Below are 57,671 nucleotides of genomic sequence, written 5' to 3'. Positions count from 1 at the left end.
GTGCTTCGGCGGGTTCGACGGCTTCTGGCAGTTCACCGACGCGCCGCTGCGCACCGACAGCTGCCTGCTGACCGCCGACCAGTGGATGCCCCTGCTCGCGGAATGCGGCTTCACCGACGTCACGTACGCCACCCAGGACCTCGACGTCGACCACGCCGACGACACGGTCATCCTCGCCACCCGCACAGCCCCCGATACGACACCTGCCACCCCGGAAGCCGCCGTACCGGACGAGCGGAACGCTCCGCGGTGGCTCGTCGTCGCGGAGAGCCCCGAGGCCGAGCTCACCGGACGGCTCGTCGACTCGCTGCGTCGGTCCGGCAGCCCCGAGGTGGCACTCGTTTCCGCGTACGACGTCTCCCGCGCGCAGTGGCCGTCGCCGCAGGGGGAGCGGCCGTCCGGCGTCATCGTGCTCCTCGACGACACGGTCGCCGAGACCACGGCGGCGACTCGGCAGCCATCGGGCCGCTCCTCGCCCGACAAGGACCTCATCGACCCCATGCTCCGGCGGGCCACCGTGCTGCGGGACCTGGTCACCGCCCGGCGCCGCGCCTCCTCGACCGGCGTCCAGCCGCTCGTCGTCGTCACCCGTCCCAGCGGTGCTCTGCCCGCTCCCGAACGCCCCCTCGTGCCCGCGGACGCGGCCGTGTGGGGCATGGCGCGCAGTCTGGCGAACGAAGAGCCCTCTCTGCGGATCCGGCGCGTTTCCCTGGACCGAGGCGACGACGCCGCCCTGGACGCCGCCCGGCTCGCCCACGTGATCAACACGGACACGGCGGAAGACGAACTCGCCCTGACCCGCGGCGGCTGCTTCGCGCCCCGCACGACGCCCCGCCTGCCCGCCGCTCCGCCCCCGGCCGGAACGCCCTTCCGCCTCCACACCGACCGCGGCGGCTCGACGCCGTCGCTGTCGTGGATCCAGGACGGGGAGCGCGCCCCCGGCCCCGGCCCCGGGCAGATCGCCATCGCCGTACGGGCCGCCGGGCTCAACTACCACGACGTCATGGCCGTCACCGGCCTGATCACCGAGGACGCCGACTCGGCCGACTTCGAGCACGACCGGGTGGGCCTGGAGTGCGCGGGCACCGTCACCGGAGTCGGAAGCGGAGTGACGGGCTTCGCCCCCGGCGACCATGTGTTCGCCTTCACCACCTCCTCGATCTCCTCCCAGGTGACCACTCCGGCCCATCTCGCGGGCCACATCCCCGACGGCATGAGCTTCGCCGAAGCCGCGACGCTCCCCATCGCCTTCGCCACCGTCCACTACAGCCTCACCGACCGCGCGGACCTCCAGGCAGGCGAGACGGTCCTGGTCCACGGCGGCGCGGGCGGCATCGGCCTGGCCGTCCTCCAGCACGCGCAGCACGTCGGTGCCCAGGTCATCGCCACGGCGGGCACCCCCGCCAAGCGCCGACTGCTCCGCCATCTCGGGGTGAGGCACGTCCTCGACTCGCGCGGCCTGGACTTCGCCGAAGAGGTGAGACGGCTCACCGACGGCGAAGGAGTCGACGTGGTCGTCAACTCCCTGACCGGCGAAGCCGCTGCCCGCAGCCTGGACCTCCTGCGCCCCGGCGGCCGGTTCGTCGAGCTCGGCAAACGCGGCCTCCAGGCAGGCAGCCGCCTGCTGCTCAAGGCGCTCGCCGCCAACTGCAGCTATCTGGCCGTCGACATCCTCAAGGTCGTCTCAGGCCCGCCGGGCCGCGCGCGGCGGATCACCGAAGCCGTCGCTGACCTCGTCCGCCGGGGCGCCTACCGGCCTCTCCCGCACACCCTTCATCCCGCGGCTCAGCTACAGGAGGCGTTCACCCTCTTCCAGCACTCCCGCCACATCGGCAAGGTCGTCCTGTCCCTCGAAGAGCGCCCGCCGGTCCGCTCCACGCCCGCCCCGCTCCGCCTGGACCCCCACGGCACCTACCTGATCACCGGCGGCCTGAACGGCTTCGGCGCCGCCACCGCCCGCCACCTCGCCACCCTGGGAGCCCGGCACCTCACCCTCGTCGGCCGCCGCGGCGACAGCACCAGCGAATCCGCGGCCCTCCTCGCCGACCTTCGCGCCCAGGGCGTCGACGTCAGTGTCCACGCGGCCGACGTCACCGACCCCGTGGCCCTCCGCGCTGTCATCGACTCCGCCCCCGTACCACTGCGCGGTGTCGTGCACGCCGCGATGGAACTGAGCGACACCCTCCTTCGCGACGCCACCGACGAGGCCTTCCGCGCCGCGCTGCCCGCCAAGGCCACGGGCGCGCATCTCCTGGACACCCTCACCCGCCGCCACGACCTGGACCTCTTCGTCCTCTACAGCTCGGCAAGCTCCGTACTCGGCTGGCCGGGACAGACCAACTACAACGCGGCCAACGTCTACACCGAAGCCCTGGCCCGGTCACGGCGCGCGGACGGCTTGCCCGCCCTCGCCGTCGGCTGGGGCGCCATCGCCGAGGTCGGTTACGCCGCCCGCACCTATACGGACGAACACCTCGGTCGGCAGATCACCGCTCCGCTGGCTCCGGACACGGCCCTGGAGACCCTCTCGCTCCTCACCCACTCCGCCGTCGACGTCGCCACCGTCGCCGCCCACGTCGACTGGCACCGGGTGCGCACCTCCACCGTGGCCGGTGACGTCCCCCGCCACACCCACGTGCTCGCGACCGTCCCCGAAGCCGCCGACAGCTCCCACACCCTGCGCGAGCAGATCACCGCGCTCGACCCCACGCGGGCGGAAGCCCTGGTGCGCGACACCCTCACCGAACTCCTCGCCCGGCTCCTGCGCACCCCCGCCGACCGCATCGACCAGTCCATCGCCCTCAAGAACCTCGGCATCGACTCCCTGCTCGCCACCGAACTCACCACCACCATCCGCCGCAACCTCGACTGCGAACTAGCCACCCTGGCCGTCATCAACGCCCCCGGCACGGACCACTTGGCACGCATCCTGCTCCCGCAGCTCATGGCCCCGAACGGCGCGCGGAGGGATCCGGATTCCTAAGCGGCGCGGCGGCGAGGCCCTGGTCGCGGGGTTCGCCAGCGAGGCGGCGGGCCATGAGGTCAATCATCGCGAGGTGGATCACGGCTTCTGACCGGTGCGGGCGGGTTTCGTCATCACGGGCGATTCGGCGGTGGTGCATGAACCACCCGATGCTCCGCTCGATCGTCCAGCGTCTCGGGGTGACGGTGAACCCCGCGACGCCCGGTGGGCGTTGGACGGGGTGGACGTCGATGCCCGGGCGGGCGCAGTGCTCGATGGCAGTGGTGCGGTAACGCCATATTGGGCGGCGGCGATGCGGGATAGCAGGGCACGCCAGCCGCGGTGTCCGGGACACTGGCGACGGTGACCAGCACGGTCAGCAGCAGGCCCAAGGTGTCACAGCCGAGGTGGCACTTGCGGCCGATGACCCGCTTGCTTGCGTCGGTGCCCGTGGCCAGCCACGGGCACGTTGGCGGAGGTCTTGATGGCCTGGGAATCCAGCACGCAGGCGGACGCTTCGCCGTCGCGTCCTTCGGCCGTGCGGGGGAACGCCGGGTCGGACCGGCACCGTCAGACGGTCCGGGTCCGGCGAGCAAGGCCGGACGGTGCAACGAGAGTGAACCAGTGGGTGACGCCCCGTAAGAGTCGAGTCGGCTCCAACCTGATGGATCCGGGCCGGTACGCGGTGCGTAATCCCGCCCCTTGTGCGGGACCAACTCCGAAGCCGGGTAACGATCATCATGGTGCCGGGTAGGCTGCCCGGATGCCGATCGCGATCAGGCCCGCAGCCGAGTCCGACCTGCCAGCTCTGCTGGCGCTGTACGCCGAACTGCACGTCGACGACCCGGTGCTCCCCCGGTCCGCCGCGCTGCGCACCTGGCAGGCCATCCAGGAGCAGGTCGGCCGGACGATCCTGCTGGCCGAGTCCGACGGCATGCCCGTCGCCACGGCCGACTGCGCGACGCTGCCGAACCTGACCCGTGGGGCCAGGCCGTTCATGCTGGTCGAAAACGTAGTCGTGACAGCGGCGCTACGCAGGTCGGGTATCGGTACCGCGCTGCTGGACGCCGTGTTCGCCCTGGCACGGGACGCGGGCTGCTACAAGATCCAGCTCCTGTCCCGCGCCAGCCGCCACGGAGCACACGCCTTCTACGAGGCGCGCGGATTTCGCACAGTGGCGCAGGGATACCGGCTCTACCTCGACTGAGCTGGTCCTTGCCCGCGACCGCGACCGCAGAGAGCCGAGGCACCGGCGGCTCAGCCGGAGAGGTCCTTCCAATAGCGGGCGGAAAGCGTGCAGCGGTCGTCGTAACCGTGGTGCTTATAGAAGGCATTGGCATCGAGCCGTGAGCGCAGCGTCGTCACTTCGACGGCGGAGCAGTGCCATTGCCGCGCCAGCTCCTCGGCGGCGCTGATCAGCTGGCTGCCCGCTCCCGTGCGGCGGGCCGCCTCGTCGACAACGAGGCTCTCGATGCGGGCCCAGCGCCCGGTTTTCTCGAGGTACGGGATGGCGTGCAGGGAAAGGCAGCCAGCGGCGCGTCCACTGTGCTCAGCCACCAGGACAGCACTGAACGGATCGTCGAACCACAGGGTGAAGCGCTTTTCGACCTCCTGTGCTGTACTGGCGTACCCGAGTTGGCACAGCAGCCCGGCGATCTGGTCGGCATCCTCGAGAGTGGCTCGGCGTATGGTGACTGTCACACCGTCAACCTACCGCAGCTTCAGATCGCGGCCTCTGCGACCGTCCGGCAGTCCCCGCCGCCCCCTTCACCGAGAGCCCGGACTGCCGCCAGGCGTCACGACATCGAAGTCGCTGTCCCATCCCGTGCTGGGGGTATCCGCCGGAAGGAGCGCGTCGGCTATCCGCCAGAGTGCGGCTTTCCGGGAGCCCTTGAGCAGCACGACGTCGCCGGCGCGCAGCTCGTCACGCAAGAGCGCCATCGCGGCTTCGACGTCCGGCACCAGTTCGGTGCGGGTGTCCTTGCTTGCGCTTCTCACTGCGGCTTCATGGATCTGCCGGGCGTCCTCGCCGATCACCACGATCCGGTCGGCGGACTGCGCGGCGAGCCGTCCCCAGCTGTCGTGCCTGGCGTCTCCCGAGAAGCCGGGTCCGTGTGCCGTCCCGAGCAGCGCCCACTTCCGCGTGTCGCCGGTGTTGGCTATCGCGGCCAAGGTACGCAAGGCCGCCCGCACCGAGCCCGAACTCACGTTGCGCGCGTCATCGATCACGGTGACCCCCTCCGGCGTCCGATGGACCGCCATTCGGTGTGGGGGCGCCGAGCGGTCGTTCTCCAGACCCGCGATGACCTCGTCGATCGTGGCACCGAACTCCAGCGCGACTGCCGCGGCCGCCAGCGCGTTGTCGATCTGGTGCTCACCGTGCGTCGGCAGGGCGACGCGCGCGGAACCACGGATGCCGGGCAGGTCGAGCCGCATGGTGAACCGCGGTCGCGCTTGACTGTCGAGCTCGATGCCGGTGGCGCGCAGGTGCGCGCCGGCGTGCCGTCCGGTCAGCACAACTCGGGCCGAGGTCCGGTTCGCCATGGCGGCGACGCGCGGGTCGTCGGCGTTGAGCACGGCGACCCCGCCAGCGGATGCGTGCGGGAGTGCCTCCACGAGTTCGCCCTTGGCGGCGGCTATGGCGTCCTGGGAACCGAAACTGCCGATATGCGCGTCACCGACGTTCAACACGACGCCGACACGGGGCGGCGCCGTCGCACAGAGCGTCGCCAGGTGACCGATGCCCCTGGTGCCCAGTTCGAGGACGAGGTGCCGGGTGTCCTCCTCGATCCGCAGGACCGTCCACGGTTGTCCCAGCTCGTTGTTGAACGACCGCGGTGACGTGACGGTCGGACCGAGCCGAGCCAGCAGGTGCCCGATCAGGTTCTTGGTCGAGGTCTTCCCGACCGACCCGGTCACCCCGACAACAGCGCAGCCGGGCACTTGACGCAGCACATGGCTTGCGAGCTTCGCCAGCGCGGCCAGCACCGCCGCACCGACTCCGTCGCTGTCGCCTGCCAGCGCGAGCACATCGGAGGGCACGTAGCTGCCGAGGGACGGCACGACGACGGCCGGCGCTGTCACCTCGCAGGCCGTGAGCACCGCGACGGCTCCCCGCGCGACCGCCTGCTCGGCGAACTGGAGGCCGTCGGAGCGTTGTCCCGGCAGTGCTACGAACAGCGATCCCGGCCCCACCTTTCTGCTGTCGAACTCGACGGTGCCGTGGACCTGCCGCGAGCCGTCGGCCCTGTGGAGGCGACCACCCACGACGGCCGCGACGGCGTTGAGATCGAGCGAGATCATGGTTCCTCCACGGAGTCGATGTGCCGTGCCTGCGAAGCGTCGGCCAGCCACAGGGTGGTGTCCTCGGGCCGTGGCGGCTGGCCGGCGTCGAGGTAGGACGGATGGTCGAACAGGTGCTGACCGCTCAGATCCTTCTGCCGGCTCAGGAAGAGCCGAAGCCTTTCCCGGTCGTCCGACCACCCCAGACCATCGAAGAACTCCATGCCGGTGAACCTCGTCTTGTACCGGGCGCCCTCGTAGTAGCACGTGCCCAAATACACGTGGGAAAGGCCGCGGCGCTTCAACTCGCCGATCACACAGCTCATCAGGTGCGAGCCGATACCTGTCTTCCGGTACCGCGTGTCGTAGAAGGCCAGGGCGTAGTAGGCGATGGGCGGTTCGACGTACAGGGTGGCCAGCGCCGCGGGCGCGTTGTCGGAGGTATGCGTCAGCGTCAGCAGATGTGTCGTCAGGGGCGAGTCCAGCCGGGCCATCAGGTCCGTGGTGCGAAACGGACGCCCGCGCCGCGCGGTCCACCACGATCTTTCGTTCATGTAGCGCACACACATGTCCGCCCAGTCGGTCGGCCGATCGAGCTGCGCACGCGGGAGAAATGCGCGGCGGAGCGTTTCGCACTGTCTCCTGACGTAGCGTTCACGTCTGCTTTCTGTGTACCTGCCGAGGTCGACGCGCACACTGCGGGCCAGGTAGAACCTGGTCAGCTCGCGGTTGCTCGGCAACATGCCGAGGCCGAAAGCGGTGGCGGCCGTCTCGCCGTCCTCCGGAAAGCCCAGCACCTGGTACGGCGCGAGATGGGCCTCATAATCAGGGGTGCATTCCGAGAAGGCCAGTCTCATGGAACGTATCCATCGACGTCGAGATCGCTCTCGATGAGGTCGAAAAGGTGCGCCGGATTGGCACTTACGCGGTCAGCGTTCGGGTGGTACTGGAAATGCAGGTGGGCTGCCCTTGCCAGAATCGACCTGCCGTCGGCGACAGCGCCGCCCGTGTGGCCGAGGTAACCGATGACCGTTCCCGCGGTGACGGCAACTGGCCCTTCGCTGTTGCCGATGAATTCTGCCGGGAACGCGTCCTTCGGGTCTGCGGGATCGGTACCCAGGTGCAGGTAGTGGTAGAGGGCACCGCTCGCCCCGGTCAACCGCACGCGATGGCCCCCGCTCCGGCCCTCCTCGGCCAGGATGAACTCCGCGGTTCCCCTTTCCACGGCCAGCAACGGGGTGCCGATCGGGGCCTTGAGATCGATGCCCTTGTGCACGTGGCTTTCGCTCCTCCGGTAGTGCCAGCCGCCTCGGCCCGGCTCACCGGCATCCGCCCCACGAAGTTCCGGCCGCTCCCGGAAGTCTGCCCAGCTCATTCCCGCCACCGGGAACACCAAGTCCGGCACGTATTCCACACCCCTTCTTCGGGTCTTCTTCGGGTCTTCTTCAGTTGTCTCGGCTGCGGAGACCCTTGGCCCGGTTTGCCGGGGCCGCCACCGCCGTAAGCACACAACAGAGCAAAAGGACGGCTGCCGCTACGCCCCAGCCGACGATGCCCAGGGCGGCGACGACGCTGGCCAGAACCGATCCGGCGATGTTGCCGACGGTCCGGCCCAGGGCGAAGATCGACTGGTAGCGGCCGTGCATCGCCGGGTCCGCCAGCTCGTAGCTGTAGGTCCACGACGCCGCCGCGGTCCACATCTCGCCCAGTGTGAACAACACGATGCCGGTCACCAGCATCGCGACCGCGACACCGGTCGCGGTCGTACCGGCGAAGGCGATGAAAGTGAACGCGCCGACGAAGGCAGCCCCGCCGAACAGCGTCACCTTCGATGCGCCGGCCAGATCGGCAGCGCCACGGGAGAAGCGCACCTGGAGCAGGACCACCACGGCGGTGTTCAAGAACAAGAGAAACCCGGTGAGGCCCGCCGGCGCGTGCGTGTGCGCGACGGTCCACAGCGGGACCGCCACGGTGAGTATCCTGGCGCGCGCGGTGAGGAGGCCGCACAGAACGGCCATCACCACGTAGCGCACGTCGGCGATCGCTGTTCGGGACGACTTCCGCTCGGGAGCCCTTACCGGATAAGGGCCTTTGACGGTGCACGGGATGGTTGCCGCGATGGCGAGCGCCGTGCACAGGAAGATGGCCGTGTAGGCCGTGCGGGTGTCGGCCTGCAGTAACGGCACGACGGCCAAGGTACCGATCGCGTACCCAACGTTCGAAAGAGAGCGGCTGTAAGCCTGGAACCGGACTCGGTCGCCTGATCCCAGGACGCGCCCGACCAGCGCACGCTGCCCGACCGACATGCCGAGCAGCGCAGAGTTCGAGATGCTCTCGAAAAGGATGAAAGTGAAAAGCGAGCTGATCCAGACGAAACACGTCGTTGCCGTGGCCGCCAGGGCAGTCGAAACGACGATTACCTTGCGCGGTCCGAAATGGTCCACTGCTGGGCCGATCGCGAACAACGCGGCGAAGCTGATCACCCCGACCGCGGCCATGCCGATGCCCACATCGGCCGCCGGAAGCTGCACGGAACGAACGAGGAATATGGCTGCGGTGGCCAGGATCGCTCCGGTGCCGATGGAGGTGAAAAGCTGCCCCAGAAGCAGAAAGTTGGACTTTCCAAACGAGGTCAACGGCACAGCTTTCTCATACAGCCTCGTCCCACGCATGAGATGAAGTTCGCCCCCCATCGGCGCACAATCCACAGCTAATTGTCGGCATCGCCGGACAAGGCTGGAAATCGCCAACAACCCAGTCAGCCAAGGAACGTGATAAAGCCCCCGCCAGTCAAGAGAAGTTCACCTCGTCTCGTTCGACGAGGGCGGCCGCCACGGGGACGTCTTGGGCGGAGTCGACTTCGGCCCATTCATCGGAGGTCGCGTCCAGCACGTCCAGCCCATGCGCGATCGCCAGCTTCCGCATGGCGAACTCGTACCAGTCACCGACCCGGCCTGCCGCGAGCATCTCGTCGATGGCTGACGAAAACCGGGCCGCGTTGTCTCCGCTCCACCGGCTTACGCCGAAGAACTCTCCCTGGAGCGGCGAGGGTTCGAGGTCCTTTCCGAAGTCGACGGCCCTGCCGTCCTGGATCCGGACCTTCATGTCTATGTCCGCGTAGGCCTTGCTCGTGTCGACCGCCAGGACATCTCGCGGGGAGTCGACCATCCGCTGCAGAAGGCCGCGGCCGACCAGCACGTCCCCGTCGATCAGGCAGAACGGCTCGTCCCAGAACGGTCTGGTCAGCGCGAGGGACACGATGCTGTTGGTAGTGGCGAAGTCCGGGTTATCCACGAACCGTATCGGGGGCGCCTCTGGGCAGGCACGCAGTGACGTCCGGAGCATCTCGGACCGGTAGCCGCAGACGACCACCACCTCCGAGACCTTCACCTTGGCCAGCCGCCGCATGGTGTGCCAGATCAACGGTGTACCGGTGACCGGCACCAGAGCCTTAGGTGCCTCATCGGTGTACGGCCGCAACCGCGAACCGACCCCGGCCGCCGGAATGATCACTCTCAACGCACGTTCCATTTCAACCTGCCAGCCTCTCCAGCGCGCGGTCGAGTTGCCCCGGACCACCCGCGAACGACATGCGGACATACCGTTCGCCCGCCCGGCCGAACGCCGAGCCGGGCACTACCGCCACACCACACTCGTGAAGCAGGTACTCGGCCACGGCGGAGCCGATCGAACCCTTCACGTGAATGCCGCGTAGCCGAGCGAACTCACCTACGTCGACGAAGGCGTAGAACCCACCCTGGGGAAACGCCGTCTTACCCAAGCCGGGGATCTGGGCGACATCGGCCAGGAACAGCTCGCCGCAGCGCCGTAGCTCCGCGGCGCGGACGGACAGCTCGCCGTCCGCTTCCGGATCTCGCAACGCCGCCGCGGCCGCCAACTGGCCCGCATGACTCACCGCGAGCATGAAGAACGTGTGTGCCTTGGCCGCCTCGGCGATGACCGCCGGACTACCGGCCATCCACCCGATCCGCCATCCTGACATGCCGAATCGCTTGGAGAGGCTGTTGACCGCGATGCCGTGGCCGTGGTGCTCCAGTGCGGCGACCGAGCGGTGCTCGATGCCGTAGGCGAACCGGTCGAGCACCTCGTCATGGACAACGTACAACCCGTGTTCGGCCGCGAAGGTGCAGAGATCCGCCAGCTCGCCCCCGCCGGTCACGCGCCCGGTCGGGTTACCGGGCGAGTTCACCAAGATGACCCGTGAGCGTGCTGTGAGGTGTTTTCGCAGGTCCGGCACGCGCAAGGCGAAACCGTCGGCCGCGCTGGTCGGGATGCGGACGACACGCCGACCGAGCAGCTCGATCATCGGTGGGTAGATCATGTAGGCCGGATCAGCGAGGAGCACCTCGTCACCGGGCTCGGTCACCGTGAGGACCGCGATCCACAGCGCGCCCGCCGCCCCGTTGGTGACCAGCAGCTGCGTGTCCGGATCGAGATCGATTCCCTGTTCCGACCGATATATCTGGGCGATCGCCGCACGCAGCTCGATCGCGCCCCTGGAGTGCGCGTACTGGTCCTCGGGCCGAGCGCTTTCCCCGGGACTATTCGACAACACGGCCAATCGCTCGCCGAAGGACCGCGGCGGGCCGAACGAGGGAAGGCCGACGGTCAGGTCGATCGTTCCCGGATGACGCTGAACGTACTCCGAGATCCGCTTCGACGAATGTGGCGCAAGTGCACTCAACGCACCGTTCACGAATGGTCTCCCCTTGCCATCAAATGCACCCGGTAACCGCGGACCAGCAGATTCAGGCTCATCGCGCCGGCCTCAACCCAGAGCACCGCCAACGCGGGAGCCGGGCCCCAGCCCGTCCACAGGACAAGAGCGATCGTCAGCACCAGCAGCCGGGCGTCGCTGCCCGCGCTGATCAAGATGAAGGGCTTCTCCGCATGCTTCTTCGGATATCGCCTGCCGAACGCGGAGTGGAACTTTTCGGAACTCACCGCGAGCAACAGCGCACCGGCCAGGATCAGGAGGCCGGCCCAGAGTGCCTCCGAGCCGACCGACCAGGACAGCCTGACGGCAAGAGCGATGGTCAAGGCCGATTCGACGATCCGGTCGGTCATCGTGTCGTAGAAGTCGCCGATCGCCGACTGCTCTCCCCGGATCCGGGCGACCTCTCCGTCGCAGCAGGACAGCACGCCGAAGATCTGCACCAGCAACCCACCGGCCAGCAACTGGCCGGTCAGAATGCAGGCGGCGGCCGCAAGACCCGCGAGGAGGTCGAACGTGGTGACCGTGTTCGGCCCGAACCGGCGCGCGAGCGCTGGTGAAACGAGGCCGGACAGGCGCCGTTGCACGACTTGGCAGTACACACCGTCCACGGCAGCCTTCGAAACGTCGGCTTCACTGCCCATTCCGCGCTCCCCCCTCGCCGAGCAGGGCGCCGAGCGCGGCCAGCACATGCGTGACATCACTGTCGCCGACGTATCCCATGTGACCGATCCGAAGCGCGGTGTCCTTCCAATGCGCTCGCCCGGACGCGACGTGCACCCGGTGTTCCGTCGCCATCCGCTCCCGGACGTCGCTCGCCCGCACCTCGCCCCGCACGAAGAAGGACGTCACGGACGGAGAGGCGTGCGACTGATCGGCCGCGAGCGGCAGCCCCAGGCCGGCGAGCCCGCTGCGACAGCGCGCGGCAAGCCGTTGGTGCCGGGCGAGAACCAGGTCCCAGCCTTCGTCCGAGATCATCCGCAACGACGCCTGGAGCGCGTGGAAGACCGGGATGGCGGGTGTATAGGTGGTCGTGTTCTCTTCGACGGCCCGCGCCATCGCGCTGAAGTCGAAGTAGTACCGCCGAGCCGGGTTCGCCGCAGCCGCGTCCAGGGCTCGCGTGCTCACGCCGATCAGCGCCAGTCCAGGCGGCGCCATCAGGGCCTTCTGGCTCACACCGACCGCAACATCGATCCCCCAGTCCCGCATGAGCACCGGTGTCGCCCCGAGGCTGCTGACGACGTCGACGATCAGCAGTGCGTCACTGCACTCTCGTACCACGCGGCTCAACTCGGGCATCGGGTTCAGCACACCGGTGGACGTCTCGTTGTGCGTGATCAGGACCGCCTCCACGTCACGGAGCCGCCGGAGCACGATCTCCAGATCCCGGGGGTCGACCGCCCGGCCCCACGGCACCTCGACCAACTCGACGGCAAGGCCGGCCATCCGGGCGATCTCGGCCATGCGCCGTCCGAAGTACCCGATCGACACGACGACGACTCGCTGCCCTGGACTCACCGTGTTGACGACGGCCGCCTCCAGTCCGCCGGTACCCGAGCAGGTGAAGGGCAGGATGGTCGCCGGACCCCCGAAGACAGGGGCGAGACCGCCGAGGACTTCCGCGGCGAGGTTCCGGAACCTCGCCGATCTGTGGCTGATCATGTCAGTGGACAGGGCCGTCCGGACCCTCGGCGGCAATGGTGTCGGTCCGGAAATCCGGAGGTTCACGGTGTGCACCCGCAGTCTCCCCTCGATCGCTCACAACCGGGACCGCAGCAACCCGAGAACCGGGTCCTTGCGGAGCGCGATCGGATGGTTTTGCGCGCGGTCGCTGCTCAGCGCGTCATCGAACATCGGCTCCAGGTCCGAGGCGCCCACCCCGACCTCGCCGAGCCGGGTCGGGCAGCCGGCCAGAGACAGCAACCGCGCGAGGGCGGCTCCGGAGTCGGCAACTGTTCGAGCACCGAGAAGCGTGAGCATGTGGTCGATCTCCCCCTTGGCCATACGGGTGCCTGGCAGCTCGCGGTCGAGTTCACCGAGCGTCAAAGGCAGCAGCCAGACCAGATGCAATGCGCACGCGAGTCCGTGCGGCACCCCGAACTGAGCGGTTGTGGGGTACGCGAAGGCGTGTGCCGCTGTCGTGCGGGTCAGATCGATCGCGCGACCGGCCATGACCGCGGCGTTGCTGAGCAGCTCCCGTTGTCGGGCCGTGGTGTCACGAAAGCCCGTTCGCAGGATGGGAACCAAGTGCGACAGCGCCCCTCGCGCGAGCGCCCGCGACGACGAGTCGGCGCGTGGCGACCACCACGACTCGATGGCGTGCGCTGTGGCATCGAGCGCGCAGTGCGCGGTCAGCTTCGGCGGACACGTCCGCGTGAGCACGGGGTCGATGAGCGCCACATCCGCCCGCACGGCCGGATGGTCAAGTGAGTGCTTTCGCTTGCGGAGGTAGACCGTGGCGAACGTCGTGACCTCGCTGCCCGGGCCGGCCGTCGTGGGGATCACCACGAGCCGCGGTGGTCTCGTCGCCCGCACCGGATCCACGCCGCGGAGGACTCGCTCGGCTTCCGCACTGACCGGCGGCAGCAACCGGACCGCCTTCGCCGTGTCCAAGGTGGAACCGCCACCGATGCCGAGCACGACATCCGGCCGGTATCGTGCCACGGCACCCGCACCTCGGACGACGTCCGCGGCTTGGGGGTTCGACACGATGTCGTGGAAGTAGTCGTGGTCGTGCCCCACCAGCCACCTTTCTGCGCCGGTCCGCAGCACCGCGTTCCGCGTCGCGACCACGAGAACTCGCTGGGCTCGCATGCTTCGAAGCACCTCCGGTAGCTTCGCGGCGATTCCGGCGCCCTCCATCACCTCAACCCGGCGCCGCTCGTCCCCATCGGTCACTGAAGCTCTCCCCCGCGCGCGACGGCCAGCTCTTGCTCGAACCTGGCCCGGATCCCGGGGAGCGGCAGTTGCGCACTGGCCCGCGGCGGCACATCGCTCTCCGCCGCCTGAATGCGCACGGCGGCCAGGCACGGACCCGGTTCCGTCAGGGCCTTGGCCAGCACGGTTTGCAGCTCGGAGCCGTCGGCGCACGACCAGGCGTCGCGATAGCCGGTGGCGCGGGCCAGCGCCGGCCAGTCGACCGTGGCGGAGGTGGTCGGCTGGCTTCCGGTGGAACCGTAGGTCCCGTTGTCCAGCACCACGTGCAGCAAGTTCGCCGGAGCGAGATGGCCCACGGTCGACATGGTGCCCAGATGCATCAGGGCCGCTCCGTCGCCGTCGAGGACGACGACGCGACGATCGGGCCGACGCAGTGCCGTCCCGAGTCCCAGGGCCAGCGCGTGTCCCATCGAACCCTGCATGTAGAAGTTGCCCGGCCGATCGGTGGCGGCGAACAGCTCGCGCGAGGTGTAGCCGGTCGTGCCGTAGATCGCGGCGTCCGGAACCTGCGCCGACACCATCCGGACCGCCTCAGCACGGGTCAGCATCCTGTCCGGACCGGCGGGGAGCGGGAACGGTTCGGCCGCTCCGACCGTCCCCTTCGGCACCAGCAGGAAGAACGGCTTGCCAGCCGCCTCGGCCTGCCGCGCGCACGCCAACGCTTCCTCCAGCGAGGCCAGCGACGGCTCGAGAAGCATGCTCGGCACTCCGTGGATACCAACCGTGGACTCGGTCGTGCGTCCCATGACGTTGTGCTGCGGTTCGTCGGTCCCCACCGGCCAGCCGCGGAGGCTCACCACGACGAGCACCGGGATCTCGTAGGGAAGCACCAGGGAGGCCAGCGGGTTCACCAGGTTTCCGAGACCCGAGTTCTGGATCAGGACGGCTGCACGGGTGCCGGCCATCCGTGCGCCGGCGACGACAGCCAGGGCGGCACCCTCGTTGGCCGCCGGGACGTAACGGCCTTCGTGGCGGGACAGGACAGAGACCAGGCCCGCCAGACGGGAACAGGGAACACCGGAGAAGAACCGGTAGTCCCGTGCCAGCAACGCTGCGGCGAACTCCTCCGCGCCGATCACTGCTTCTCCAGGTGCAGCCACTTGTCGAGGTGGGTCAGCTCGAACACCTCGGAGACCGGAGAGATCAAGTCCTCGACCGCGGTGGACGTGCCGGACGACTCGATGCTGGTCAGCACCTGGTGCATCGACCTGACCGCGGCTCGCAGGGCGTGGTTGGCATAGATGACCAGGGACACTCCGGAGTTCTCCGCGTCAGTGAAGTGCCAGTCGTGATAGGTGGTGGGCACCACGACCACCGGCGCTCTTTCCTGCCAGGCGTCGAGGAATTCGATCACCTCGCGAGGTGAGTTCTTCTTCGAGTGCACCAAGATCATGTCGGCACCGGCATCGACGTAGGCGTGGGCACGGCGCAGCGCCTCCCTCACGTCGTGTCCGGCGATCAGTGCCTCCGTGCGTGCGACGAGCACGAAGTCGGGGTCGCGTTGCGCGTTCTTGCCCGCTTCGATCTTCCGGGCGAACTCGTCGACGTCGAGCAGCTCCTGCCCCTGGTCGACGAAGCTGTTGGTCTTGGGGAAGATCTTGTCCTCGATGCAGACCCCCGCGACGCCGGCCGCTTCATAGCGCTGGACCAGGTACGCGACGTTGGCGGCGCCACCGAAACCGGTATCGCAGTCGGCGAGAACCGGTACTGAGCAGCCCGCCGCCATCCGGCCGGCCGCCTCCAGGAAGTCGGCCATCGACAGCAGGCTCATGTCGGGCAGGCCATTGACCGCGGAGATGGTGAAGCTGGAGGCCCACACCCCGTCGAAGCCGCTGATTTCTACCAAGCTCGCACTCAGCGGATCATGAGCTCCCGCCAACCTGGCGATCTGTCGGCTGGCGATCAGTTTGCGAAGCTTCGTAGTGCTGTTCATCAATCCCCCGCTTCGGTGTTTTTGACAGGCGTGCCGAGCGGTGCCACACCACACTGCTCCGCGACGCGAACCAGATCCGTCACGACAGCGGGCCTCAGCGGAATGCCGGCCGCCAGCCTGTGCTGTTCGATTTCGTGCTCGCGCTCGCCGGCGATCAGGATGCGGTCGTGCCCGCGCGCCTTGGGTGACGCCCGCAGTTCGTCGAACATCCGGTTGGCCTCGGCCTGGAAGTTCGCCACCGCGGTCAGTGCGGCCACTTGGCCGCAGAGGAAGAAGTGACCGAGGCCGGCTCCTTCGGCTCCGTACACGTGGCGTCCCCAGCGAGCACCCGCAAGCGGTCCGCAGAACAGCTCCACCACGGTCGCGAGGCCGTATCCCTTGTGCCCGCCGTGCGACTCCCCCGAGCCCCCCAGCGGAAGCAGGGCATAGCCCTCGCGGGCTTTCAGGCCGTCCACGACCCTCGGGATGTCCGTGGTCGACTCGCCGTTCGGGTCGACCGCCCACCCGGATCGCATGTCCCGCCCTTCTCGATGCAAGCGTTCCAGCTTCCCTCGCGGGACGACGCTGGTCGCGGCGTCGAATACGAAGGGCTGGTCGGCGTCGGTCGGGAAGGCGATCGCGAGCGGGTTCGTCCCGAACATGGGCGTGGCGCCGTTGGTCGGCGCCACCTGCGGTGACGCGTTGGTGCCGACGATGGCGAACAGGCCCTGCCGGGCGGCGCGCAGGGCGTAGTAGCCGGCGATGCCGAAGTGGTTCGACCGGCGTACGGTCGCCATGCCGATGCCCGTATCGACGCCTTTCGCGATGGCCATGTCCACCGCCGCGCACGAGGCCGGCTGGCCTAGGCCGTTGCCGGCGTCGAGGGCCACGGTCGCCGCCGTCTCGGCCAGGACGGTGGTCTTGGCATCGGGGAGGATCTTGCCGTCCCGCACTCCGTCGACGTACCTGCGCAGTCTGGCCACGCCGTGACTGTCGACACCGCGCAGGTCCGCTTCCGTCAGGACGTCGGCGACCAGCGCCGCGTCCCGCTTGGACACGCCCACAGCGAGCAGGCACCGGCACGTGAAGTCGTGCAGTGATCGATGGTCAACTCGCATGAGGCGTCGCTCCATGGTCGAGGGCCGACAGCGCCGCACGCTCGAACGCGTGTCGGCGCTCGGCAGTCTCCGCGTTGCCCGGTGTCGGCGGTTCGAGCCCCAGCTCCACACAGTGGACTCCCGAGGGAAGGTCGCCGACAGGCACCGCCAGCTCGCCGGTGATGATCACGACACGCTTGCCCTGCTTCCTGGCCATGGTGGCGACCAGTCCCGGGATCTTGCCGTCCCACGACCCGCGGTCGAAGCGTCCCTCGGCCGTCAGCACCAGATCCGCGCGCTCGATCTGACCGGCGAGCCCAGCGAGCGAGGCGAAGAACTCGCCTCCGTGGCTGACCGGCGCGGCAAACGCGGCGCGCAGACCTGCGGCCAAGCCGCCGCCGGCACCGAGTAACGGCTCGGCCAGCAACGTGTCGTCCTGCCGGCCGAACGCGGCCAGAAGCGCGTCCAGCATTCCGTACAGCACCACCGCGTCCGGCGGGGTGATCCCCTTCTGGGCACCGAACCGCTCGATGTTGTGCAGAAGCGGAGTGAACACGTCACTCAGTACTTCGACGCGCACGTCGCGGAGCAGCTCGACGGCGGGACCAGTGTCGACGCGTCGCACGTGTACCAGGTCACGCGGCGTAGGCGTGAGCAACCGGTCGGCGGAGTCGAGAAAGCGAACCCCCAGGGCGGCGAGAGCGCCTGCACCGAAGTCGACCGAGGCGGTTCCGCCCGCCGTGACGACCACCCGGGTCGCTCCGCGCCCGACCGCGTGCGCGATCAGTTGCCCGGTGCCTGTGGTGTTCGCCACGAGCGGTTGCCGGGGACGGGCGGCGACCAACTGCAGTCCGCTCGCACGAGCTGTCTCGACGAACGCGGTTCCGTCGTCCGTCAGGAGGTAGTCCGCCGACACCGGTGCGCCGAGGGGATCCTCGGCCGTCGTCTGGACGCGAGTGCCGCCCACAAGTTCGGCAGCGATGTCCAGTGCGCCGTCGCCGCCGTCCGACAGCGGGATCGTCACCACGCTGTCCACCGATCCGGTCCGCACCAGTCCGCTCGCCAGTGCTTCACCCACCCACCGTGCACCCGGCCCTCCACGGAACGCATTGGGTGCGATCAGAACTCGCATTCGATCACTGCCCGGCGGTGTGGTGGGCTGCCGACGTTCGCCGAATCCACGTCCGGTAGAGCAACCGCGATCGGCCGGGGTCGTGGTGGTCGTCGAACTCAGTCCTGCCGTGCAGAATCCGCAGGTTGTCGAAGACCGCGAACTCACCGGCGTCCATGCGGCCCTCGATCGCGCTGGCCGGGTCCTCGAGCACCGAGTCGAACGCGTCCAGCGCACCGCGTTGGGCGGGCGTCAGCGGGTCGGCACCGGGCTGACCGTGGCCGATCTCGATGTACTGCCGCAGATAGGTCACGGCATGCCTGTCGTCAGCGGTCGTGAACAACACGGGTTTGCGTACTGTGGCCGACTCCCCCGGCGCCTGGTCACCCCGTCGGTCGAAGTGGAAGCCCCCTTCCAGCACCGCAAGCACGTCGGGCCGGTCGGCCAGGAGAGCTCGGAGGCGGTCCACCGGAACGAGCCTCAACGTGCCGCCGGCCTTCGCCGGCCGCACGCACAGGAGGGTGAAGTAGTCCGGCAGCGGGAATGACCGCTCCGCGCCGTCGGTGTGCAGGTGACCTCCGTGCCGCGAGTCCGCATAGCGAGCCGATCTGCCCTCGCCGACCGCAGTTCCACGATTGCGCACGGGTCTGATCCGTGTGCCCGCTTTATCCTGTTCCATTACGGTGCCCAGCGTCTCCGAAGCCCACAGCAGGAGCTGCTCGCAAGTTTCCTGCTCGGTCACCTCGAGGCCCGTCATGACCAGAAATCCCGCGCCCGCGTCAACGTTATCCCGCACGAGCATCCGCAATCTTTCACGCTCGTACTGGGCCGCGCTGCCGTCGAATTTCCCCTGACGGACAGCGGCGAGGAAGCTTTCCGACCACCTGTGTCGTTGCCGATCAAAACCCATGCGCATTCACCTTCGCAGGTTATGGCGTACACGACCGTGGAACCGCAGGGGGCCCAAAGGAACGGCTCGCTCCGTCACGTTCCACAGTTGTTCCGGTGTTGTTGCCGTGAAGGTTGGGTTCCCCAGCGTATTCCGGGTACCAGGCCGTCCACAAAGACGAACTTGACACTGCACCTGCGGCCCGGTGGACGTCGCAGTGGCTGGACGCCTGAGCCATGGCGCCCTCGACGCCAACGCGTCGCGTTCCTGCCACGCATCGGTGGTCTGGTCTGCGCGGATGCGCCGTTAGGCCGCGCACTGTTCGCGAGGTTGGGCCGCGCACTGTTCGCGAGGGGCCATGGCGCGCGCGTTGCGCTCGCAGCGGGTACAGCGGGCCCGGTCCGGGCACGGGGTGCACTCGGAGAGGCGCAAGGTGACCTGGATGATCGGGAGTCCGTCGCGACGGTGGGTCTCGCGCCAGTAGCGGCTCTCTTTGCCGTTGGTGCAGGTGACGTGACGGTTGTCCCATTCGAGGTCCGTCAAAACGGCACCACCGAAGGCGGGGGCAGTTATCGTTACGGATGGAGGGGCTCGGCTGATAGGGATCTTTGAATAGGGTTCTGTCCGCACTTCCGTGGACGATCTATCTCCGATCCTCGCTCAGGCGACTCGATAGGATCGCGGCATGGTGGAGGATCTCGCGACCGCGTTGCCAGAGGATGAGTACCGACGCGTATGGGACCGCTTCTGCGAGGACTTCACATTCCGTCCGAGTACGAGTTCGTTCAAGCGGAGCCACTGCTGGACGGCCTGATCGTGGGAGTTCTCGTCGCGAGGGCGGGTCACTGCTCCTCCTCCCGTGCCTTGAGGTAGTCGGCCGCAGAACGACGGGCCTTTTGATCGTGACGATCAAGGTGATCGTGATGACGACTGAGGCTGTACCCATTGGTGCCCTTCTCCTACATCGCTCCGTGGGACGGGTCGAGGCCGTGGCCTTCCTGGGGGGGGAGATCGCCGCGCTCGGGGTGCTGTCCTGCGGCGCGGCTGTGACCCGGCGGACGCTCTCACGTCGCTCAGGAGTACAGGAAGGAGCCGTCCCGGGGGCGGGCCGCAGACGTCGCCAGGCCGTCGCCGTGCCTGTCACTACCGCAGACGTCTCCCTGCCTGATACGACTTTCTCGAACCGGCCCGTCCCCATGGCGGCTTGAGCTGCTGGTCGGCGGCGCCGAGGCCAGGGGGGTATAGGCGGCGGAGACGCCGATCTGGCAGGTCTCGGCCCGCCCCGGCTGTGGCGGCGTACTGCCGCTGTACTCCAGCGCCCTGCGGCGAAGTCCGCCATCATGGGGTGGCGGGCCCCACACTGAGAAACAGGTAGGACCATGATGCGCGTTGAGGTCGACGTTCTCAGCTGTGTTTCCTCGGGCCAGTGCGTGATGCTCGTCCCCGAGGTCTTCGATCAGCGGGACGAGGACGGCACGGTCGAACTCCTCGATGACACTCCGCCCTCCGAACTCCACGACGCCGTACGCAAGTCGGCCATGATGTGCCCTGGGGCAGCGATCCGGGTCGAGGAGCCGTCGTAACCGCCGCACCCGATCGCGTCGTGGTCGTCGGTGCCCTGGCTCGTCACCGACGAGTGTGATGGTGCCGACGTGGCGGACCGCCGCCACCTCGGCTCATCTCGGGCTGCCGCAAGCGATGTGACTGGTCCAGGCTCCCCTCAGGGCGCGGCCCGACGAAGCCGCGGCCGCGCGGATCAGCGGCCGCGCGGATCAGCGGCCGCGTCGCCTCATGTAGAGGTCGAAGGCCCGGTAGACCATCGGCCGCAGCGGCAGGTCCCACTCGCCGACGTACCGCGTCGCCTGGCCGCCGGTGCCGACCTTGAACTGGACGAGGCCGACGTGCGGGTCGTCGGCGTCGAGGGTGGGGGTGATGCCACGCAGGTCGTAGACGTCGCAGCCGGCCGCGAGCGAGTCGCGGATCATCGCCCACTGGCAGGCGTTTGAGGCACGCACCTCGCGCTTCGCGGTGGAGGAGGCGCCATAGGAGTACACCGCGTGGGCGCCGACGCGGACCATGACCGTGGCGGCGGCCAAGTCGCCCTGGTGACGGGCCAGGTAGAGCTTGATCCGCTCGGGGTCCTCGGCACTCAGCGCCGCGAACATGGTCTCGAAGTAGCGCAGCGGCCGGGGTGTGAAGTGGTCGCGCTCGGCGGTGTGGACGTAGAGGTCGTGGAACGCCTTGAGGTCCTCCGGGCCCCCGTTGCTGACCGTGACCTCGACTCCCTCCTTGGCCGACTTCTTGATGTTGCGGCGCCACTGCTGGTTCATGCCCTTGAGCAATTCGTCCTCGGTCCTGCCTACCAGCGGGACCTCGTACTTGAACTGTGGGTGCCCGACCCCGAACCCGTCCTCCGGGTTCTGCGGCAGCCAGCCGGCGCTCCGGAGCCTGGTGGCCACGCGGGCACCGACCGGGTCGGTCCAGTGGCCGGTGATGTCGGTGAGCCGTTTGGTGCCCGGGTCGGCGATGCCCTCCTTGACCTGGGCGGCGCTCCAGGTGTGGGTGCGCACCGGCGGGCCGATCCGGATCGCGAACGCGCCATGGGCCTTGAGGTGGGCCGCCAGCGGATCGAGCCAAGCACTGATGTCGCCGCTCCAGTCGATGACCGGGCCCTCGGGCAGATACGCCAGCGTGAAGCGGTCGAGCCTCGGCACGGGGCGGTGCAGAACGAGTCCAGCACCCACCAGGCGCCGCCCCTCGAACCAGCCGAGGGACTCGCTGCGCCACTCGGTCTTGACGCCGCCCCATGCCGGGGTCTGCAGAAAGCTGACCGACCGCTGGGCCCGTACGAACGCCATGTGCTCGGCGGCGGTGATCGGCATGACGACGGGTTTCACGGCTGTAGGTCGCATTGCTTCGCTGGGGGGGTTGTAGGACATGTCATCAGTCAATGTAGTGGGGTGTTGCCGGGGTGTATGCGGTTTTCGATACGCCGACGATATGTCACCGCCCGGCGGCCCAGGGGCTGGTTCCGGCGGCCATCGGCCGGTGGCTCCACGGCGGGGAGGCAGGGTTTGGTTGATCCGCGCCACCTCGTCGTCGGCCGAAGCCGCCCCCGGCCACGTGCCTCCGGTGGGTACGCGCACATCAGTGCGTGTCGGTTGTCGTCAGGGGGCGTGGTGCCGGTGCCGGAGGGGGCACTTCGCTGCCGAGGTTCAGCTCCAGGTGTTTCGGGAGCGCCCGGCGGTACAGTGGCAGGACCGCAGCGCTCGTGATGACGGCGACCATGACGAGAACAGAGAACACCGGCTTGGTGATCAGGCCCTGGGCCAAGCCGATGTTGATGAAGACGATGATCATCATGCCGCGGGCGTTCATCAGCCCTCCCACGGCAAAGGCCTCGCGCCAGCTGAAGCGGAGTGTCTTCATGGCCAGGGTGCTGCCGAAGTACTTGCCCGCGAATCCCGCCAGGAGCGCGGCGACGCCGAACAGCAGGGTGTCGGCCGAGAGGCTCCGCAGGTCGGTGGTGAGGCCGGACAGGGCGAAGAAGATGGGCAGCAGTAGCGTGGAGACGGTGTCCATCATCCGGCTGTGCAGCGCTTGGCGGAACCGCGGGTCACGGGGCATGGCCAGGCCGGCGATGAAGCCGCCGAAGACCGAGTAGATCCCGATCAGGTCGGTGAGGTATCCGCACACGATCGGGATGATGACGACGACGTACATCGCGCCGGGACTCAGCGTGCCCTGTCGGCCGACGTGCCGCGCCAGCGGCCGCAGCAGCCGGGGCACTCCTAGCAGCATCACGACGGTGAACAGGATGCTGTAGCCGATCATGGGCAGTGCGCCGACGGCCCCGGAGCCGGTGTGCACAGCCGTCAGCGTGGCCAGGAAACACCAGGCCGCCGCGTCGTCGATCGAGGCGGCGACCAGGGAAAGGCGTCCCAGGCGGGAGTTCTGCAGACCCCGCTCGTACAGCATGCGGGCCAGCATGGGGAGCGCTGTGAGGGACAGCGCACCGCCGACGAAGAGGGCGAACTCCCACCGGTTGACGTCATCGCGCGAGACGTCGTCCCACATCAGCAGGCCGACGAGACCGCCGAGGACGAGGGAGGGCAGGAACCCCGAGGCGGCGAGGACGGCCGGGTGGTGCTTGCGCTCGGACTCCTGTCGGCTGTGGTCGAGGCCGGCGCCGACGAGGAACATGTAGAGCGTCAGGCCGATGGTGCTCAGGACGTACAGCACCGACCGTGCCTGCGCGGGGAAGACGTCCGCCTGAAGTTCGGGCGCCAGCCAGCCGAACAGGGTCGGGCCCAGCAGGATGCCGGCGATGATTTCGCCGAGCACCCGTGGCTGTCCGAGCATGACCGCGAGCCTGCCGATCACGGCCGCCGCGAGCAAGATGACCGCCAGTGCGGGAAGCACGTCGAGCGCCAGTTCGAGGTTGCTGTCGCGCACGGCCAAGGACGTATGGTCCTGCATGGGAATGGGGTCCCTTTGAGTCGGGTGCCAAAGGCTGTTGTCAGTGAGCCCGCTCGCCCGGCCCGGTCGGCACCGCGAGCCGCACGTGCGGGTCGGCCTCGGCGTTGCTCCAGAACTCGCCGAGGCCGACGTGCGCGGGCCGGTCGAGGGCGTTCAGCCCCTCGGGCCGGTCAAGGGTGACATGACCCTTCTTGGCGTACTGGATGCGGTTCAGGTCCGCCGCGCGGCGAACCGGCCCACCTTGTCGATGACATCGGCGCCGTACAGCCGCAGCGCCTGCTGGAGCGCGAACTCCGCCATGTAGCGGCGGAACTCCTCGGGCGGCTCGTCGGACAGGTTCAGCATCCGGCGGTTGGCGAGCACCGCTTCCCCGCCCAGCCGTTCCAAGGCCCGCTCGATGGCAGCGTCCAGGTCGGCGGGTTCGGCGACCTCGTCGACGATCAGGCGGGCGTCCGGCTCGCTCGCCCACAGCCGTCGGCCGCCGAGGATCACCTGCCGGGCGGCGCGCGGGCCGAGCGACCGGGTGAGGCGGAAGTTCGCGACACCCGGGATGATGCCCTCCTTGGCCGCGGGCAGGCTGAGGAAGGCGTCGGACGCGGCAAGGACATGGTCGAAGACGAGCAGCAGCTGGGTGCCGCCGCCGATCGCGAACGCGTCGACGGCGGCCGCCCACGGCTTGTCCGCGTACGGCGGCCGCCAGTCGCCGTCGTCCAGGCGGAGCCCGCGAACGATCTTGTTGATGTAGCCGAGTTCGCGGCGGAGCAGGAACCCGACGAGCGGGATGTCGCCCGACGACAGGTACTTGAGATTGATTCCGGCGCTGAATACGCGCCTGCCTCGGTAGCGCGGATGGCTCATCTCGCCGCCGCGCACGAATCCGACCTTGACGTCCTCGTCCAGGAGCGCCAGGTCGACCGCGGTCTCCATGTCCTCGACCTGCTGTTCGTCCTCGGCGTTGAGGCGGTCGTCGCGGCACATCGTCAGGTGGGCCACGCCGTCGCGCCGCTCAAGGCGGACGGCCTCGGTCTCCAGGAGGCCGGTCCGCTGGAACTCCGGGAGCAGTGCGAGCGCCCGCGGGGTCGGTCGGAGCATGGAGTCGACCACGTGCGGGCCCGTGACGGGCGAGCCGAGCACCGCCCGCAGGAAGATGCCCTGGTCGATCTCTCGGCCTTCCTTGTCCGCCTGGACCCGCGACCGCTCGTCCGCGAGCTGTGCCGCCGTCGGGACCAGGCCGGGGAAGACCTCGGCGGCCTCCGTGACCAGGGCTTCGATCCGCACGTCGCGGCCGTCGGTGAGCCGGGCGTACACCTCCTCCACGTGCTCGGCCAGGAACCGCCCGCGCAGTCGGCGCACCTCGTCCTGGGCGGCGGCGGCCTCGGCCCGCTGGCCGGGGGTCCGTCGCGTGGGCTCGGGCAGGGCGGCGAGCAGGTCGTCGACCCGCTCGGCCGCCTTGTGCAGCGCCTCCCCGGCGGCGGCGAGACCGCTCGGAAGGGTGTGCGCGATGGTCATGCGGAGGGTCCCGTTCGACGCAGGGTGCGGTCGCAGGCAGCAAGGTGCCTGCCGAGCGCGTCCTCGAAGGTGGTCGAGCCGGCTTCGAAAATCAGCTGCCTGCGAATGGCCATCTCCGTGCCGTCCACGGCAGCGGCCGCCTCGGCCAGGGCGGCCAGCGTCGTCGCCGGGTCCTCGCTCACCTCGTCGACCAGGTTGAGCGCGAGCGCGCGGTCCGCCTCGATCGGGGCCCCGAGCAGCACGGCCCGCCGGATGCCCGCCGAACCTGCCTGATGGGTGAGCCGGTGCACGGTCATCCCCGGCCAGGTGGCACCGCCTGCCCAGGCGGGCAACAACCGGGTGCCAGGAGCGGCGATCCGGACGTCGGCGGCGAGGAGGACATCCAGCGCCGTTCCGGCGCAGTCGCCCGAGGCCACCGCGACCGTGAGCCGGCCGAGGCGTTCGAACCGGCGCACCGCCCGTTCCCATTTGGAGACCACTCCGACGGTCAGCTCCGTCGCCCAACCGGCCGGAGGGACACCCGTGACGTGGACGGTGACCGGGCCGGATTCCCGCTGGTCGTCGGCGCGGTCGCAGAGATCGACCATCTCCTCGATGGACTCGGCCGACAGGGGCCGAGTGCCGTCCAGGCGCAGCATCATGTCGCCATCCGTTTCCCCGCGCGTCACCACTGGATCAGCGCCGTCTCGATCGAGGATCCGGGCCCCATGGTCATCAGCACGCCGTAGTCGCCGGGCCGGGCGACGTCCTCTTCGGCGAGTCGCTCGTAGGAGAAGAGGAAGGAGCCGCTGGAGAGGTTGCCGTAGTCGCGGAGCACGCCGGTGGTGTGCCGCGCGTCGTGCCGGCTCAGGCCGAGGTTGACCACGACGGCGTCGATCACCTTCTTGCCGCCGGAGTGCACCAGCCACTGGCTGATGTCGCTGCGGCGCAGCCCCGTTCCGGACAGCAGGCGGTCGACGACGATCTCAGCGTGCGCACCGACCACGTAGGGGATCTGCGGGTCGAGGAAGAAGCTGAACCGGTCCTGTTGCCGGTCCCATTCGTAGCGCATCGCGTCGATCGCGTCGGTGATGATGTAGCTCGCGAACTTCAGCACGCGGGGGCCGGGCACCCTGCCGTCACCGGAGGTGACGGCGAGGGCGGCGGCTCCTTCGCCGAACAGGCTGTTGACCACCGCGGTCCGCATCGTGCCGTCCAGGGCATACGCGGCGGAGCATGCCTCGGTGCACAGGACGACACCGAGTTCGCCCGGGTGCGCCGCGGACCAGCCCGCGACCACGTTGAGCGCGTTCAGACCCGCGTTGCATCCCATGCCCACGATGTCCGAACGGCTGCAATGCGGGTCTATCCCGAGTTCACGGATGATCAGCGCGCTCAGGCCGGGAGTCAGGAAGCCGGTCGAGGTGACGCAGCACAGGTGACGCAGGTCCTCAAGACTCGATCCCGCCGACTTCAGGCAGGCCTCGAGCGCACGGCACCCCATGTCGACAGCGATCTTCTTGTGTTTGTCCAGCAGATCACCCTGGGGTTCCGGTACGCGCACTCCGCCAGGGCCCTGAGGCGGAAGCGTGAGAAAGCGCCGGTCGATCGCGCTGTTGAGGAAGACCGAGCGGATCTTGGGGTCCTCGATGTCGAGGATGTCGAGCAGCTCGGATTGCGAGTACGACGTGTCGGACACCGCGGTCCCGACCCCGGCGAACCTGGTGATCTCGGTGAGTCCGGTGAGAACGGAAAGATCCGCTGCCGGAGCGATACTGGTAGTCATCGATACATCCAGCCCCATGTCCTGAGCTTGCTACGGCGCAGTGGCCTTATCTGTGACGCGGTCATCGATCTCACCTTTCGCAGGTATGAATGGACACCATGAGCGCGGCTTGGCCGCCTCGTGATAGCGGGGGCAGGCATTCCCGCGGTATCAAATGCCGGACGCTGGCACCTCCCGCGGAGCATCAGCCGTACCGGGGCCTCCTCGTCCTCAGCTGACCGGCCGCGTGTACCGACTCGCAGCCCGCCAGGCCCATCGCGTCCCGGAGTTCGGCGGCGAGGAGTTCGAGCACCTGGCGGACGCCGTCCTGACCGGCCGTGGCAAGGCCCCACATGACGGGGCGTCCGACCAGCACGGCCGACGCGCCGAGGGCGATGGCCTTGAGGATGTCTCCGCCACTGCGGATTCCGCCGTCCATCAGCACCTGGCAGCCGCCGCCGATCGCGGCGGCGATCTCGCCCAGTACCTCGGTTCCGGGCACGGCACCGTCCAGCTGACGGCCCCCGTGGTTGGAGACCACGATGCCGCTGACACCCGCCTCGACGGCACGGCGGGCGTCCTCGACAGCGAGGATCCCCTTCAGCACCACCGGCAGGTTCGTGCGCGCGCACACCGCCGCCACGGAGTCCCAGTTGGCCGGGGCGAACTCGCGCGCGGTGTGGTCGGCCACGGCCGAGACCCCTCGGGTTCGGCGGTGCGCGGCCGCGGAGGATGCGAAGTTGGCAGCCGTCACCCACTCCGGCAGCGCGAAGCCGTTGCGCATGTCACGCAACCGCCGCCCCATCCACGGCACATCGACGGTGAACACGATCGCCTCGCAACCGGAGTCCTCCGCCCTGCGCACCAACTCCAGGGACCGCTTCTGGTCCCGCAGCCAGTACAGCTGGAACCACGGTCGGCCACCGACGGCAGCGATCTCCTCCAGCGGAACGCTGCTCATGGTGCAGATGACGTACGGCACGCCGGCGTCCCGGGCCGCGCGCGCCGCCGCGAGTTCGCCACCGGGATGGAACAGCCGCTGGTACGCGATCGGCGCGACGCCCATCGGCAGTGCGGCACGCTTGCCGAGGACATCGGCCCCGGTGCCGCTTTCGGTCAGGTCACGCAGCACCCGGGGCACCACGAAGGTTTGCTCGAGTGCGGTGCGGTTGGCCGCCAGAGAGGCCTCGGTGCCGCTCCCCCCGGCGAGGAAGTCCCAGATCTGGCCGGGGAGGGCGTCCCGGGCGGCACGTTCGAAATCGGCGAGGCGCACGTAGGTCATCGGCGGATGGCACCAGGCTCGCTCTGGCCGGTCCGTCCCAGTTCCACGGCTTCGTACAGGGCCTTGATGTTGGCGCTGCCGAACGTCTCCGCTCCCTGCCTCTCGATGACCTCGAAGAAGAGCGTCCGCCGTGGATGAGTGGAGGCGGTGAAGATCTGGAACATCTGGCCGCCGTGGTCCTCGTCGGCGAGCACGTTCGTCGCCCGTAGATCGTCCAGTTTGTGTGTCTCCAGCGCGATCCGCTCGCCGAGCATGTCGTAGTAGGCCGCGGGTGTCTTCAGGAACTCCACCCCGCGCCGGGACAGCGCCTGGACCGAGCGGACCGCGTCGTCGCTGGTGAATGCGATGTGCTGAACACCAGCCCCGTGGTGGTCCTTGAGGAAGTCGTCGATCTGGCCCGGGTCGGCGCTCTCATCGGGCTCGATCATCGTGAGGGTGACCGCTCCTGACGCACTCTGCACGACGATGGAGTTCATCGCCTGGTCACCGACCACGATGTGCTCCTCGAAAATCTGCCGGAACCCCAGTGCCCGCTCGTAGAACTCCACCATGGGGCCGAGGTCGCCCCCGCTCAGGCAGACCGCGAAGTGATCGATCCCGAGCAGGCCCACGCCTTGCCCGCGATGGCCGTTCGCGTGCGGCGAGGCGGTGGTCTCGTCCCTCTGGACCAGGGTGTGCACCAGGTCGCCGAAGCCGACGACGGCGGCCGTGACGGTCGGTCCGTCCAGCTCCGCCTCGTCGAGCCGCGCGGGCTCTCGGACAGCGACCGCCCCGGCCTGTACGGCAGCCTCGAAAGCGGCGGCCGCGTCCGGAGTACGCAGCGCGATATCGGCCACACCATCGCCGTGCGCCTGGAGGTAGATCGTCGCCGGATGACGATCCGACGTCGGCTCGGTGAGGACCAGCTTTATCGACCCCTGGCACAGCGTGACGCTCCGATGATCCGCGGAACGGCTCGTGCCGGTGACGGCGAAAGCGTACTTGTCCACCCAACCGAAAGCGGCCTCCTCGAGATTACCGACATACATTTCCACATAGTCGATCTCGAAATTCTGCACAGCGCTCAAGACTTCCTCCATGAAATGGAACGGATAGCTGCCCATGCACAGCATGACTGCGAGCCACATTCGCATCAACGGTGTCAATTTGACGCCTGTCGGGCACAGACGTCATGGATACCGGTTGGCCAAGTCCCGGTTATGCCCCGGAATACCCACCCCACCCATCCCGGCGAACCGGCTCCCGGGTCAACGCCCCGTGAACCGCACCGGCAGCTCCCGGTACCCCTGCACGGCGATCGCGCGCAACCAGGTGGGCTCCCGCACCAGTTCCACCCGTGACACCCGCTCGGCCAGCACGCGCAACACGACCGACAGCTCGATCCGGGCGAGTGCGGAACCGAGGCAGTGGTGCACCCCGTGGCCGAACGTGATGTGCCGATTGGGCTTGCGCCCGGCGCGGAACGCGTCGGGGTCGTCGAACACGGCGGGGTCCCTGTTCGCGGCGGGCAGCCACGCGACCACCGGCGTGCCGGGCAGCAGGCGTTGGCCGTTGATCGTGACCTCGCCGGTCGTCACCCGGAGCACGTGCATCGCCGGTGAGGTCCAGCGCAGCACCTCCTCCACGACGGTGTCGACGTCCGCGTTCCCGTCGCGCAGGTCACTCAGCAGTCCGGGCACCGTGGCGAGCGCGTGCACCGCCCCGGTGATGGCGTGCCGGGTGGTCTCGTTGCCCCCGATCAGTACGTTGTCGCAGTTGAGCAGTACGTCGTCGCTGGTGAGGCTGTCGTCGGCCACCAGCGTGCTGACGAGGTCGGCGCCGGGGTGCTCGCGGCGCCCGGTGATCAACTCGTGGAAGTAGACGAGGATCTCGGTGTGTGCCTGACGCGGCGTCATCCCGTCGAACCATTCGTCCGCACCACCGAACGCGTGATTGGTCAGCTCGATGAGCAGGTCCTGGTCCTCGGCCGGTACGCCGAGGATGTCGCACACGACCGCGGCCGGAATGCGTGAGCCGATCGCCGGGGCCACGTCGCACACCCCGCCGTCGAGCGCCTGGTCGAGGACGCTGTCCACTTCGGTCCGCACGCGCTCCGCAAGGGCCTGCGCGGCCGCTCTGGAGAGCAGCGGTCCGACAAGGCGTCGCAGCCTGCGGTGCTGCTGCTGTTCGGAGACCACCATCATCCGGCCGCCCGAGGTGTCCGGATGGTCGCGGTCGAAGCCGATCATCATTCCGTACTCGGAGGTGAAGGGCGCGGTGGGCGCGAGGACCGCGGCACATGCCCGGTGCGAGAACACGGACCAGAACCCGCCCGGCGAACTGCCCGGTTCGCTCCACACCATCGCGTCTTCCGCCGCGAGCGCGCGCCAGCGGGTGTGCCGGTCGAGCGTCGTGTACAGATCGGGGTTGCCGAGATCGGCCTCATCGACGGTTTTCGTCATCTGCATGGACGGTCTCCAGGTCACGTGGGTGTGCCGTCGAGCACCTTGGCGAGTTGTGCCACGGTCGGCGCGTTGAAGAAGGCCTGCACCCGCAGCCGGACGTTCAAGCTCTCGCGGATGCGGGCCACCAGCCGAGTCGCGAGCAGCGAGTGCCCGCCGACCTCGAAGAAGCTGTCCTCGACGCCGACGCTGCTGACGCCGAGCACTTCGGCGAACAACATGGCCAGGTGGGTCTCCGTGGGCGTGTTCGGCGCCCGTCCCGCTCGCGCGCGTGGGGCGCTCTCGGGCTCGGGCAGGGCGGCTCGGTCGACCTTGCCGTTCGGCGATGTCGGCAGCCGCGGCAGGTCGACGACCACGTCGGGTACGAGGTAGGAGGGCAACCGCCGGCGCAGCTGTGCCAGGAGGTGTTCGACCGCCACTGGCGTACCCGCCGTGCCGACCACATAGGCGACCAGCCTGTTCTCGTGCTCGATCACCACCGCCTGGGCCACCCCGTCCACGTCGAACAGGGCGGCCTCGACCTCGCCCGGCTCGATCCGGTGGCCACGGACCTTCAGTTGGTCGTCGGCGCGGCCGACGAAGACGAGCTGGCCGTCCGAACGGGCCCGTACCCGGTCGCCGGTGCGGTACATGCGGTCGCCCGGACCGCCGAACGGGTCCGGCAGGAACCGCTGCGCGGTCGCCGCCGGCCGGTGGAGGTATCCGCGGGCGAGGCCGGGGCCGGTCATGTACAGCTCGCCCACGTCCCCGTCCGGGACGGCCCTCATCCGGTCATCCAGAACGTACGTACGGACGCCGGTGATCGGCCTGCCGATCGGTGGCGTTCCGTCGCCGGTCAGCGGCTCGCTCGCGGTCACCGCGACGGTGGCCTCGGTCGGGCCGTACGCGTTGATCATCACGCGGTCGGTGGCCCAGCGCTTCGCGACCGGTGCCGGGCAGGCCTCCCCCGCGACCAGGAGGGTAAGGCCTGCGGGTAAGCCGCCGGCTTCCTCCAGCGGCGCAAGCGCGGTCGGCGGCAAGGTGATGTGGGTGATGCCCTGGTCACGCACCAGCCGGGCGAGCGGCTCGCCCGGGACCAGGTCCGACGCGGGGGCCAGCACCAGACAGCCACCGGCCAGCCAGATCGGCCAGAACTCGGCGACGGAGGCGTCGAAGCTGGGTGACGCGAAGGCCAATAGCCTGCTGTCCGGCTTCTGCTGCTGGCGGCGCACGTAATCGGCGGCGAGGTTCGGGATCCCGCGGTGCGTGACCAGCACGCCTTTCGGCCGTCCGGTCGAGCCCGAGGTGTAGATGACGTACGCGGGGTGGTCGGGAAGCAAGGGGCTGAGCCGGTCGTGGTCGTCCAGGTTCGGCTCGGACCGGGACGGCTCCCGTTCCACGCGCAAGACCGCGGGAGCCCCGGCCACATCCTGCCCCGGCAGGGACAACACGCAGTGCGCTGACGCGTCGTCCAGCGTCTGCCGCCTGCGTTCCTCCGGGTAGTCGGGGTTGACGGGCACGTACGCGGCACCGGCCTTGAGCACGGCCAGGACCGCGATGACGAACTCGATCGACCGTGGCATCACCGTGGCCACCAGCCGTTCCGGGCCGACGCCGTGCTCGACGAGTCGACGCGCGAGCCGGTTGGCCTCCCCGTTCAGCTCGGCGTAGGTCAGTGTGGTGTCACCCATCGCCGCCGCAGGCCGGTCCGGCATCGCCGCGGCGGTTGCCTCGAACAGGGCGGGTGCCGTGGACGGCAGCAGGTTCACGCCGGTCATGCTTGCCTCTCCGCGGCTCCATGGGCATCCGCGATGGTGTCGGCGGGGCGTTCGGCACGACCCGGGTGACTGGCGCGGGCTGACTCAAGGGGTGTCATGCGGTTTTCTCCAATCGCGCGCGGGACTCGGTGCGGAGGAGCCGGATCAGCTCGCGGTTCACCGCTTCCGGGTTCTCCAGGTAGCCGAAGTGCCCGCACCCGGGAATCGTGCGGTGCGTCGCGCCGGGAATCGCGGCGGCCAGCTCCCGTCCGGCCACTGGCGGCGCTACGAGGTCGTGCTCGAACGAGACGACGTGGCAGGGCACTTTGATCCCGCGGTAGGCCTGGAGGCGGTCGGGCAACGCGCTCAGGAGCAGCTGGGCTCGGACTCCCGGCCCCTCCATGCCTGACGCGTCGAGCAGGTCGAGCCAGTCGGCGGTGAGGTCGTCGTCGATGAGCGTCGCGGGCCCCAGGTTGAGCAGGGCGCGAACGGCTGCGAGGTACCCCCGCGGCAGCTCGGTAGCTCGTTCGATCAGCTCCGCCTCGGCCTCCGCCAGCACGCGCTGGACGAGACTGCTCCTGCCGCAGGCCGCCATCAGCACGACCGTGTCCAGCAGTTCGGGGCGGGCAAGCGCCAGCTCCTGGGCGATGTACGAGCCCATCGAGGTGCCGACCACGCGGCACGGCGCCGCGCCGAGGTGCTCGATCAGGGCGGCCACGTCCGCGACGAGGTCGTCGATGGTGAACCCGTCCGCGCCGGTGTCGCTGGGCGGAATCCCGCGGTTGTCCATGGTGATCACGCGAAACCCGGCGGCGCGGAACGCGGGCACCTGGTGCAGGTCCCACACCGAACTCGGCGCCCCGGTGCCGGTCAAAAACAGGACGGGCGGCAAAGCATTGCCATGGTCGTGGTAGGACAACCGGATTCCGTTCTCCGTTGTCATCAACATGCCGGTTCTCCCCCGCTCGCCGCACGTCCACTGCGCGGCGGAGTTCTCGTTTTCCGCAACGGTTGTGTGCTCCCCAGGTGCTGTGGCATGCGTGTGACCGTACCTTCGGATATCGAGCATCTGGAAGAGCGGACATAGACATCCAGCACTTCCGACGCGCCCGGCGCACCTCAGCGAGAATCGCCATCAATTCGCGTCCACGGCCGCTACTTGACATCTCGACCGGGTATGGAAAACCCTAGCATTCATGGATTCATACGGTCTTTCCACTCGCTTGAGCATGGAAACTCTGCACGGCTCGCTCGCCGATCCCGCTATCTCGTCGATGAACCTGCTCAATGAGCTGATCGGCGAATATCCCGCGGCCATTTCCATGGCGGCAGGCCGCCCGTACGAAGAGTTCTTCGACGTCCGCCTCATCCACGAGTACATCGACGCCTACTGCGACCACCTCCGGAACGACCGGGAGCTGGACGAGGCGGAGGTCACCCGCACGCTCTTCCAGTACGGCACCACGAAGGGCGTCATCAGCGATCTCATCGCCCGCCACCTCGCCGAGGACGAGGGCATCGACGCCGCCCCCGAGTCCGTGGTCGTCACCGTGGGCGCGCAGGAGGCCATGTTCCTGCTCTTCCGCACGCTACGGGCCGACGAGCGGGACGTGCTGCTCGCCCCCGCCCCCACCTACGTCGGCCTGACCGGGGCCGCGTTGCTGACCGACACCCCGGTCTGGCCGGTCCGGTCCACCGAGAACGGCATCGACCCCCAGGACCTCGTCCTCCAGCTGAAACGGGCCGAAGAGCAGGGCAAGCGAGTCCGGGCCTGCTACGTGACGCCCGACTTCGCCAACCCCACCGGCACCAGCATGGACGTGCCCGCCCGCCGTCGGCTCCTCGAGGTCGCCGAGGCGAGCGGCATCCTGCTCCTGGAGGACAACGCGTACGGGGTCTACGGATCCGAGCGCTTGCCCACGCTGAAGGCGCTCGACCGGTCGGGGGCCGTGGTCTACATCGGCTCCTTCGCCAAGACCGGCATGCCCGGCGCCCGGGTCGGCTACGTCGTGGCGGATCAGCACGTGGCCGGGGGCGGTCTGCTCGCCGACCAGCTCTCGAAGCTCAAGGGCATGCTCACGGTGAACACCTCGCCCATCGCGCAAGCGGTGATCGCCGGGAAGCTCCTGCTCCACGGCTTCAGTCTGGTCAAGGCCAACGCCAGGGAAATCGCCATCTACCACCGCAACCTCCAGCACACGCTGGGCCAGCTCACCCGCAGGCTCGGCGACTGCCCGGGGGTCAGCTGGAACGCGCCGAAGGGCGGGTTCTTCATCACCGTCACCGTGCCCTTCGTCGTCGACGACGAGCTGCTGAAGGACGCCGCCGGCGACTACGGCGTCCTGTTCACCCCGATGCATCACTTCTACGGAGGCAAGGGCGGGTTCAACCAACTGCGGCTCTCGATCAGCCTGCTCACACCGGAACTGATCGAGGAGGCCGTCTCCCGGCTCGCCGCGCTCATCACCGCGCGCCTCCCGTGAGCCGAACTCAGCGGGTCATGCGGAATCGCTCCGCAATGAGGCCTCCAGCAGCAGCGCGCCAGGGCCGCCACGCTCCTCGTCGGACCTGAACGCTGTCGGCGCCACCACGTCGAATCCGGCCTCTTCGAGTTCCTGTACCACCTGATCCGCGTCGAGGAGCCGCAAGCGGCTCGTGCAGATGACGAAGGGGTCCAACGTGTCATCGGCAGGGTAGATCGTGATGTCCTGGATCTTCTCTGCCGGTGACCGCCTCGCGTGCAGCACATACCGTCGGCCGCTGCGGCCCGACAGCTCTTGCTGGCGCTCCTGCGACTTCCACATGCCGTTATCGGCCATGCTGACCAGGAATTTCCCTCCGGGCTCCAGGTGCGCGCGAACCGACGCGTACAAGCCCGGCCTGTGGGTGTCGTCGAGGAGGCTGATCGAGCCGTAGCTGATGACCACGGCACCGAAGCGCTTACCCAGCGCGAAGGCGCCCATGTCTCCCTGCACCACAGTGCACCGGTCCCGAAGGTCCGCCGGCGCGGCTGCCAACTCCTTCCGGAGGGTGTCGATCATCGTGGTCGACAGCTCAAGTGCGGTGACCTCGAAGCCGAGCTTCAGGAAGGGGAACGTCAGCCGACCCGTTCCGGCAGCGAGTTCCAGCACCGCCCCGGACGCAGGAGGAATGTGGGCGGCCATCTCCTTTACTTCCGAAACGCCGTCCGCTTCCAGCATCAGGTCGACCCCGAGGTCCTCGTCGTAGAAACTGCGCAGTACGCCTCGCTTCCCCACAGAGGCCAGCAAAGCGTCCGCGCGCGCGGTCCGGACCGGTCCATGTTCCAGCTGATTACTCATACGGCCGACCTCCTGGTAGGCATCCATCTCAGGGACGAGTGGGTTGTTGACGACGTCGCGGTCACCGCGGCCGGGCAGCCCGGTGCGGCAGTGGAACCATCACTTCGTGCAGTTCAGCGGTCGATCATTTCTCGGACGAGGCGACGCGAATGCGGCTGCTGTGCCAGCCGGTCGAACTCGGCCAGCCGATCCGACGGCGTCCACGCGCGCAGCATCTCCAGATACGACTTCTCCACCACAGGCGCCGCGTAGTGCGTGTCGGCGTAGCGGGCAAGTTCTGGAGCACGCTCGCGCGCGGTGTCGGCGAGGGCTCGGAATTCCTCGCGCGAGAGACTCTCGAAGTCAGGCACGAGGACAAGTCCAGGGAAGATGTCGTTCGTAGCGCACTCGGCTCGTCGGGCCAGCGTCGGCACGCCGAGCCCGACGGCTTCCGAGAGCATGCGCCCCCACGAGTCGCTGACCGAGTTCACCAGCATGACGTCGACTGCCCGATAGAAGGAGCACATCCACTCCCACTGGCGATACGCGCCGATGTGCACATGAATCCGGTGGGACGAGTCCACGCCCGCCGCCTGTTCCCAACGGCGGCGCACAAGCTCCTCCGTCACACCAGGCTCATCCGGTATGACACAACAGAGGAGATGGGTTTTCGGATCCTGTATGTAGCGGAGGAACCACACAGCGATCTCGTCGATACCCTTTGCCGGATGCAGCATTCCTCCGGCACCCAGCAGCGTGTCACCTGCATCAAGCTTCAAGCTGGCCCGTAGGGCTTCGTGCGAGGCACCTTCGACAGGTACCTTCTGGGCTATCGGGACGATGCCGAAATCCAGATCGCGCAGCAAGGGAATGTCCTGATGGAGCAGCTTCCGATTGCGTTCCGTGAACGTATACGGATGTACCTGGTGTCCAAGGTTCAGCAGCTCCTTGGTATAAGTTGCCGGGTGCGCGTCGGGGGACATCGGGATCCGATCGAACGGAGTGCTGTCCCCCCAGTGCTCCAGCTTCCAAAGGATCAACTGCCCAGGCGGCAGGTGCCGCAGCACCGACAGGTGGCGCTGGAAGAGGTTCGAGATCCTCAGCCAGAGCGGACCTTCCTTGACAATGCCTTCCGCGATTTCTTCGTCAGGCCGGAGGTCCCGCCCGAGCTGATCGAACTCAAGGGCCAGAATATTCCAATTGCCCATCGTGAACCCACTCTCTCACGTAACGACGAATACCGATCGGATCAGCTCTACCGAAGTACGGAGCCCTCACGCCTGCTGGTAGGGCTGCCATTTCATGCCGTCGGGTGAGGTCACAAGGCCGCCGGGGAAGAGCGGCAGCTCGGGCTCGGCGTCCGCGCCGAGCAGCGCCTTCATCTGCACCTGGCCGGCCTCCTGCATCGCCTGCCTGACGACCTGTGACTTGAACATCGGCACCATGTTTTCCTGGTCGCCGCCTGCCATCTGATCCACGGCCGCGGCGAACTCGGCGCTGCGCTCGGCTATCCTGTCCGCCGCCGCCAGCGCCGTCTCGCCGGACGACACCCCACCGATCAGCTCCACGAACGACTCAATATCGGTGGCGTTCCGGCTGTTCGTGACCTTCTTGGCCTGCCAAAAATACGAGTCCTCGTTCACGTTCATCTGGTAGAACGACATGAGGAACTCGTAGAACACCTGGTACTCGCGGCGATACCGCGACTCGAACTCGGTCAGTACCGTCTTCTCGTCCAGTTCGCCCGCGAGGACGCTGTTGATGGACCGGGCAGCGAGCAGCCCGCTGTAGGTCGCCAGATGCACCCCGGAAGAGAACACCGGATCCACGAAGCACGCGGCATCGCCGACCAGGACCATCCCTGGCCGCCAGAAGTTCGTCTGCTGGTAGGAGTAGTCCTTGCGGATCCGAAGTTCCCCGTATTTTCCGGTCGTTACCCGGGTCGCGTCCGACAGGTAGTCCGAAATCATCGGGCACTCGGCGATCAAGGCATTGAGGGCCTTCTCCCGATCTCCTTGGACCTTCTCGGCGTCCTCCCTGCGCACGACCGCGCCGACGCTGGTCAGCGTGTCGCTCAGCGGGATGTACCAGAACCAGCCGCTGTCGAAGGCCACGCTCAGGATGTTGCCCGAGGCCGGCTCGGGCAGCCGCTTGCCGCCCTCGAAGTATCCGAACAGCGCCAGGCTGCGGAAGAACTCCGAGTAGTTCCGCGTGCCGCCGACGTTGCCGTACAGTCGGCTCTTGTTGCCCGAGGCGTCCACCACGAAGCGCGCCGACACCGCACGCTCACTGCCCTCGGGGTCGGTGTAACGCAGACCGGTGACACGGTCGCCCTCTTCCAGCACATCGGTGACCGCGCATCCCTCCCGCACGACCACACCCTTGCGTTTGGCGTTGTTCAACAAGATCTCGTCGAATCGCGCCCGCTCGACCTGATAGGCGTACGACGTCGAGCCGGCCATCCGGGCAGAGATGCCGAAGTGGAATGTCCACGGCTCCGGGCGAGCGCCCCAGCGGAACGTGCCACCGCGCTTCATCGGGAACCCGGCACCGGCCAGTTCGTCCGTGACGCCGAGCAGTCGGCACACCCCGTGCACCGTGGCAGGCAACAACGACTCACCGATCTGGTACCGGGGAAAGTTCTCCTTCTCCAGGAGCAGCACCCGATGGCCCTGCATGGCCACGAGTGTGGCCACGGTCGAACCGCCCGGCCCACCACCAGCCACCACTACATCGAATTCGTCGACCGACATCTCGCCACCATTCCCTCTGTTGCGGGCCAATTTATTACGGCTAGTTCTATGAGCGTGCGCCGCTCGATCGCTACCCTCGCTCGCTGCCCTCGACCGCTACCAAGTCACGGGCACCTGATCCGGACAGTCGACGAAAGCGTTTCGATACTTCACTTCCCCGATGGGCACGGCAAGCCGCAGCTCCGGGAACCGTCGCCAAAGGCTCTGATAGGAAATTCGCAGCATCACCCTTGCAAGGGCCGCCCCTACGCAGTAATGGATGCCGTGCCCGAATCCGACGTCCGAGACCGGTTCACGGTTCGCGTCGACGACGTTGGGATTCGGCGTCAGCGCGTCATCCCGGTTGGCCATGAGAACCGAACACAGCACATAATCCCCGGCCTTGATCAACTGACCGTCGATGACCACGTCCTTGAGGGCCAGCCGGGGATTCGGCCCCTGTACGGGCGACAGATAACGCACCAGTTCGGTGACCAAGCGATCGGCCTTCTCGCGGCCCGCGAAAAGCAACGGTATTTGGTCGGGATTGTCCAGGAGCGCGACGACCCCGAAGCCGATCATTCCCGCGACGGTCTCGACGCCACCGAGGATGAGCGCCATGCACAGGCCCTTCAACTCCTCGTCCGTGATGTTGTCCCCGTGCTCGTGCACGACCATGCCGAGGAGCCCGTCGCCGGGTTCCTTCCGCTGCCGGGTGATCAGGTTGTCCAGGTACCGGTTGAACGCCGCGCTGTCGGCGGCCCTCGCCTTGAGCCCGCGACTCAGATCGACGTTCCGCCTGAGCCGCCGGACGAACTCGCGCCGGTCATCGCGCGGGATGCCGAGCAGCTCGCACAGAACCCCCGCGCCGATCGGATCGGCGAAGTCCCGCTGGACGTCCGCGGGTGGTCCCGCGGCTTCCATCATCTCGAGCCGATCGTCGATGAGGGCTTGTATGTGGGGCTCCATCTTGCGGATGCGCCGGACCGTGAACTCCGGTGTCAACATCTTCCGCAGGCGCGTGTGCTCGGGCGGATCGTACGTCGATATCTGTCCGACGAACTGGGGCTCTATGCGTTCCGCTGATTCGCCCTGGATGAACCGGGGCCGGGTCGTGAAATTCTCGTGATCGCCCAGTATTCTGCGCACGACGTCGTAGCCGAAGGCCTGCCAAACATATTCTCTGCCCAACTGCTCAGACGCCTCACCGACAATACGGAAAAGCGGGCCATGCGCTCTGAGGTCGAAATTGTCTGCATGCGGATCACAATGCGTTCGCAACTTGAAGTTCGCGGGCTCTCGTAAGAGTGGCGCGACCTCATCGATATCTGTACTCATGCCGAGCGGAATCTCCTTCACTGACCGGGGATTCCCGGTGAGTTCACCTCGACCACGCTGCCGCCTCAGTGTCATCCGTAATTGGGCGGGACGTCCAGCGCCGCACGTGGACAAACACGGCTGCCAAGGACGATCACCAGGCGACCATCAGCTCCGTCAGTCCATACGCGGGGGTGGTCAAGCGGAACATGTTCTCCTGAGCGGGATCCACGAGCCGCAGCCCGGGAAATCGCCGCCACAGAGCGGTATAGACCGTCTGCAATTCGAGGCGGGCCAGAGCAGCTCCCAGACAATGGTGGACGCCGTGCCCGAACGCGACGTGCGGGGCGGGCTCGCGCGTGACATCGAGACGGTCCGGATCCGGCGTCAGAGCGGGGTCACGGTTGGCCGCCGGAAGCGAGCAGATGACGCTCTCCCCCTTCTTGATCACCTGGTCCCCGATGGTGACGTCCTCCATGGCGATGCGGGGGGTGGGGGAATAGGTGACCGTCAGGTAGCGGATCAGCTCGTCGACCGCCCGTCGCGCCGCCCGCTCGTCGCCCCGGAACGCGGCGATCTGCTCGGGGTGCCGCAGCAGCGCAAGCACGCCGAGACCGATCATTCCGGAGATGTTGTCGTCACCGGCCAGCATCACCTGGACGCAGAAGCCCCTCAGCTCCTCGTCCGTGGCCGCGTCGCCGTGTTCGGCGACGACGGCTCCGATCAACCCCTCGCCCGGATCCTTCCGTTCCCTGGCGATCATCGCCAACAGGTAGCGGGAGAACGCCTCGCCGGCCGCCGCCCGCCTCTTCTGGCTTCGCGAGGCGTCGAGATGAGCGTGACACAGCCGCAGGAACATCACCCGGTCGTCCTGGGGCACGCCGATCAGCTCGCACAGCACGGCCCCGGGCACCTCCTCGGCGACGAACTCGATCAGATCCGCGGGGGATCCCGCCTCCTCCATGGCATCAAGGCGCTCGGTCACGATCTGTTCGATGGCGGGCTGCATACGCTGCATCTTGCGCAGGGTGAAGCCGGGGGTCAGCTTCTGCCGCATCCGGGTGTGCTCCGGCGGGTCATAGTCCATCAGGTTGCCCACCAGTTCGCGCGGCCGGAAGATGCCCTCTCCGCCGATCTCGTCCCGCCGGTCCCAGCGCCGCCGTGTGCTGAACCTCTTGTGATCGCCCATCACCTGTCGGACGACAGCGTGTGAGGTCGCCATCCAGCGGGTCTCGGCGTCCGCTCCTGATCCCGAGGTGACCCTCGTCAGCGGTCCCGCGGCGAGCAGTTCGTCCGCCGGATCGAGGCCCTGTCTGCGAATGTGGACGGGGCGCTCGTCGTCACCAGTCAACGGGAAGCTCCTTCCCTGCCATCGGTTCTCCTCCTCGATCCGGCGCTACCAGTCGAGCCACAGGGCTTCCACGTTGAGCGGCGGCTGCCCCAACTTGATCTCGCGATCCGGTTCGGCGAGCCGCAGCGTCGGAAAGCGGTGCGCCAGAGCCGGAATCGCCACCCGGAACACCATCTCGGCCAGCGACCGGCCAAGGCAGTGGTGGATGCCGTGCCCGAACGCGACATGCGCGGGCTTTTCCCTGGTGATGTCGAACCGGTCGTCCGGGCCTGGGAAGTTCCGGCGGTTCGCGGCCAGGAAGGAGGGGGTGACGGTGTCGCCCGCCTTGATGGGACAACCACTGATGCGCACGTCCTCCAACGCGATGCGCGGAGTGGTCTTCTCGTCGCTGGTGATGTACCGGACCACCTCGTCCAGCCAGTCCGGCACGGTCTCCGGACTGTCCCGCAGCACGGCGAACTGCTCGGGCTCCTCGACCATCAGCCACGCGGCCGCCGCGAGGAAGCGCGCCACCTGGTCGCCGCCCGCGCCCATGACGAACGCGGCCACTCCGATCAGCTCCGCGTCGGTGATCTCGTCGCCGTGCTCGCGCACCACGACGCCGAACAGGTCGTCGCCGGGATCGCGGCGGGTACGCGTCACGACCTGGTTCATGTACGCCCAGAACTTGTTCCCCGCCGCCAAGCGCCGCTTGCCCGACCGTTCGGCCCGGCTGGCGTGCAGGGCACGGGACAGCTCCGCCTGATCATCGCGGGAAATGCCGACGAAATCGCAGGTCACCGTCGTCGCGATGGGCCACCCGAAACGCGGGACGAAGTCCACGGGGCCACCGGTGGACTCGATGTCGTCGAGGGTGGCCTCGACGATCTTCTCGACCTGCGGCTTGAACCCCTGTATCCGCCGGATGGCGAAGGGGCCCGTCACCATCCGGCGCAGGCGCGTGTGCTCCGGTGGATCGTACTGAGTGAGGAAGCCGGGGAAGATGAAACCGGCCGCGGTGCCGCGGTAGAGCAGCTTGGAGCTGAACTTGTCCGAGCCGAGAACCTGCCGGATCTCGTCGTACCCGGCGGCGAGCCACGCGGTCCGCCCTTCGGGGGCGTCCTCGACGCCCAGTACGGCCATGGGGCCCTCGGCCATCAAGGCGCGTAACTCCGGCACCGGATCGAACCGGTCCCGTCGGTGTATGTCCAAGCCCACGTGAACGTTGATGTCTTCGAAGGTGCCCCGGACAACCTCGTTCTCATCGAGCACTGCACAGGTCCTTTCGCCTCGTCCCGCCCTCGGATGCGGAAGTGGTGGTCACGAGCCGGTTGGACGGGCGTGGAGCCCGTCCAACCGTCCGCATTGAGCGGCTGGACACCTTCGTCTCAGGCGCCGGCTTCCTGGATGAGGCTCTTCGGCCGGAGGTCCTTCCAGTTCTCCTCGACGTAGTCGAGGCACTCCTGACGGGTGGCCTCACCGTGGACGCGGGTCCAGCCGGCAGGCACTTCCGCGAAGGCCGGCCAGAGGGAGTGCTGGCCCTCGTGGTTGACCAGCACGAAGAAGGAACCCTCGTCGTCGTCGAACGGGTTGCTCATCGTTGTGTCCTTTCGCTCTTCTGTCGGGAACGGAGCTTCTCGGAGACGATGGCTCCAATCTGGGCCAGCGCCGCGGGTTGCACCAAGTCGTAGTGGTTGGACGGGATCTCGTGGGGCTCGATGGTTCCGGTGGTGAAGTCCTTCCAACTGGCTATGGCCTCCGGTACGGGCAGATGCGCCGGCCGCTCCTCCGAGGCGACGAAGAGCAAGATGTCGCCGGTGAAGGGCGAGGCGGTGTGCCGCGGCCCGACTTCCCACAGGTTGCGCATCACCGCCTCCAGGCGCTCCCTGACACCGGGCCCCTGGACCAGTCCACCGGCGAGTTCCAGGTCCTGCTCCTTGCGCTTCTGCACGGCCTCCTCGTCGCGCATGGCTTCTTCGCTGACCGTGCCGGTCGCGTTCCGCCCCATGTAGACGGGATAGGCGTCGAGCAGGGCCAGCAGGCCGACCTCGTCCCCTTCCGCCTCGAGCAGCGCGGCCATCGCCTGCGCGATCCGCCCGCCGAGGGACCAGCCGAGGAGGTGGTACGGCCCGGTCGGCTGCACGGCCCGGATGTGCTCCAGGTAATCGGCCGCCATCTCCTCGACGCTGCCGGGCAGGGGTTCGGTACGGGCCAAGCCGCGCGCCTGCACTCCGTAGACCGGCTGATCCACCGGAAGGTGCCGCAGCAACGGCTGATAGTTCCAGCTCAGGCCGCCGCTCGCGTGGAGGCAGAACAGGGGCGGGCGGTCACCGGCGGTTTGCAGCGGCAGCAGGACCTCGTAGTCACCCGTTTTCACCGAACGGGTCGAGCGCCGCCGCTCGCCCAGGACGACCAGGGTCTTGGAGGAGGTCTTCCGGGCGAGCAGGCCCGTGCGCAGCATCTGATGTCCCGGAGTTCCGAACGGGCAGGGCAGGGTGGATCGACCGTCCTTGCCCGCGTCCACCGCCGGTCCGGTGACGTAGAGATCGCCCACGGCCCCCGGAGCGACCGGGCTCAGCTGGTCGTCGAGCAGGAGCGCGCCGAGCGGGCCGTCCTCAGCCAAGTCGGCGAGCGCCGGGGGTGTCGCTCCGGACCACCGCGCCGGTGCGATGACCGGACGGCCGCGTTCGACGTCGTCCAGGCAGATGTCCAGGTCGCTGATCCGCCGCCGGGGATCCTCCGCCACCTGCTCCAGGACGCGGACCAGGCGCCGGGCCACCGACTCGGCCGTGTCCCGGTCGAACAGGTCGGTGGCGTAGCGGAGGATGCCTTCGACGCACTCCTCGTCATCGAGGCGCTCGGTGAGCTTGAACGCGAGATCCAGCTCCATGGCCTCGGCCCCGCCGGGTTCGACATCGGTGCGCAGGCCCGGCAGTTCCCTCGCGTCCCAGGTGCCGAGCCCTTCCTCAAGCACCTCGAGTCCCACCTGGAACACGGGGTGGCGGGAGAGCGAGGCGGGCAAGCCGAGGAGTTCGGCGAGCCTCTCGAAGGGCACGTCCAGGTGCTCCTGCGCGGCCCGGAGCGCTTCCTGCACGCGGGTGACGACTTCCAGGAAGGTCGGGTCGTCCGACACTTCCGTGCGCAGGGCGACCGGCCGGGCGAACGGCCCGATCATCGGCTCGAGGTCGATGAGGTCCTCGTCCCGGGGCAGCGTCGTGCCGATCACCAGGTCGTGGCCCGCGCCCAGTTTCGTCAGCAGCATGGCGAGCGCGGCGTGCACCACCTGGAAGGCGTCCGCGCCGGCCGACTCCGCCGCGTCCATCAACCGGGTGTACGGGCCCTCGTCCAGCCGCAGTTCGACCGTACCGGCCCGGCGCGACGGGACGACCGGCCGCGGGCGGTCGAACGGCAGCACCGTCTCTCCGTCGATGCCCGCCAGGTTGTCCCGCCAGAAGGCGACCTGCTCGTGGGGCAGGCTGCCCGGCTCGTCCTCGTCCGCGAGCAGTCGCTGCTCCCAGATCGCGTAGTCGGCGAACTGCACGGCCAGGGGCGCGCGCTCGGGGACCCGGCCCTCGCGCCGCGCGCCGTACGCGGCCGCCAGGTCGCGGAAGAACACGTCCAGCGAGTCGTCGTCGGCGAGGATCCGGTGCACCTGTAGGTGCAGCACGTGTTCCCTCTCCGCGAGTGCGAACAGCTCGCATCGCCACGGCACGTCCTTGGTGAGGTCGAACGCCGACTCGCGCCGCTCGGCGAGCAGCACGGGCAGGTCCTCTTCGGTGGCCGGGACGGGGGTCAGCTCGACCGTAAGGCCGTCTTGAACGTGCTGGTGGACGCTCTGTGCGTCGCCGGGGAAGGTCGTGCGGAGGATGTCGTGCCGGGCCGCGACGTCGCCGAGCGCCGCCGCGAGGGCGGGCACGTCCAACCGGCCGCGCAGGCGCAGTGCGACCGACGTGTGCAGGCCGGCCGTGTCCTTCCCCGGGTCGGCAAGGAGCCAGGCGCGCAGCTGTCGGGTGGTGAGCGGCACCCGGTCCGGCCGCTGGGCGGCTTCCAGTGCGGGGCGTGACTTCGCGGCGAGCATCCTCGCCAGGCCCGCGGGTGTCGGCGAGGAGAAGAGCTGCCGGATGGGCAGATCCGCGCCGAGTTCCTCACGGATCCGCGCGATGAGCCGCATGGCCAGGGCCGAACTCCCGCCGAGGTCGTGGAAGGTGTCGTCGCCCCCCACGTGGTCGACGCCGAGGATCTCGGAGAAAAGGGCGCACAGCACCTTCTCCGTCTCGCTCTCCGGCGCCTTCTCCGAGGCGTGTCCCGCGAGATCCGGGGCGGGCAGGGCCCGGCGGTCCACCTTGCCGTGGGCGGTGACCGGCAGGCCGGGCAGGGCGACCACCGCCATCGGCACCATGTACGCGGGCAGGACCAGGGCCATCTGCCGCCGGATCTGTCCTGCCCCCGCGTCACTGCCGTCGGAGACGAAGTAGCCCACCAGACGCTTCTCGCCCGGCTGGTCCTCCCGCGCCACGACGACTGCCTCGACCACCCCGGGCTGGGCCGCGAGGACGGCCTCCACCTCGCCCAGCTCCACCCGGTAGCCGCGGATCTTCACCTGGTCGTCGGCGCGGCCGAGGAAGACCACCTCGCCGTCCTTGTTCCAGCGCGCCAGGTCGCCGGTGCGGTACATCGGTTCCCCGGCGAGGAAGGGGCACGCCACGAACCGCTCGGCGGTCAGGCCAGGGCTGGTGAGGTACCCGCGGGCAAGGCCGGTGCCGGCGATGTACAGCTCGCCGGCCACTCCCGGCGCGACCGGGCGCAGGAAGGCATCGAGGATGTAGATCTTGCGGTTGGTCATGGGGCGGCCGATCGGCAGCTCCGACCCGAGCTCCTCGCCGGGCTCGATCGGCTTCCACGTCGCGCACAGGGTGGTCTCGGTCGGCCCGTAGGTGTTCCGCACCCGCAGGCCGGGCTGGGCCCGCCGCAGGTTCCGCACCGACTGGGCGGGGACCACGTCCCCGCCGGTCCCGATTTCGACCAGACCCTCGAAGCACTCCGGGGACGTCTCCGCCAGGGCGCGGAAGCTGCCGGCGGTGAGGTGGACGGCGGTCGCGCCGCGTGCGACGGCCTGGCGTACTCCGGCCGCGTCCAGCACGCCCGGTTCGGTGAGCAGGACGCGGGCGCCCGTGGCGAGCGGCACCCACATCGCGTAGAGCGAGGGGTCGAAGACGTGCGTCGCGTGCATCAGCACGCCGTCGCCCGGACCGATCCGCCAACCCGCGTCACCGGCCAGGCCGGCCACGGCCCCGTGCGGGATGCCTACGCCCTTGGGCAGGCCGGTGGATCCGGAGGTGTACATCACGTACGCCAGGTCGGCGGCGCTCGGCCGGCTCTCCGGCGCCGTGGCGGCACAGCCGTCGACGGCTGCCCGTGTCTCGGGCGCGTCGAGGACGATCGCGCCTTGCGGCGCGACGCCGCTGGTCGCCTCTGTGCACAGGACGGTGGAGACCGCGGAGTCGTCGAGAAGGAACGCGATCCGCTCGGCCGGGTACTCGACGTCCACCGGGACGTACGCCGCGCCTGTCTTCCAGATCGCCAGGAACGCGATCAGCAGGTCCGGCGACCTGTCCATGGCCACCCCGATCCGGTCGCCGCGGCCGATGCCGCGACCGGCGAGGTAGTGGGCAAGGCGGTTCGAGGCCCGGTCGACCTCGGCGTAGCTCAGATCCGCGCCGCCCGCGTCGGTGATCGCCACCGCGTCCGGGGCCGCGGCCACCCGCCGCGCGAACATCTCGACCACGGATTCTCCGGGCACCGGGCCCGCGGTCGCGTTCCATTCGTCCACCACCAGGGCGCGTTCGACCTCGCTCAGCAGTGTCAGGCGGCCGACCAGTACATCGGGCTCGGCGACCAGCCGCTCCAGCACGCGAGCCAGCGCGCCCACGACCGATTCGGCGACCGCGCGGTCGAACAGGCCCCGGTCGTAGTCGAGGATGAGCGGCATCCGCTCGCCGGGTCCTGTGATCAGGGTGAACGGATAGTGCGAGGAGTTGCGTCCCCGCTTCAGCGGGCGCAGGGTCAGGCCCTCGTTTGGCCCTTGGCCGAGTCCCTTGCGAGGGAAGTTCTCGTAGATGATGAGCGTGTCGAAGACCGCTCCGGGTCCGGCGACGGCCTGCACGTCTTGCAGGCCGAGGTGGTGGTGGGCCATGAGTGCCGACTGGTCGCGCTGCAGCTCGGCGAACAGCTCGACGGCCCGCCGCCCGCCGTCGAGCCGGACCCGCACCGGCAGGGTGTTGAGCAGTTGGCCGACCATCGACTCCACACCGGGGAGGTCGCCGGGGCGCCCGGAGGCGGTGGCGCCGAACACCACGTCGGTACGGCCGGCCAGTTGCGCCAGCACGGTGGCCCACGCGCCTTGCACGATGCTGTTCAGGGTGAGGCCGTGCCCGCGTGCAAGGCCGGCCAGCTCTTCTGTCAGGTGCGGGGACAGCTCCATCATCACCGTGTCGATGTCCGGCACGCGGGTGGGGTCGGCCGGGGCGACCGTGGTGGGCGTGTCAAGGCCTGCGAACTCCTCCCGCCAGGCAGCCTTGGCCGCCTCCTTGTCCTGCCGACCCAGCCAGGCGAGGTAGTCCCGGTAGGGCACGGTGGGCGGGAGTGCGGACGCGTCCCCGTTCGCCGCGTAGATCGCGGCCAGTTCGCGGTGGATGACGGGCATCGACCAGCCGTCCACCAGCACGTGGTGAAGGGTGTGCACGAGCCGGTGGCGCTCCGGGCCGAGCCGGATCAGGTGCAGTTTCATCAGCGGCGCCGTCTCGATGTGCAGCCGCTGGGCCACCTCGTCCGCGGCAAGGCGGTCCACCTCGCTGTCGGCGACGTCCTCCGGCAGCCCGGAAAGATCCGTCTCGCGCCAGGGGATCTCGGCGTCCCGTGCGATGACCTGCACCATCTGTGCGCCGCTGACATAGCGGAAACAGGCTCGCAGCGCGGCGTGCCGGTCCACGACGGCCTGCCACGACGCCCTCAGCCGGGCAGCGTCCAGCGGGCCGTCGATGCCGTACACGGTCTGCACGGTGTAGGTGTCGGGACCGTCGTGGTCGAGTGCGGTGTGATACAGCATCCCTTCTTGCAGCGGCGAAAGGGGCCAGACGTCCTCCACGCTGGAACGGGGCTTTGGACGAGTGCCGTCAACGGTCACAATCTTGCTCCTTACAGCGCTTGTTCGCCGGCCAGTCCGGCCTCGAGTTGATCCATCTGGTCGGATGAGAGAGCGACGAGGGGGCCCGCCGACGACTCCGGTGCCGCGGTGGCATCGCCGTCGGCGGGGAGTTCCGTGACGAGCAACGCCAGTCGTTCCGGCGTCCTTTCTTCGAACACCTGCCACGGGGTCAGTTCCAGCCCTTGCCTGCGGGCGCGGGCCGAGAGCTGCATCGAGATGATCGAGTCGCCGCCGAGTTCGAAGAAGCTGTCGTCGGGGCCGACCCGCTCAAGGCCGAGTACCTCCGCGAACAGGGCGCACAGCCGCGCCTCCATCGCCGTGCGCGGGTCCCGCTTCGATGACATGCCCGCGAAGTCGAGGGTCTGGAGCGCCCGGTGATCGAGTTTGCCGTTCGGGGTGAGTGGCATCTGCTCCAGCGATACGAACGCCGCGGGCATCATGTACTCCGGCAGGCGTTCGGCCGCCAGCTCGCGCAGCGCGGAGGTCAGCGTGCCGTTCTCGCCGGAGGCGTCGGCCGACGGCACGACGTACGCCACCAGCTGCTTGTCGCCGGGGCCGTCCCTGCGGACCGCGACCGCCACCTGGCCGACGCCTGGGTGCTCCGCGAGCACGGCCTCGATCTCCGCCGGCTCGACCCGGTATCCGCGCACCTTGACCTGCGCGTCGACCCGGCCCGCGAAGAGCAGCTGGCCCTCCGGGGTCCAGCGGAACCGGTCGCCGGAGCGGTACATCCGCTCACCGGGGGCGAACGGACTCGCCACGAACCGCTCCGCGGTCAGGCCAGGGCGTCCGAGGTACCCACGAGCCAGTCCGACGCCCGTGATGTACAGCTCGCCGACCACCCCCGGCGGTACCGGCTGGAGGAAGGCGTCGAGCACGTAGTGGCGCACGTTGTGGATCGGGCCGCCGAGCGGGACCTGGTCGTGTCCTGGGGCCAGCGGGGCGCTCATCGTCGAGCAGATGGTCGTCTCGGTCGGACCGTAGGCCTGGATCACCCGACGGCCGGGCGACCAGCGGTCCACCAGCGCGGCGGGGAGTGCCTCGCCGCCCGTCAGCACTGTCTGCAGGGTGTCCGGCAGGTCGTCCTCGCTCGCCAGCACACTCGGCGACACGGTCAGGTGAGTGATGCCCGCCTTGCGGATCGCGTCGCCCAGTGTCACTCGGGGCGGCATGCTCGTCGCGTCGGGCAGTACCAAGGTCGCACCGGCCAGCAGGGCCATGTACAGCTCGGAGACGATGGCGTCGAACCCGATCGCGGACAGCTGGAGGATCCGCGAGGACGACGTCACGGCCATCCGCTCGATGTGCGCGTACCCCAGGTTGACGAGCCCGGAGTGGGCGACCAGGACGCCCTTGGGCACTCCTGTCGACCCCGATGTGTAGATCACGTACGCCGCGTCGTCCGCTGCCACGCGCGGCAGCTCCACACCCGGATCGGCGGCGGGCAGCTCTTCCAGGACCAGCACCGTGCCCGTGAACTCCGCGGGCACGACCTCTCGTGTCGTCTTCGTGCACACCAGCACGTCGGGCGCCGAGTGCGCCAGCATGAACTCGACGCGCTCACGGGGGTAGTCCGGATCGACCGGCACGAACGCCCCGCCCGCGAACGTCACCCCCATGAGGGTCACCGCGAGTTCAGCCGAGCGCTCGACCAGTACTCCCACCCGGGCCTCACGCCGTACGCCCAGGCCCACGAGGAGCCGCGCCAGCGCTTCGACCTCGCCGAGCAACTGGCTGTACGACAGGGTCCGGGCCGCGTCCTGCACCGCCGGGGCGTCCGGCGTCCGGTCGACCTGCCGGCGGAACAGCGTCGGCAGTGTCTCCGCCGTGAGCGGCTTGTCGGTCCTGTTCCACTCGTCCACCACCAGGCGGCGCTGCTCAGGTCCGATCAGGCCGACCCGTCCCACCGGTGTGCGCGGATCGGCCACGACCTGCTCAAGGGCCCTCAGGAGCGACGCGAGCAGCTCCTCGACCCGGGTCCGCTCGAACGCGTCCGGGCGGAAGATGACTTCGCCGTGGACGGGGCCCGACACGGACGCGCGCATGGACAGGGGGTAGTGCCCGGTGTCGTTCGGAATGCCCGCGGGACGCATGATGAGGGCGTCGGGTTCTTCGGACACGGGCGGCGGGGGCGGGTAGTTCTCGAACACCACGATCGTGTCGAATGCCGCGCCGGGCCCGGCGTGCTGGTTGATCTCGGTCAGCCCGACGTGCTGATGCGGTAGCAGCGCGACCTGCCGCTGTTGCAGGTCCGCCAGCATGTCGACGAAGGGGTCGGCGCCGGCCAGGTGGGCCCGGACGGGCAGCATGTTCATGAACAGGCCGACCGCGGACTCGACACCGGGGATCTCGGGCGGACGACCGGCCACCGCGGCGCCGAAGACCACGTCGTCGCGGCCGGTCAGCCGGGCTAGCAGCAGTGCCCAGACCCCTTGGAAGAGCGTGTTCGCCGTCACGCCGTGATGGCGGGTGAACTCCCTCAGGCGCCGGCTCAGATCGTCGTCGAGTGCGAACCCGACCCGGTCGGGCTCGACGGGCGTGATGATCGTCTCCGGTGGTACGACGTGGGTCGCCTCGTCGAGCCCCGCGAGTTCGGCCCGCCACGCCTCCCGGGCGGCTGTCTTGTCCTGCTGGACGGCCCAGGCGAGGTAGTCGCGGTACGACGTCGGGGTCGGCAACGCCCGACCCGTCCCGCCGGCGTAGTACGCCGCCAGCACCTCACCGGTGATGAGCGGCAGGGACCATCCGTCCGCCGCGATGTGATGCGACGTGAAGACGAGCCGGTGCCGACGGTCGCCGAGACGCAGCAGGTGCAGACGCAGCTGCGGTGCCCGGGTCAGGTCGAACCGCTCGGCGTGCAGCTGTGCCGCGAGACGGTCGACTTCCGCCAGCGCCTCGTCCTCGGGCAGATGGGACAGGTCGGTCTCCTGCCAGGGCAGCGCCACCTCGCGGGCGACCGCCTGCACCGTCGCACTGGACCCGAGCTGGTGGAAACTCGCCCGCAGGGCGGGGTGCAGGTCCAGCAGCACCTGCCACGACCTGCGGAAGCGGGCGACGTCCAGCGGTCCCTCGATGACGAGGGTACGCATGCTCGCGTACACGTCCGGGCCGCGCTCGTCGGCGGCGTGGAACAGCAGGCCCTCCTGGAGCGGAGACAGCGGCCAGATGTCGATCAGGTCCGGTACGGCGGCCTCGATCTCCGCCACGTCCCGCTGCGTCAGCACGGTGAGCGGGAAGTCGGACGGCGTGTGCCCTCCGGCGTCGCCGGCGTCGACGTGGGTGGCGAGGCCGGTCAGCATGTCCAGCCAGCCCTGCCCGAGCGACTCCGCCTCCGCTTCGCCGAATACGCGCCCGGCCCAGGTCAGGGACAGCTCGAGTGCGGGCCCGTCGGGGGCGTCAAGCACGACCGCGTCGATCTCCAGCACGTGCCGCAATGCCGCGTCCTGGTCCGTCGTACCGCCGATGGTCCCCACCATCTGCCAGGGCTCCGCAGCGCCGTCGGGCCGGGACGAGAAGCGGCCGAGGTAGTTGAACCCGATGTCCGGCTTCGGCAGCGCCGCCAGGACCGGGCCGGTCTCGGCGTTGAGGTACCGCAGCATGCTGTAGCCGAGCCCGCCGTCGGGTACGGCTCGCACGTTCTCCTTGACGCTCTTCAGCAGCAGGCCTGCCGCGTCGCCACCCCAGACGGCTTCGGCCGTGTCGATCCCGGCCACGTCGAGGCGGAGCGGGTGTATGTCGGTGAACCAGCCGACCGTGCGGGACAGGTCCAGGTCGCCGAGGGGCTGGCGGCCGTGACCCTCGACGTCCACCACGACGGTCGTGTCTCCGCGCCATCGGGCCACCGCGCCCGCCAGAGTGGCCAGCAGCACCTCGTGAACACCGCAGTGGAAGGCCGAGGTCGCCTTCGCCACGAGCACACCGGCCTTGTCCTGCGACACCCTCCACGTCCTGCGTCCGGCGGTCGACATGGTGTCGCGCGTGGGGTCGAACTCGCCTGGCAGCGACTGCGCTCCGTCGAGGATCGCCGTCCACGTCTCCAGCTCCGCGGTCCGGGTCGCCGCCTGCTCGACGAGCGTGCGCGCCCAGCGCCGGTACGAGACGTCGACCGGATCGAGCGCCGGTTCCCGGCCCGCGGCCACGGCCGCACATGCCGTCTGCAGATCCGGCAGCAGGACGCGCCACGACACGACGTCGGCCAGGAGGTGGTGCGCCACCACCACGAGCCGTCCGAGGCGGCCGGGTCCCGCGTCCACCCACACCGCCCTGATCATCACGCCGGCGGCGGGGTCAAGGCGGGCGGCCGTCTCCTCGGCGCAGCGCTCCGCGATCTCGTCCACGTCTCCGGCACCGGCCTCGACCCGCTCGACCAGCGTCGCCGCGGCTACCGCTGCCCGGTCGGCCACGACAAGGCGGGGCTGCTCCGTGTCGGTCTCGACGATCCGGCTGCGCAGCATGTCATGGGTGTCGATCATCGCGGCCAGTCCGGCGGCCAGCACGTCCACGGACAGGTCGTCGGGCGCGCCCACGGTCACCCACTGCGCCGGTGCGCGTCGGGTCATCGCACGGGCGTCGCGTTCCAGCAGTGCCCGCGCCACCGGTGTCCACGGGACCTCGCCGACGCCGTCGGCGACGTCGGTCCGCGCCGGTCCGCCGCGCTCGGCGACCGCCGCGATCCCCGCGGGCGTCTTCTGCTCGAAGACCTGCTTCGCCCCGAAGACGAAACCCTCGCGACGTGCGCGGGCGGCCAGTCGCATCGACAGGATCGAGTCGCCGCCCAGCTCGAAGAAGCCGTCGTCGGCGCCAACCCGGTCAAGGCCGAGTATCTCAGCGAACAGGTCGCACAACACGCGCTCGGCCTCGGTACGCGGCTCGCGGCCGGCCGCCCTCGCGATGTGCTCCGGAGCGGGCAGGGCCGCACGGTCGATCTTTCCGTTGAGCGTCAGCGGGAAGCCGTCCAGCACCACCACCGCGGGCACCATGAATTCCGGCAGCCGCGCCGCGAGGTGCTCGCGGACCGTGTCGGAATCCGGTCCCGGATCCCCTTCCGTGGTCACGTACGCGATCAGCCGCTTCTCGCCGGTCTTGTCCTCCCGCACCACCACGATCGCCTGCGCGACCTGCGGGACCTCGACCAGGGCCGCCTCGATCTCCCCGGGTTCCACGCGGTAGCCCCGGATCTTCACCTGGGAGTCGGCCCGTCCGACGAACAGCAGCTCACCCTGGTCCGTCCAGCGCGCCAGGTCGCCGGTGCGGTACATCCGCCCGCCCGTCGCCTCGCAGGCGCTGCGCGCCGCCGTGTCGCCGGGGGCGAACGGATCAGCGACGAACCGTTCCGAGGTCCGCCCGCCCGCGCCCAGATAACCGTGCGCGAGGCCGGCGCCGGCGAGGTAGAGCTCTCCGGTCACGTCGGGCGCCACCGGCTGGAGGAACGCGTCGAGCACGTAAGCCCGCCGTCCAGCCAGCGGTCGGCCGATCGGCAAGGTGTCGCCCGTCTCGTCCCCCGGTTCGAGGAGGTGCCACGTGGCGCAGAGGGTGGCCTCGGTGGGGCCGTAGAGCTGCCGGACCCGAACCTCCGGGCACGCCCGGCGCACCCGCGCGACGGACGCGAGGGGTACCGCGTCACCGCCGGTCAGGATCTCGCGCAGCCCGCGGAAGGACTCCGGCGACTCCTCGGCCACCACGCGGAAGCTTCCGGCCGTCAGATGGGCGGTGGTGACGCCGCCTTCGATCGCCTCGCGCAGCCGCTGCGCGTCGACCGCGCCCGGTTCCGCGACCCGCACGCGGGCCCCGCTGACCAGGGGCACCCAGATCTCCACCAAGGACGCGTCGAACGCATGGGGGGCGTGCAGCAGCACGCAGTCCTCCGGGCCCTGCGACCAGCCCGGGTCGCTCGCGAGCGCCGCCACGCTTGCGTGCGGCACCGCGACGCCCTTCGGGACCCCGGTCGATCCCGAGGTGTACATCACGTAGGCCACGTCGTGCGCGCCGACCGTGAGGGGCGGTGCCTCGTGCGGCACGTCCGCGATCGCCGGTGCGTCCATGACCACCGGCTCGACCGCGTCCGGCACCGCGTCGCGGGTCGCTCCCACGCAGACCGCCACCCGCGCGCCGGCGTCGGCCAGCATCCTGTCGATCCGTTCCGCGGGGTAGTCCACGTTCACCGGCACCTGCGCGGCCCCCGCCTTCCAGACCGCGAGCAGGGCGACGAACAGGTCAGCGCCGCGTTCCATCACCACGCCGACACGGTCGCCACGCCGCACGCCCCTCCCGGCGAGGTGCCCTGCCAACCCATCCGACTGCCGGTCGAGGTCGGCGTACGACAGGGTGCGTCCGCCGTCCATGACCGCCACGGCGTCCGGGGTCCTTTCGGCCTGCTCGCGGAACAGCTCAAGCACCGACCGCCTGTCGGCCGCTTCGCCGGTCGAGCTTCCGCGCTCCACCAGCGACCCACGCGTCGACTCGTCCGTCACGGCCAGGCGGCCCACCGGAAGCGAGGGCTGCGCCACCATCCGTTCAATGACCCGTACGACCTGCCTGGTGACCTCAGTGGCCGTCTCCCGGTCGATCCGATCGGGGCGGTAGGCCACGTCGATCCGCAAGCGGTCCCCGGGAGAGACGCTCATCGTCAGCGGATAGCTGGTACCGGTCCGGGTGCGGACCGAGCTGATCGCGAAACCACCGTCGCCCCCAGGCCCCGCGGCGTCGTCCGGGTAGTTCACGACCATCACGAGGGTGTCGAAGATCGCGCCCGTGCCCGCGAGGCGCTGGATTGTCGACAGCCCCAAGTACTGATGCTCCGTCAACGCCGCTTGGCGGCTCTGCACGTCCTGCAACATGTCGAGTACCGGCCGGTTGCCGTCGAGCCGCACACGTACCGGGACGGTGTTGATGAACATCCCCACCATCCGCTCGACATCCGGAACGTCCGCGGGGCGCCCCGACACCACGGACCCGAACACCACGTCCGTGCGGCCCGCAAGGCGTGCCAGCACCAGCGCCCACGCGCCCTGCACGATCGTGCTCAACGTCAGCCCGTGGCCACGTGCGAAGCCGGTGAGCGCCCGCGTCGCCTCCTCGGGCAGCCATTCGGCGTGCCCGTCCGGCATGACCATCGTCTTGTCCGCGTCGGCGTCCATCCTGGTCGGTTCGTCCGACCCGGCCAGCTCGGACTGCCACGCCGCTCGTGACGCCTGCTCGTCCTGGCGGCGGAGCCACGCCAGGTAGTCCCGATAGGACGGGGGCGTCGACGAGCCCTGTTCGCCCGCGTAGCCCGTCGCCATCTCGCCCAGGACGATCGGTGTGGACCAGCCGTCCAGGACGACATGATGCGACGTCACGACGAGCTGGTGCGTGTTCTGACCGAGACGGATCAGCAACAGCCGGATCAGCGGTGCCTTGGTCACGTCGAAGCGCTCTGCCTGATCCCGCGTGAGCAGGCGGTCGACCTCCGCCGCCGCGGCCGCCTCATCGAGGTGCGACAGATCGGCCTCACGCCATGGAACTTCGACCTCGCCCGCTACGACCTGCACCGTCTCGCCGGATCCGAGCTGGTGGAAGCTCGTCCGGAGCGACTCGTGCCGGGCGACGAGGCGTTGCCACGCCGCACGCAGCCGTGGTGCGTCGACCGGTCCGTCGAGGTCCAGGATCCGCTGGCTCTGGTAGACGTCGACGCCGTCCTCGTCGATGGCCCGCTCGAAGAGCATGCCTTCCTGAAGCGGTGACAGGGGCCAGACGTCCGTCAGCCCTGGTGCCGCGGCCTCCAGCTCCGCCACGTCCCGCCGCGTCAGCTCGACGAGGCCGAAGTCGGACGGGGTGTGCCCGCCGGCGTCGGGTCCCTCGGCCAGCGCCGCGAAGCCGGTCAGCATCTCCAGCCATGCCTCGCCGAGCCGCTCCACCGTGGCGGGGTCGAGATCCCTGCCCTGGACGGCCAGCCTCAGCCGGGGTCCGGCGGGTGTGTCCTGAACGTCCGCGGAGACCTCCACCGGGTGGGCCGCGAACATCTCGGGACCGCCGCCGAGCGACTCTTCGCACCCCTGCCACGGGGTGTCCTCGGTGGCGAGGCTGGACCGGCCGAAGTAGTTGAAGCCGATCTGCGGGGACGGCAACTCGGCCAGCACGGCCCCGGTATCGGGGTTGAGATAGCGCAGCAGCCCGTAGCCGAGGCCGTCGCCGGGGACGGCACGGACCTGTTCCTTCACGGCCTTCAGCAACTGCCCGGCCTCAGCGTTCCCCGCTGCCGCGGCGGAAAGGTCCACCTCGGAGACATCGAGCCGGACCGGGTGCACGCTGGTGAACCAGCCCACGGTCCGCAACAGATCCTCACCATCGGCGGCATGGCGGCCATGGCCTTCCACGTCCACCAGGATCCCGGCCCCGGCGCCGCTCCGGCGCGCCACCGCACCCCCGAGGCCCGCCAGCAGGACTTCGTGGATCCCGCAGTGGAAAGCCTGCGGCAGCCGGGCCACCAAGCTGCGTGCCGTGGCTCCGGACAGGGTCCATGACCACGAGTGCGACCGCCCGGGCTGCCTTTCGAGGGACGCATCCGCACCGTCCAGTACGGCGGACGGGCCCGCACCATCCAGTACGGCGGTCGCATCCGCACCGTCCAGTACGGCGACCCAGTGATCGACTTCAGCGATCGTGCTCTCGCTGAACGCCTGCTCGGTCAGCCGCCGCGCCCAATGCCGATACGAGGTCGTCGCAGGTTCGAGGGCAGGAAGCTCGCCGGAGATCACCGCGTCGTACGCCGACCGCAGATCCGGCAGCAGGATTCCCCACGAGACCGCGTCGATCGACAGATGATGCACCACCAGAGCCAACCGGCCCGGCCGGTCGTTTCCGGCGTCGACCCACACGGCCCGCACCATGGTTCCCGCCGACGGGTTCAGCGTGGCCGCCGCCGTCCTGGCTTCGTGCTCGGCCAGCTCATCGAGGTCCGCGGTCCCGGCCGGTACCCGCGTGACCAGGCCGGTCGCGTCCACCGCGCCGCGCTCGGCCACGAACAGCCGTCCGTCGGGTGTCACCCGTGCCCGCAGCAGATCGTGCACGTCCAGCACCGCTTGCAGGGCGCTCACCAGGGCATCCGGACTCAGGTCCGCCGGGGTGACGACGACCTTCGCCTGCACGAAGCCAGGGCGCGCCGCGGCGTCCCCGAGGGCTCGCATCACCGGTGTCCAGGGGATTTCTCCCACGCCTGTGACGGCCTCGGCGCGGTCCCGTACGCGGGTCGTCAGGGCCTCTTGTGTCAGTGCCGCGAGTCGCTCGGGGGTCCGGTGCTCGAAGATCTGCCGCGGGGTGAGGAAGATCCCCTCGCGTCGCGCACGGGCGGCCACCTGCATGGACGAGATCGAGTCCCCGCCCAGCTCGAAGAAGCTGCCCTCGACCCCGACCCGTTCCAGGCCGAGGACTTCGGCGAACACTCCGCACAGGATGCGCTCGGCTTCCGTCTCCGGCTCCCGGCTGACCGCCTTCGCGGCGAAGTCCGGGTCGGGCAGGGCCTGCCGGTCCACCTTTCCGTTGACGGTCAACGGCAGTTGGCCCAGCACCAGGACCGCGGCCGGAACCATGAACTCGGGCAGCTTCTCCGCGAGTTGCTCGCGCAGCCGGACCGGGTCGACGTCGTGCCCCGCTTCAGCGACCACGTAACCGATCAGGTGCTGCTCGTCGCGTACGG

At 69.1% G+C, this 57,671-nt stretch carries 38 protein-coding genes and 1 pseudogene (2 of these 39 cut by a window edge); 4 read left to right on the top strand and 35 right to left on the bottom strand.

Features of this window, described 5'->3' with window-relative positions; translation table 11 throughout:
* Positions 1-2,983, top strand: the final stretch of a protein-coding gene (locus tag ACIG3E_RS37660) for an SDR family NAD(P)-dependent oxidoreductase (protein WP_399625010.1). Its footprint begins 4,613 nt before the window's first position; only the last 2,983 of its 7,596 coding nucleotides appear in the window; its start codon lies off the left edge, out of view; the stop codon is at positions 2,981-2,983.
* Here the strand turns inward: ACIG3E_RS37660 and ACIG3E_RS37655 are convergent.
* Positions 2,943-3,505: pseudogene (locus tag ACIG3E_RS37655) on the bottom strand (transposase); the annotation flags it as partial. The gene ACIG3E_RS37660 and the pseudogene ACIG3E_RS37655 overlap by 41 nt on opposite strands.
* A 220-nt stretch (positions 3,506-3,725) precedes the next feature.
* On the opposite strand from ACIG3E_RS37655, the gene ACIG3E_RS37650 reads away from it, so the two are divergent.
* Positions 3,726-4,169: a GNAT family N-acetyltransferase gene (locus ACIG3E_RS37650; protein WP_399625007.1), complete on the top strand. Its 444-nt coding sequence runs from the start codon at positions 3,726-3,728 to the stop codon at positions 4,167-4,169.
* 50 nt (positions 4,170-4,219) lie between these two features.
* Here the strand turns inward: ACIG3E_RS37650 and ACIG3E_RS37645 are convergent, their stop codons facing one another.
* The 15 genes from ACIG3E_RS37645 to ACIG3E_RS37575 form a co-directional block, all read right to left on the bottom strand.
* Positions 4,220-4,663: a GNAT family N-acetyltransferase gene (locus tag ACIG3E_RS37645; protein ID WP_399625005.1), complete on the bottom strand. Its 444-nt coding sequence runs from the start codon at positions 4,661-4,663 to the stop codon at positions 4,220-4,222.
* 66 nt (positions 4,664-4,729) lie between these two features.
* Entirely contained in the window at positions 4,730-6,265 is a 1,536-nt protein-coding gene (murF, locus tag ACIG3E_RS37640) for a UDP-N-acetylmuramoyl-tripeptide--D-alanyl-D-alanine ligase (RefSeq protein WP_399625003.1), read from the bottom strand.
* On the bottom strand, positions 6,262-7,101 hold the full coding sequence (locus ACIG3E_RS37635; protein ID WP_399625001.1) for a GNAT family N-acetyltransferase: 840 nt from the start codon (positions 7,099-7,101) through the stop codon (positions 6,262-6,264). Before ACIG3E_RS37635 ends, murF begins: the two co-directional genes overlap by 4 nt.
* Positions 7,098-7,658 carry a M23 family metallopeptidase gene (locus tag ACIG3E_RS37630; protein WP_399624999.1) on the bottom strand — a complete coding sequence of 187 codons (561 nt, stop codon included), beginning with the start codon at positions 7,656-7,658 and terminating at the stop codon, positions 7,098-7,100. Before ACIG3E_RS37630 ends, ACIG3E_RS37635 begins: the two co-directional genes overlap by 4 nt.
* A gap of 31 nt (positions 7,659-7,689) precedes the next feature.
* Positions 7,690-8,886, bottom strand: coding sequence for an MFS transporter (locus ACIG3E_RS37625; RefSeq protein ID WP_399624997.1), 1,197 nt, complete (start codon positions 8,884-8,886; stop codon positions 7,690-7,692).
* Positions 8,887-9,034: 148 nt separating this feature from the next.
* The gene (locus tag ACIG3E_RS37620; RefSeq protein ID WP_399625024.1) at positions 9,035-9,757 is read right to left on the bottom strand and encodes a phosphocholine cytidylyltransferase family protein; all 723 of its coding nucleotides are present in this window, start codon (positions 9,755-9,757) and stop codon (positions 9,035-9,037) included.
* Positions 9,758-9,776: 19 nt separating this feature from the next.
* On the bottom strand, positions 9,777-10,961 hold the full coding sequence (locus ACIG3E_RS37615; RefSeq protein ID WP_399624995.1) for a pyridoxal phosphate-dependent aminotransferase: 1,185 nt from the start codon (positions 10,959-10,961) through the stop codon (positions 9,777-9,779).
* A complete protein-coding gene (locus ACIG3E_RS37610) occupies positions 10,958-11,623 on the bottom strand; it encodes a CDP-alcohol phosphatidyltransferase family protein (RefSeq protein WP_399624993.1) in 666 nt (221 codons plus the stop codon). The genes ACIG3E_RS37615 and ACIG3E_RS37610 overlap by 4 nt, the downstream gene beginning before the upstream one ends.
* Complete coding sequence (locus tag ACIG3E_RS37605) at positions 11,613-12,716, bottom strand: pyridoxal-phosphate-dependent aminotransferase family protein (RefSeq protein WP_399624991.1); 1,104 nt, start codon at positions 12,714-12,716, stop codon at positions 11,613-11,615. The genes ACIG3E_RS37610 and ACIG3E_RS37605 overlap by 11 nt, the downstream gene beginning before the upstream one ends.
* A 21-nt stretch (positions 12,717-12,737) precedes the next feature.
* On the bottom strand, positions 12,738-13,877 hold the full coding sequence (locus ACIG3E_RS37600) for a phosphonoacetaldehyde reductase (RefSeq protein WP_399624989.1): 1,140 nt from the start codon (positions 13,875-13,877) through the stop codon (positions 12,738-12,740).
* Entirely contained in the window at positions 13,874-14,995 is a 1,122-nt protein-coding gene (gene aepY / locus ACIG3E_RS37595) for a phosphonopyruvate decarboxylase (protein ID WP_399624987.1), read from the bottom strand. Before aepY ends, ACIG3E_RS37600 begins: the two co-directional genes overlap by 4 nt.
* Entirely contained in the window at positions 14,992-15,849 is an 858-nt protein-coding gene (locus ACIG3E_RS37590) for an isocitrate lyase/phosphoenolpyruvate mutase family protein (RefSeq protein WP_399624985.1), read from the bottom strand. Before ACIG3E_RS37590 ends, aepY begins: the two co-directional genes overlap by 4 nt.
* Entirely contained in the window at positions 15,849-16,946 is a 1,098-nt protein-coding gene (locus tag ACIG3E_RS37585; protein WP_399624983.1) for an Ldh family oxidoreductase, read from the bottom strand. Before ACIG3E_RS37585 ends, ACIG3E_RS37590 begins: the two co-directional genes overlap by 1 nt.
* A complete protein-coding gene (locus ACIG3E_RS37580) occupies positions 16,936-18,057 on the bottom strand; it encodes a glycerate kinase (protein ID WP_399624981.1) in 1,122 nt (373 codons plus the stop codon). Before ACIG3E_RS37580 ends, ACIG3E_RS37585 begins: the two co-directional genes overlap by 11 nt.
* 4 nt (positions 18,058-18,061) lie before the next feature.
* Entirely contained in the window at positions 18,062-18,946 is an 885-nt protein-coding gene (locus ACIG3E_RS37575) for a TauD/TfdA family dioxygenase (protein WP_399624979.1), read from the bottom strand.
* A gap of 1,361 nt (positions 18,947-20,307) precedes the next feature.
* Between ACIG3E_RS37575 and ACIG3E_RS37570 the strand changes: the two genes are divergently transcribed.
* Positions 20,308-20,508: a ferredoxin gene (locus ACIG3E_RS37570; protein ID WP_399625022.1), complete on the top strand. Its 201-nt coding sequence runs from the start codon at positions 20,308-20,310 to the stop codon at positions 20,506-20,508.
* A gap of 189 nt (positions 20,509-20,697) precedes the next feature.
* On the opposite strand, the gene ACIG3E_RS37565 is transcribed toward ACIG3E_RS37570, so the two are convergent.
* The 10 genes from ACIG3E_RS37565 to ACIG3E_RS37520 form a co-directional block, all read right to left on the bottom strand.
* Entirely contained in the window at positions 20,698-21,837 is a 1,140-nt protein-coding gene (locus ACIG3E_RS37565; RefSeq protein ID WP_399624977.1) for a lipid II:glycine glycyltransferase FemX, read from the bottom strand.
* A gap of 235 nt (positions 21,838-22,072) precedes the next feature.
* On the bottom strand, positions 22,073-23,404 hold the full coding sequence (locus tag ACIG3E_RS37560) for a cation:proton antiporter (RefSeq protein ID WP_399624976.1): 1,332 nt from the start codon (positions 23,402-23,404) through the stop codon (positions 22,073-22,075).
* Between the two features lie 210 nt (positions 23,405-23,614).
* Positions 23,615-24,913 carry a (3,5-dihydroxyphenyl)acetyl-CoA 1,2-dioxygenase DpgC gene (gene dpgC, locus ACIG3E_RS37555; RefSeq protein WP_399624974.1) on the bottom strand — a complete coding sequence of 433 codons (1,299 nt, stop codon included), beginning with the start codon at positions 24,911-24,913 and terminating at the stop codon, positions 23,615-23,617.
* Positions 24,910-25,554: an enoyl-CoA-hydratase DpgB gene (gene dpgB / locus ACIG3E_RS37550; protein WP_399624972.1), complete on the bottom strand. Its 645-nt coding sequence runs from the start codon at positions 25,552-25,554 to the stop codon at positions 24,910-24,912. The genes dpgC and dpgB overlap by 4 nt, the downstream gene beginning before the upstream one ends.
* A gap of 23 nt (positions 25,555-25,577) precedes the next feature.
* On the bottom strand, positions 25,578-26,678 hold the full coding sequence (gene dpgA, locus ACIG3E_RS37545) for a 3,5-dihydroxyphenylacetyl-CoA synthase DpgA (RefSeq protein WP_399624970.1): 1,101 nt from the start codon (positions 26,676-26,678) through the stop codon (positions 25,578-25,580).
* 184 nt (positions 26,679-26,862) lie between these two features.
* Positions 26,863-27,939, bottom strand: a complete 1,077-nt coding sequence (locus ACIG3E_RS37540; RefSeq protein ID WP_399624968.1) for an alpha-hydroxy acid oxidase — start codon at positions 27,937-27,939, stop codon at positions 26,863-26,865.
* Positions 27,936-29,018: a 4-hydroxyphenylpyruvate dioxygenase gene (hppD, locus tag ACIG3E_RS37535; protein ID WP_399625019.1), complete on the bottom strand. Its 1,083-nt coding sequence runs from the start codon at positions 29,016-29,018 to the stop codon at positions 27,936-27,938. The genes ACIG3E_RS37540 and hppD overlap by 4 nt, the downstream gene beginning before the upstream one ends.
* A gap of 168 nt (positions 29,019-29,186) precedes the next feature.
* On the bottom strand, positions 29,187-30,386 hold the full coding sequence (locus ACIG3E_RS37530; protein ID WP_399624966.1) for a cytochrome P450: 1,200 nt from the start codon (positions 30,384-30,386) through the stop codon (positions 29,187-29,189).
* A 14-nt stretch (positions 30,387-30,400) separates the two neighbouring features.
* Complete coding sequence (locus ACIG3E_RS37525) at positions 30,401-32,137, bottom strand: amino acid adenylation domain-containing protein (protein ID WP_399624963.1); 1,737 nt, start codon at positions 32,135-32,137, stop codon at positions 30,401-30,403.
* 94 nt (positions 32,138-32,231) lie between these two features.
* Complete coding sequence (locus ACIG3E_RS37520; RefSeq protein WP_399624960.1) at positions 32,232-33,059, bottom strand: alpha/beta fold hydrolase; 828 nt, start codon at positions 33,057-33,059, stop codon at positions 32,232-32,234.
* Between the two features lie 286 nt (positions 33,060-33,345).
* Here ACIG3E_RS37520 and ACIG3E_RS37515 point away from each other — a divergent pair, with 286 nt between their 5' ends.
* Positions 33,346-34,599, top strand: a complete 1,254-nt coding sequence (locus ACIG3E_RS37515; protein WP_399625016.1) for a PLP-dependent aminotransferase family protein — start codon at positions 33,346-33,348, stop codon at positions 34,597-34,599.
* Positions 34,600-34,614: 15 nt separating this feature from the next.
* Here ACIG3E_RS37515 and mpaM read toward each other — a convergent pair whose 3' ends face one another.
* From mpaM to ACIG3E_RS37470, 9 genes are all read right to left on the bottom strand, one after another.
* Complete coding sequence (mpaM, locus tag ACIG3E_RS37510) at positions 34,615-35,436, bottom strand: daptide-type RiPP biosynthesis methyltransferase (RefSeq protein WP_399624959.1); 822 nt, start codon at positions 35,434-35,436, stop codon at positions 34,615-34,617.
* Between the two features lie 113 nt (positions 35,437-35,549).
* Positions 35,550-36,623, bottom strand: a complete 1,074-nt coding sequence (locus ACIG3E_RS37505; RefSeq protein ID WP_399624957.1) for a hypothetical protein — start codon at positions 36,621-36,623, stop codon at positions 35,550-35,552.
* Positions 36,624-36,689: 66 nt separating this feature from the next.
* Positions 36,690-38,168 carry a tryptophan 7-halogenase gene (locus ACIG3E_RS37500; protein ID WP_399624955.1) on the bottom strand — a complete coding sequence of 493 codons (1,479 nt, stop codon included), beginning with the start codon at positions 38,166-38,168 and terminating at the stop codon, positions 36,690-36,692.
* A 96-nt stretch (positions 38,169-38,264) separates the two neighbouring features.
* Positions 38,265-39,485 carry a cytochrome P450 gene (locus ACIG3E_RS37495; protein WP_399624953.1) on the bottom strand — a complete coding sequence of 407 codons (1,221 nt, stop codon included), beginning with the start codon at positions 39,483-39,485 and terminating at the stop codon, positions 38,265-38,267.
* A gap of 133 nt (positions 39,486-39,618) precedes the next feature.
* Positions 39,619-40,815 (bottom strand): cytochrome P450, encoded by a 1,197-nt coding sequence (locus ACIG3E_RS37490; protein ID WP_399624951.1) that lies wholly within the window; start codon positions 40,813-40,815, stop codon positions 39,619-39,621.
* 45 nt (positions 40,816-40,860) lie between these two features.
* Positions 40,861-42,066, bottom strand: coding sequence for a cytochrome P450 (locus tag ACIG3E_RS37485; RefSeq protein ID WP_399624950.1), 1,206 nt, complete (start codon positions 42,064-42,066; stop codon positions 40,861-40,863).
* A gap of 116 nt (positions 42,067-42,182) precedes the next feature.
* Entirely contained in the window at positions 42,183-42,392 is a 210-nt protein-coding gene (locus ACIG3E_RS37480; RefSeq protein ID WP_399624948.1) for an MbtH family protein, read from the bottom strand.
* The gene (locus ACIG3E_RS37475; RefSeq protein WP_399624945.1) at positions 42,389-47,938 is read right to left on the bottom strand and encodes an amino acid adenylation domain-containing protein; all 5,550 of its coding nucleotides are present in this window, start codon (positions 47,936-47,938) and stop codon (positions 42,389-42,391) included. Before ACIG3E_RS37475 ends, ACIG3E_RS37480 begins: the two co-directional genes overlap by 4 nt.
* A 50-nt stretch (positions 47,939-47,988) precedes the next feature.
* Positions 47,989-57,671 carry the 3' portion of an amino acid adenylation domain-containing protein gene (locus ACIG3E_RS37470; protein ID WP_399624942.1) on the bottom strand. Its footprint extends 2,689 nt past the window's final position, so the window shows 9,683 of its 12,372 coding nt (coding positions 2,690-12,372); its start codon lies beyond the right edge, outside the window; its stop codon occupies positions 47,989-47,991.

The organism is Streptomyces sp. NPDC053474 (assembly GCF_044544845.1).
In the GTDB taxonomy this organism is placed as follows: domain Bacteria; phylum Actinomycetota; class Actinomycetes; order Streptomycetales; family Streptomycetaceae; genus Streptomyces.
The sequence above is the reverse complement of the archived record's forward strand: the minus strand, read 5'-3'. Positions and strand labels throughout refer to the sequence as shown.

What these genes read in the sequence shown, in the direction of transcription:
- ACIG3E_RS37650 (WP_399625007.1), top strand. Translation starts at nt 3,726, where the DNA reads ATGCCGATCGCGATCAGGCCCGCAGCCGAGTCCGACCTGCCAGCTCTG.
- murF (WP_399625003.1), bottom strand. Translation starts at nt 6,265, where the DNA reads ATGATCTCGCTCGATCTCAACGCCGTCGCGGCCGTCGTGGGTGGTCGC.
- ACIG3E_RS37635 (WP_399625001.1), bottom strand. Translation starts at nt 7,101, where the DNA reads ATGAGACTGGCCTTCTCGGAATGCACCCCTGATTATGAGGCCCATCTC.
- ACIG3E_RS37610 (WP_399624993.1), bottom strand. Translation starts at nt 11,623, where the DNA reads ATGGGCAGTGAAGCCGACGTTTCGAAGGCTGCCGTGGACGGTGTGTAC.
- ACIG3E_RS37590 (WP_399624985.1), bottom strand. Translation starts at nt 15,849, where the DNA reads ATGAACAGCACTACGAAGCTTCGCAAACTGATCGCCAGCCGACAGATC.
- ACIG3E_RS37585 (WP_399624983.1), bottom strand. Translation starts at nt 16,946, where the DNA reads ATGCGAGTTGACCATCGATCACTGCACGACTTCACGTGCCGGTGCCTG.
- ACIG3E_RS37580 (WP_399624981.1), bottom strand. Translation starts at nt 18,057, where the DNA reads ATGCGAGTTCTGATCGCACCCAATGCGTTCCGTGGAGGGCCGGGTGCA.
- ACIG3E_RS37575 (WP_399624979.1), bottom strand. Translation starts at nt 18,946, where the DNA reads ATGGGTTTTGATCGGCAACGACACAGGTGGTCGGAAAGCTTCCTCGCC.
- ACIG3E_RS37570 (WP_399625022.1), top strand. Translation starts at nt 20,308, where the DNA reads ATGCGCGTTGAGGTCGACGTTCTCAGCTGTGTTTCCTCGGGCCAGTGC.
- ACIG3E_RS37565 (WP_399624977.1), bottom strand. Translation starts at nt 21,837, where the DNA reads ATGCGACCTACAGCCGTGAAACCCGTCGTCATGCCGATCACCGCCGCC.
- ACIG3E_RS37560 (WP_399624976.1), bottom strand. Translation starts at nt 23,404, where the DNA reads ATGCAGGACCATACGTCCTTGGCCGTGCGCGACAGCAACCTCGAACTG.
- dpgC (WP_399624974.1), bottom strand. Translation starts at nt 24,913, where the DNA reads ATGACCATCGCGCACACCCTTCCGAGCGGTCTCGCCGCCGCCGGGGAG.
- dpgB (WP_399624972.1), bottom strand. Translation starts at nt 25,554, where the DNA reads ATGATGCTGCGCCTGGACGGCACTCGGCCCCTGTCGGCCGAGTCCATC.
- dpgA (WP_399624970.1), bottom strand. Translation starts at nt 26,678, where the DNA reads ATGACTACCAGTATCGCTCCGGCAGCGGATCTTTCCGTTCTCACCGGA.
- ACIG3E_RS37540 (WP_399624968.1), bottom strand. Translation starts at nt 27,939, where the DNA reads ATGACCTACGTGCGCCTCGCCGATTTCGAACGTGCCGCCCGGGACGCC.
- hppD (WP_399625019.1), bottom strand. Translation starts at nt 29,018, where the DNA reads ATGGAGGAAGTCTTGAGCGCTGTGCAGAATTTCGAGATCGACTATGTG.
- ACIG3E_RS37530 (WP_399624966.1), bottom strand. Translation starts at nt 30,386, where the DNA reads ATGCAGATGACGAAAACCGTCGATGAGGCCGATCTCGGCAACCCCGAT.
- ACIG3E_RS37525 (WP_399624963.1), bottom strand. Translation starts at nt 32,137, where the DNA reads ATGACCGGCGTGAACCTGCTGCCGTCCACGGCACCCGCCCTGTTCGAG.
- ACIG3E_RS37520 (WP_399624960.1), bottom strand. Translation starts at nt 33,059, where the DNA reads ATGACAACGGAGAACGGAATCCGGTTGTCCTACCACGACCATGGCAAT.
- ACIG3E_RS37515 (WP_399625016.1), top strand. Translation starts at nt 33,346, where the DNA reads ATGGAAACTCTGCACGGCTCGCTCGCCGATCCCGCTATCTCGTCGATG.
- mpaM (WP_399624959.1), bottom strand. Translation starts at nt 35,436, where the DNA reads ATGAGTAATCAGCTGGAACATGGACCGGTCCGGACCGCGCGCGCGGAC.
- ACIG3E_RS37505 (WP_399624957.1), bottom strand. Translation starts at nt 36,623, where the DNA reads ATGGGCAATTGGAATATTCTGGCCCTTGAGTTCGATCAGCTCGGGCGG.
- ACIG3E_RS37500 (WP_399624955.1), bottom strand. Translation starts at nt 38,168, where the DNA reads ATGTCGGTCGACGAATTCGATGTAGTGGTGGCTGGTGGTGGGCCGGGC.
- ACIG3E_RS37495 (WP_399624953.1), bottom strand. Translation starts at nt 39,485, where the DNA reads ATGAGTACAGATATCGATGAGGTCGCGCCACTCTTACGAGAGCCCGCG.
- ACIG3E_RS37480 (WP_399624948.1), bottom strand. Translation starts at nt 42,392, where the DNA reads ATGAGCAACCCGTTCGACGACGACGAGGGTTCCTTCTTCGTGCTGGTC.